This window comes from Burkholderia sp. Bp9099 (genome assembly GCF_003857805.1).
Taxonomy (GTDB): Bacteria; Pseudomonadota; Gammaproteobacteria; order Burkholderiales; family Burkholderiaceae; genus Burkholderia.
The window spans coordinates 1-53859 of sequence record NZ_QTPU01000043.1; the positions used below are offsets into that span (position 1 = coordinate 1).

The window sequence follows — 53859 nt, forward strand, 5'->3', positions numbered from 1 at the left end:
TGCGCTCGCTCGCGAAGGGCGAGGCGATCACGCAGGACACGTCCACGCTCGAGAACCCGGCGATCCTCGAGCAGCTCGCCGAAGTGCGCTGATCGCGCCTGTTGCGCACGTTGCGCGCACGGGCCCCTGCGCGGCAATCCCGATTGCCTGCGCAGGGGCTTTTTGCTAAATAACGGCATGACCGTTCCGCACCGTCCGGCGCCTGCCGCGCCGCCGCCCGTTCCCGAGCCGCTCGCGCGTGCGCATGCGCGCTATTGGCGCTTCAACGTCGCATTGATCCTGGTGCTGATGGCGATCGGCTTCACTGTGTCGTTCGTCGTGCCGTTCTTCGCGCCCGCGCTCGCGGGCATTCGCTTCGCCGGTTTCAGCCTGCCGTTCTATGTCGGTGCGCAGGGCGCGATTCTCGTGTATCTCGTGCTGATCGTCGTCTACATCGGCTTGATGCAACGCGCGGACCGCATGCTGCGGCGCGCGTACGACGAACATGCCGCGCACGCGGGCAATGCGCACCATGCTCGCTGATCCATGCTGACGCATCGACTGATTCGCGCGTACGCGCTTTACACACTCGGCTTTCTCGGGTTCGTGCTGCTGCTGTGGCGGATCGAGCGCGCGACCGGCTCCGGCGTGTGGATCGGCTATGTGTTCCTGTTCGTGCCGATCGCCGTGTATGCGGTGATCGGGCTGCTGTCGCGCACGTCCGATCTCGTCGAATACTACGTGGCCGGGCGGCGCGTCCCATCCGCGTTCAACGGAATGGCGACGGCGGCCGACTGGCTGTCGGCGGCGTCGTTCATCGGCCTTGCCGGCTCGCTCTACGCAACCGGCTACGATGCGCTCGCGTACGTGATGGGGTGGACCGGCGGGTTCTGCCTCGTTGCGTTCCTGCTTGCGCCGTACGTGCGCAAGCTCGCGCGCTACACGATTCCCGATTTCCTCGGCACGCGCTTTTCGAGCACCGCCGTGCGCGCGCTCGCGGCCGGCGCGGCGATCCTGTGCTCGTTCGTCTATCTGGTCGCGCAGATCCAGGGGATCGGGCTGATCGCGACGCGCTTCATCGGCGTCGATTTCGCGATCGGGATCTTCTGCGGGCTCGCGGGCATTCTCGTGTGTTCGTTTCTCGGCGGAATGCGCGCGGTCACGTGGACGCAGGTCGCGCAGTACATCATCCTGATCAGCGCGATCCTGATTCCCGTGTCGCTGATCGCGATGAAGAACGGGCTCGGGCCGGTGCCGCAGTTCAATTACGGCAAGCTGATGGAACGCGTGGCGGCGCGTGAGGCGCAGCTGCGCGACGCGGCCGAGGAGCAGCAGGTGCGCGATGCGTATCGCCGGCAGGCGGCGGCCGTGCAGGCGCAGCTCGATCGCTTGCCCGCATCATATGCGGATGCACGCCGGCAACTCGTCGACCAGCTCGCGGACCTGCGGCGCCACAACGGGCCGCTGCGCGAGATCAACCAGCGCGAGCGCGAGCTGGCGGACTTTCCGCGCGACCCGACGGCGGCGCGCGTGACGTGGACACAGGCGCGCGACGACCTGCTGGCACGCGCCGAGCCGCCCGTGCCGATGCACGAGCCGTTTCCCGCGGCGAACGACGACGACCGCAAGCCGCGCGAGCGGAATTTCCTTGCGTTGTTGCTGTGCCTGTCGCTCGGCACCGCGAGCCTGCCGCACATCCTCACGCGCTACAACACGACGACGTCGGTCGCATCCGCGCGGCGCTCGGTCGGCTGGACGCTGTTCTTCATCGCGCTGTTCTACCTGAGCGTGCCGGTGCTCGCGGTGATGATCAAGTACGAGATTCTGACCAACCTCGTCGGGCGGCCGACCGCTGAATTGCCCGCGTGGGTCACGCAGTGGCATCACTTCGAGCCGGACCTGATCAGCGTCGTCGAGGTGGTTCGCGACGGCATCGTGCACTGGTCCGAGATCCAGATGCAGCCGGACATGGTCGTGCTCGCCGCGCCGGAGATCGCGGGGCTGCCGTATGTCGTGTCGGGGCTGATCGCGGCCGGTGCGCTGGCTGCAGCGCTGTCGACCGCGGACGGGTTGCTGCTGACGATCGCGAATGCGTTGTCGCACGACGTCTATTACTGCATGGTCGCGCCGGATGCGTCGAGCCAGCGGCGCGTGACGATCTCGAAGGTTTTGCTGCTCGGTGTCGCGCTGTTCGCGTCGTATGTCGCGTCGCTCAATACCGGGAAGATCCTGTTTCTGGTCGGGGCGGCGTTTTCGCTCGCGGCGTCGAGTTTCTTTCCGGTGCTCGTGCTTGGGGTGTTCTGGAAACGCACGACGACGCGCGGTGCGATCGCCGGGATGGTGACGGGGCTCGCGGTGTGCGTGTACTACATCGTGTCGACTTATCCGTACTTCACGCAGCTCACCGGATTCGCCGGGCAGACGTGGTTCGGGATCGAGCCGATCAGTTCAGGCGTGTTCGGCGTGCCGGCGGGGTTCGCGGTGGCGATCGCAGTCAGCCTGTTAGATCGGCAGCCGGATGAGTATACGCGGGCGTTGGTGGATTACATTCGGCATCCGTGACGCGAAGGCGCTGGATGGGGGGCATCGTGGCGGGAAAAAGAAAGCCCCTTGATTTCTCAGGGGAATCAAGGGGCTTCCTGCGTTCTGGCGGAGAGAGGGTCCGCCAAGTTACTTCAAAGCCGGGATTGCTTGGGATGATATGGGACACTACAGATCCTTATATATAAAGGATTTCATGCGATTTCATCTGCGTTTGATCGTCCCACAAAGTTACTTGCCCTCCCACAAAATCCCGTGCAAAATTGTGGGATGATTTGTGGGAGATTCGCTTGACGCTTAAGAACCTGACCGAACGGGAAGTCAGATCTATCAGGAAACAGACCGGCATGCACCGCGTGGCGCCAGGCCTTTACCTGCGCGTCACTGAGACGGGCGCCGCCTTCTGGATGCTTCGCTATTCGACGGCCGGCAAAGCCAGAGAAATGAGCCTTGGCCGGTATGACGACCTGAAGCTGGCGGAAGCTGTAAATTCGGCTTCCAATGCCAGACTCGGCCTCAAGCGTGACAAGACCGATCCACTAGCGGAGAAGCGCAAGACCACCGAGCGCGGGCGCGGGACAGCATTTCGAAGCGTTGCCGCCGATCTGATCGAATCTAAGAAGGCAGCGTGGAAAAATGCCAAGCACGCAGCCCAGTGGACGGCCACCCTTGAAACCTACGTCTACCCGAAGATTGGCGATAAGGACGTGGCTAGCGTCACGACTGAGGACGTTCTGGACGTGCTGCGCGAAGTCTGGAGCACCAAGCATGAGACCGCCACGCGCGTTAGGCAGCGACTAGAGGCCGTGCTTACTGCCGCCAAGGTGCGCGGGCTGCGGACGGGCGAGAACCCCGCCACTTGGCGCGGCCATCTACAGGCATTACTTCCCGCGATTCCCAAGAAGCAGCGCGTCCGGCATCACCCCGCGCTCGCGTGGCAGGATCTGCCGTCGTTCGCCGCGGAATTGCGCCAGCGTGATCACATCAGCGCGCGCGCCCTAGAGTTCACCATTCTGACGGCCTGCCGTACCGGCGAAGTCCTCGGTGCGCGCTGGGGTGAGATCGATCTGCGCTCTGGCGTCTGGACCATTCCCGCGGTCCGCATGAAAGCAAAGCGCCCGCATCGGGTTGCGCTCTCAACGCAGGCGGTCGCTCTGCTAAAGGTGCTCCATCCAGGGGCGGACGAAAAGCTGATCTTTCCGGGCACCAAGCCGGAGCGGCCGCTTTCTTCCATGGCGATGCTGGAACTGCTGCGCGGGATGCGCCCAGGGCTGACGGTCCACGGTTTCCGGTCGACGTTCCGGGACTGGGCCGGCGAAGCGACGGACCATCCTCGAGAACTAGCAGAACATGCGCTGGCTCACGTTGTGGCCGATGCCACCGAAGCCGCCTACCGGCGCGGCGACGCGCTGGATCGGCGTCGCGCACTGATGCAGGATTGGGCGAACCATGCGCATCACTCAGCCGCCTAAAAAACGGGCATCAATTTTCCTTTACAATCCCACAGTGTCCGAGATTGTTTCGGATGCTTCCGTGCTCTCAACTACGAGACATCAAATGACTGAAATGAATCGGCTTCTTCCCCCGCTTGGCAAGAAGGGTGACCGAGACGCGTACTGTGCGGCGGCGCAACGTATGATGGATATCATATCGCGCCGACATACTACCCTGTACGGCGTCGACGTTACCAAGCCAGTGCACTGTACCATCAGCAAGGATCTGCCGACCGATATCGGCGGCTCTGACGTTGCTATTTGCGGTGAAGGCGCTCCGGTTGCGGCGAGCAGCGAGGATGATGACGGCGGTGGCGGCGAAGACCCCGACTCTGACCGGCGACACTCATCCCTTCCTTCCGCTTCGCGCACACGCGCTCCTCAGCTTCTCCGGCTGGCCGACGTAAAGGCTAGAACCGGCCTCTCCCGAACTACCATCTATAGGTTTATTGCCGACGGCAAGTTCCCGCGGAACTTCCCCATTGGTGCGCGCGCCGTAGCCTGGCTTGAAAGCGACGTCACCCAATGGATCGTCGAACATGCCAACGCCTGCAAACTCGCGTAAGGGGGCGGCATGCGGACAAAAAAAATGGCCGCCACGGCGGGCGACCAACAATTCAAACGTTCACGTTATGTTAGCACTACTGATGGCGATCTGGATAGGTCGCGCTCCGCACTTCGTTCGCTGGACCCCGGCTGCTCCGGGGACGAATGGGTGCGCATTGGTATGGCCGCAAAAGAAGCTGGACTGACCGAAGACGAGTTCATCGAGTGGTCCAGGCCCGCCCCCAACTTCAAGGGCGAGCAGGACGTGCGCTCGAGGTGGCGCAGTTTCAAGAACGGCCGTGGTATTGGTGCCGCGACTCTCTTTCATATGGCCCGTGATGCTGGGTGGAGCACCGCTTCGCCTCGCCATGACGTCGCGCAGGCGTCTCGTTCGTCCAGTGCGATGCAGAAGCCGCAAAGCGCGGGGAAGGGCGCACAAGGACTTGCTGCAACCTTTGCGGGCTACCCCCTTGCCACCGCAGACCATCCGTACATCGTTGCGAAGCGCGGCAACCCTGACGGCCTGCATGTCGTTCCGGTTGATGCCTCCCTTACGATTCAGGGCAAGTGCGTGGCCGGCTGGCTGGCTGTCCCGGTCCGCTCGCTTGACGGCGCATTGCAGACCATTCAATACATCCCCGCACCGGGCGGCGGTAAGAAGCTGAACGCGCCGGGTGCGTCGTTCGGCGATGGCTTGTTCGTTGTCGGCGAGATTGTGCCGGACGGGACCGCCTATATTGCCGAGGGCATCGGGCAAGTTTGGTCGTGCTCCAAAGCGGACTATCACGCCGCCGCCATCGTGGCGTTTGGTTCGGGCCGGGTCCGTGCGGTAGCGAAACTGCTCCGTGAGCGTTACCCGGCAACGCGCATCGTGATTGTCGCGGACAAGGGCAAGGAAGCGGAGGCCCAAGCTATCGCCCGCGATGTTGGCGGCGCATGGGTGGAGATGCCGGCTGACAAGCCGGCGAACTACGACGCCAACGACTATGAACGCGATCACGGTGGCGAAGCGCTGGCGGATCTGCTGCGTGCGGCCGTCATTCCGCCCATCAATCTGCCGTTGAGCGTCGCCTTTGCCGATGACTTGCCAGACGCGTTCGAACCGCCTGACGAGCTCGTACAGGGACTGCTCACTGTCGGCGGCGCTAGCGTGCTGTACGGCGATAGCAACAGCGGAAAGACCTTCTTTGTTATCGATATGGCAGCGGCAGTTGCGCGCGGCGCTGAGTGGCTTGGAAGGCAAACCGAACCAGGCATGGTCTTGTATCTGGCTGCCGAGTCTCCGGCATCAGTGAAAGCCCGTCTGCAGGCTTATCAACGCCACCATCAGACAGTGGTGCCGAACTTCGCAATTGTCCAAAACGCTGTCAATCTTTTCGATGGTGACGGCGATACCGAAGCAATCATCGCGACGGTGCGACAGCTAGAGGCGAGCCGAGGAAGGAAGGTGCGGCTAATCGTGGGCGATACGCTGGCGCGGATGAGCGCTGGCGCCAACGAAAACGCCGGGCAGGACATGGGCCGCGTGATTGAGCGATTCGACCGCATTCGCACCGAGTGCAAGGCTCATTTCCTTCTCATCCATCATTCGGGTAAGGCCGTGGCTGCAGGCGCTCGCGGTTGGAGCGGCATCCGTGCCGCTGTCGATACCGAGATCGAGATCACGGATGGGCCGGCCGGTCGCTGCGCAGAGGTCACGAAGCAGCGCGATCTGTCGACGAAAGGCGACAGGATCGGCTTTCGGTTGACTGTAGTGCCCTTGGGCGAAACCAAGTGGGGATCTCCTGCGACCTCATGCGTAATTGAGCCGAACGACGCGCCGGCAAAACCCGATCCGACCAAGCGCAGGAGCGAGGTCGAGGGAGCCGTAGCAGAGTACCTTCTGGCCGTCAAAACGACCCTCAAGAAAGGTGAGGTGGTCAAGCATTTCGCGGGGCGCTACGAGAGCAATGTCGTGTATCGCGCCATGAAAAAGCTGATCACAGCTGGTGTGATCAATGAGGGTGCGGGGATGGTTCGCATCGCCGACGCAGTGCTCGGTAACGTACTGGCGTGAAATCCCGCGAGGCCTTATCCAGCGGGCCAGGTACAGGAGGTACAAATCAGTACAACACTAGTTTGTATCTCCTGTACGTACAGGGGTACAGGAGGTACACCACCCTATAGGGGTGTACCCGTGTACCTGGTGTACCTTTGAAGTGCGCGTCAGATTGGAGTAGAGCCATGACTGACTGTCAGGCTGGTGCTCTTCGTGTGTCAGAATAGGCTTGCTTCGGCAAAACTCTGACGCACCACAGCTCGGCTCTAGATCTCAAATTGACAGGACGCGCCATGCCAGATCCACTATCGTCGATTCAGTTTTCGCTCGATCTCGTCAAACGACTGAAAGACCTCAACGAGAAGCTCAAGGATGCGGACTTCAAGATGTTGCTGGCAGATCTGCAAAACGAACTCGCAGACGCAAAGCTGGAAGTCGTTGGCCTCAAGGAGCAGATGGCGGAGTTGAGGACCAAGAACACCGAGCTGACGGCGAAACTCGAAACACGCGAAGCTGAGCAGCCAGAGCCCATGCATGGTGGCTACAAGTTTGGTGGTAAAGGCCCGTATTGCATCAAGTGTTTCGAGACCGCGGGGAAGAAGGTTTTGATCCCGGGCGCGACGGGCATACACGCCCACTTCGGGCAATACTATTGTCAGGTTTGCGGCAGCCACAGCTAAGCTGCGTAAGTCAAGACCTGATCTCTCAGTCAGCGTCAGATCAGGTCTGAGATTGCTTCGCCGTCACTTCATCAAGGGCCGTGATCGACCCATAACCGCCACTCAACCGAGCAACGTCCAAGTGGCGGCACCTAATTTGACAACGGCCATTCGCATGGACCGGCAGTGAGAGTAGACAGGCGCGCGGCGTATAACGCGTGCGACCGAACGTTACGGCACCACGGGGAGCCGCAATCTCTACTGGCACACTCGCCAGCGCGATCATCCACCCGTGCAACTGGTAAGCTCATAGCAATCCATGAGACCCAGGAGATCAACGTGCTCAGTGAAAACGTCCTCGAGGAACTACTGCGTGCTACGCCGATGCGGGAGCATCTGGTCCGGGAGGCGTGGCCGAGCCTAACGACCGAAAGCCGGCTGCAGATCATTCAGGCGATCGCCAACCAGGTGTTCGGCGCGATGCCGGACTGGCTGGTGATGCTGGCCATCGAGGACCATGCACCGATCGTTCGGTACTGGGCTGCGCGCTCGGCCTATATTAAGAAACCTGCCGCTGAGAACACGTCCGTCGCATTTGAATTTTTGTGCGCATCGACGGACGCAGAGCGGCAACTGTACGAGAAAGCAAAGGGTGATTCTTCCGAGTTGGTTCGGATATGTGCGGAACGTGGCGAAACGCTGTCATATAGGACTTTAGCCGAGGAACCGCAGTTTCGGCGCTTGGCGTTCTTGCGTTCGTTGTCGACGCCGGACGTCCGTTCGTTCTTCGAGTGGCTGGGCCGGGCGATTGATGGCGGCGTGCCAGACGCTGAACTGACCGAATGTGCAACCGAATTTCTCGCTCTGCCTGAGGTTCGCAGAGCGCTTGAGCGGAACCCTGATGACTTCCGCGACGGTGGCGACGCCTACACCGCAGGAAAGGCGATTCGTGCCGGATGGGACGTGGTCAAAAAGGCCGGTCCTGCACTCCAGCGGCAGCTTGCCTTCGTGCTGCCGACCCGCATGGGCCTAATGACGATCGGAGTCGACGAACTGGCCTCGATGCCCCCTGAGGTCGTTGCGGCACTGCCTTGGCGTACCGATGAGTTCCGGGAGATTGGCGAGCTCGTCACGATCATGCGAGCCCATCCGGAGAGGTTTACGGACGAGGTGGTGAAGTCGCTGAAGAGCGCTGACAACGTCTATCTTCCGTCCGGTGACGAGTTGGCGGATGCCCGAGCTCGTAACGCAGTCGACCGATCCCGGGCGACACTCGACACGCTGATCCGGCTGACGGAGAAAGTCACCTCGCTCGCCAGTCAGCTCGAACTGATGCAGCAGGAACTGTCATCACGCAAAGGCGGGTTCTTTAGCAGATGAGCACTTTCGAACGATATGGCTTTGCGGGTGACGGCGCTTCGATTCTCCACGGCCGGCTACGTGCGGAACATGCCGAGCTCTTCCAGTTTGGCGATCGATGTATGCGCATCGTGCTCGACGTCACGGCGCTCTTGCCGTTTGCTAGGGCGTCGCGACAGATCGTTGTCTCCCAGTTCTTTGCTCGTGCTGCTTCTCATTTTCAGGCTGGGCTCATGCTTACTGAATGCGGGATGACGATCGAATCGCTTACTCTGTCGCGGAGCCTGTTCGAGACGTGCTTCGTGATGCTGGCGATCGCGGAAAACGCGGTTATGCCGGACGAGCTGCTGAGCCATGACAATGCGATGCGGCTCAAGCATGCGAACGCACTGCTCAACTCGAAGGATTATCCGAACGTCGAGCCTTATCGAGAGACGTTGGATGCGTTCGTTCAACGCGTCTCGGGGGCCAAGGAGATCGGTTTTTACGAATTCGCTCGCCGTGGGAAAGCGTTGGCAACATACGACGGTCTGTATCGGCACCTGTCCCATCATGCGCTTCACGCCACCCTTTCTGCAGTCGACGACTATCTGGCAAAGGACGCGGACGGCAAGCATTATGTTCACTACCGGCCGTTGCTCGAAAAGACCCCGGCTGCCGTCCTGACTATCTGCGCCGGCATACTATTGGCATGTTTCGCCTGCGAGAAAGCTTGCGTCTGCACGCCGGACACCTCGGAGACTCTCTCGCGTGCATGGGCCGAATACGAATCACTCTACGAGAAGCACCGCCCGTGGTCGTGACTACCTTTAGCGCAGGCAATACCGCTTTGGTCGCGATTAACCGCTAACTCCGCTTTCCGCATGACGTCCGTGATCGAGAGCACACCGGCCGTTCAAGCGGCGGTGAGTGGCTATCGACGGATGACTCCAGATGGCCGAACTGAGTCAGACGATCTGACGCTGTCTGTTTGGTCTAGTCCAGCCTTATACTGCTAAGCGGTCGACCGGAGTTCGCGCAGCAATTCAGCGCGCGAACTCGAGAAACGTGATGCGACCCAACCTCGTTTCAAACGCGAGTGGGTCGCCAGATAGATGCCAACATCCGGCGCGGCCTGCTCGCTCGCCTGCGATTCATCACTCAGCCGCTGGATCTGCGCAACGTCAGCGACATTAACGACCTTTCTGCGGCCGTTCTAGCCGCCGGAGGGCGTGGCGGGCTACTGGTCGTCGACACGCTGAACCGCGCGGCGCCCGCGGCCGATGTGCAGCCTCAGACCCGCCTGAAGTACGCGAACAGGAACAGCACGCAGAGGATGGCGAGGTAGACCCCGATGTACGGCACGAACAGGCATGCCGTAGGCATCACTAGAGCCAGCGCGCGATTCATCGGCGGCCTGGCTTGCCACCGTGCCCGCCAGCCATGCGAGTGCCCGCTCAGGCTTCGCACCCTCGGTTTGGGGTATTGCACCCAGCCGATGCGATCGGCCAGCCATTCTTGAATGCGGAACAAAGGGCGCATAGATCCTCCGCGTAACCGACCAAAAGCCCCACATGCCACCGGCGTCACCCAGTTCGCTTGGCGTAGGGCTTCAGTTGGCCTCCCAAAGCATCCTCGAATACCGCGGACATCAGCGAGCCGGCCGCGTTCGGCACGGTCTCTGTTTTGAGGACTTGGCCGCCTACTATTACTTTGGTTTTCACGTATTCGCAGGGCACCTTGCACTCCATCCGCATAACCGCGCCGGCATCACTGGGCATTTCAACCACGTAAGTGCCGTTTTTCTCGCCTCGGTAGCGGATCATGACGAGCGCTTTCGTGGCCACCCCTTGGCTGCGCTCTTCGTCGCTTATGCCTGGCTGATAGCCGTACAGGCCATCTTCCTCCATCGCATAGTTGTGTGATGGCGGCGCAGGCTTGGGCGGCTCAGGAGGTGAAGCAGGCGGAAGGTAGGAGCTGGCGATGCGCGGGGCATCAGCGGCCGGCGAAGCGGCGCTTGTGGACGGCGCGCCGTCGCAGCCCGTCAAGATCCCCACGGCCGCAGAAACGGCCACAATGGCTATTCTTTTCATGGTCTCTCGCTTGCCGGGTCCGCCGGCGGTTCTACTTCTTCGTTACCGCTGCAGCATAGCAGCGAAAACCGCCCCCTATCGGTCGATTGATGGCCGAGATCCGCCACGAACTAGCTAAGCTGGCTGAGACCGCAGCTAGCGAAACGAAAGGAAGGTGGCGAAATCCCCCAAGATGATGTCAGCAACTGCCCAACCGGGAAAATTTGCAGCCGCCTACAATCCGCAACGTCACTTTTGCTCATCGCTATCTAACATGGTTGCGGCCGTCTTAGTTGGTTGCGCGTTCGGGATCGCTGGCCTGTTCGGCTTTGCGAGGCGAATCGATCCTCGTACCGGCAGGATCAGGCAACCCTCCTTAATGTTGTCCCAGAGCAAATCACCCACAACGGCTAAATTTCGTCTCAGTGTTGCGGTTGTGCGTCTCATTCCCGCCGAGATTCCCGGCGGAGGTGTGGCGGGCGCCGAAAACCATACGCAAAATAGGATGTGAAATGGCTTCGTTTACTACTCGCGTCGAACTCCACGACGAGAACGCTGACTATGACGATTTGCATGAAGCGATGAAGAAAAGGGGGTTCTCCCGCACGATCGTTGGTCGAAATGGTACCTATCACTTGCCAAACGCAGAGTACGACTATGAGTCGGGCTCCGAAACCGCCGAGGACGTGCGAAAAAAGGCCAGCGAGGCGGCAGCGACCGTGACTAAGAACCATGGTGTTCTTGTCACGGAGGTGACCCGTCGTGTATGGCTCGGACTCACGGAAGTCTGATGCTCAAAAACAAGCCGGCCCCGCACGCGGCGACCTGCGGAGCCTCAAACCCGCCCTAGCCGCTCTCGGCACGCGCGCAACAGGTCGTTGATGCGCTTCTGGTACGCAAGCCATTCCCGCGCTCGCAGGCCGTGCTTCACGGCGTTTTGCGATGACACAGCCTTACCCTCGTCGGTCTGCGGTCCCGTGGATTGCCTCCACGGCTTCCACCGCTTGATTGCCTCGGCTTGTTTCGCCCGTCGCTCCGGCGTCCAACCATTCGCCATGCTGATGCTCCAATAGTTCATTTGATTGCGACGGCTTTTCTCCGTGCACGCGCGAAGTAGCGGGAGGCGCTACACAGTTATTCACTTGTTGATGACCAGCCGCATTGTTCTGCTGCCTGATGAATGCCACCGATCGCGGGTTCTTCAGTTCGCCCAGTACCTTGATTGTGTTTGCGCACTGCGCCTGAGCCTTCAGCGCCATCCGCAGTAACGTTTCTTGTGTCGGCCCGTAGGACGTCTGGGCAGCTTGGATAGCCAGCCGGTTGAATATCGCGTCGAGCGTCCCCGCCTGGACGGTCAGTGTGGACTCCAGAGAGGACATATCACCCGCCGTAACCTTTTCCGTCTGATCGATCACGCGCTTGGTATAGGCCGTAATGTCGACCTCCCCGAAGATCGGCCTAGCGTACTTGAGCGCCGCAGATGAGCCTCGAACGATCGGGCTGGCCGCCACCTTAGCAACGCTCTCTACGGGCAAATCGTCGCCCTCCGGAATGATCTGATATTCGTTCGGATTACGCTCCGGCGCGGGCTTCGTCACATTCGCTTTCGGTGCCTTCTTCTCTTTCGCCACGACTGCCTCAATGTCAGGTTTTGTCAGGTCGGGTCGCGTTTCAAACGCGGGCCTTTCATGGGGTTAATTTCAAAAAGCCCCCACACCGTGGAAACACGAGTGGAAACCAGATTTGTGCGGGGCATCAAGTCCGCGCCGGCGCACGGATTTATCGGCCTGAGAGTCATCTTTTGCTAACCTCTCATGGGGTTCGCTTCCGCTTCGGCATCAGCCCGTTAGCGGCGGATTTCGCCTTGCCTTCTATCGATCGCGGCCCCGTCGACAGGCCGCCGTGCAACCGACAGCGCCGCTTTCCGGCCAGTGGTGAGCGTTTGCAGGGGGTTCCCGCGCGTGTCTCGGCACCGCAGTAGGTCTTCATGGGGTGGCGTTCCTCAAAATCGCTTACTTTTGCTGACCGGCGCAATGCGCGCGCTGCTGGCGAATTTATTCGCCTCAGCGTTCGTCTTGTCACCCAAATTGAGCGACTTGAAGCGCATGAAGGCGTCCTGATAGTCCTTCGCGCCTTCGTAGAATTGCTTGCCGACATATCCGGCTACCATTGCGGCGCCGAGCGGTACGAGTGCGTCACCCATCAAGCCGATGCCGATGCCGCCAACCCCGACGCCATTTGATCCAACGTGGAGGTTGCCGCCATGAACTCGGCCGCCATGACGACCGCCGCCGCCCGAGCCTGGGAGCGCGCCACCACCTCCGTTCGGAATCCTGCCAGCACCTCGGATTCCAGTGAGTGTCGCCGCTAGGGAGCGCGCCTGCACATTGGCAGCAATCAGTTCGGCCTCAATACCCAATCCGCCAGCAGGCAATGCCATGCGAACCCCAAGTAGGCTCTTTTCCGCGAGCGCCGACGCGTCCTTGATCGCCGCCATATTGGCAGCGAGCATCTTCGACGCATCAGCGAGATTCCGAATCCCCGCTGCCCTTGCGCCCATCGCCCCCAGGTGTTTGTTTACTTTCAATACCAGGGAATCATATTTGGCGAGCTCGTCGGCCAGCTTCAGAAGCTGCGGCGTGACCAAGTCGTTCAGCTTGAGCCTGACACCAATCGAATAGGCCTCGATCATGATCTTCCTTTCGCCGCGATTAGTGCGACGACATATGTTTTAGGAAAGCCGCCCGAAGGCGGCTGGCTGAAGCCTATGCCGGCGGACTGAACTGGGTTCCGTCGTAGGAATAGCCGATACCTGCAGGGGTATCGGCAGGGATCAGCACTGCCTCATAGCCGTTCGGGGGTTGCCATTCGGCTGCATTGCCGTCCCATACGACCACGTTCTTGACCGTCCCGTTTTGAACGATTGCGTAGTTCGCCATTTCGATCACCATTCAATGATTGCTATGCCGGGAGAACCGGCTCCGCCGCCTGCGCCGGTACCGGATGACGTTCCATAGCTTCCGCCGCCACCGCCGCCGCCCGCGCCATAGCCACCCGCGCCAACGCCCATTGCACCAGTGGTAGTGCCCGCTTTACTCCCCGCCCCAGCGCCGCCGAATGGGCTACCGCCCCCCATGCCGCCGTTTCCGACTAGATTCCCATCGCTTCCTGTCTGGCCGGGAGGGTAGCCGTTTCCGCCGCCACCACCGCCGCCACCACCAGTCACCGTGTTTCCGGATGGGTAAGAGCCCGGCGAGCCGGCGCCGCCACCAGGCAGTGTGATTAGCGAGCCGATAACGGTATTTCCGCCAGCCGTGCCGGTGCTAGCTTGCCCCGATCCAGCAGATCCAGCAGCTCCGATAGTGATCGAAATGTTTTGTCCTGGCGTCACGGTGAAAGCTTGGCGAATGATGGATTGGCCCGCACCACCGCCACCACCGCCGCCACCACCGACGCCATACGTCGGCTGGCCGCCGTTGTTTCCTGCTCCTCCCGCGCCGCCACCGCCGCCAGCACACCCGCTGACATAGATTGTCGTGACTGCAGCCGGCACCGTGAAAGTGCCGCTGGATGTGAAGCGCGAAATTCCCTTTTGCCCCAACTGCACCGCATGCTGGCTCTGCGTGGCGGGGGCGACTTGAACCGCTGCCCCCGTACATTCGATCAGCACGAACGAGGTGAGTGTGGCATTCCAAACGACCTGAGCTTTCCCGTTGGCGACGAGTTCGGCGCCCTGCAGCGCAGAATGGTTGCCGCCGACAATCGGCTGTGCGCCGAGGCCATTCACATTGAGCGTCGTTGCGCCCGTATTCGCTGCTTTGGCCTTGAACCACAGCACCATGCCATCGGTTAGCGCCGTGACGGGATAGGTATAGTTGACGACGCACGCATTCGCGGCGCCCGTATCGGTTCCGACGATCAGCGAAGATGCTTGGATCGAATGCAGCAGATCGGCAGGCAGGATCGGCGCGTTCGTCGCTTGGACGATGTTGCCTGCGGTGATCGTGGTTTGGCCATTGGCAACCGTCACAACCCACAGGCCGGTGTAGCCCGAATCGGCAGCTGGCGTGGTTTGTGAACCAGTCGTGGCCGCCGTGCCAGCCTTGGCCGAAAGGACAACGATGCCCTTGCGAGTCGTCGCTTGCGGGGTGCCGCTATTGTTCGGGCCGTTCCATGCCTGCGTCGGATTGGACGCATTGTAGTAGGGCAGCACGTTGAGGTCCGTGTCACTGTCCTGATACGTCGCTTGGATCAGGTAGTTGATCGACTGCCCGGAAGTGCCCGGAGCCGGGCACGACAGGTTGACCGCATCGAGGGAAATGCCTTGCTTCAGAATCTGATGCGTCGTGTCGGCAGCCAACGACGATTGCGCCGTGCTGTCGACGTTGATCAGAGAGTAAATCTCACCCGCCGTCACGTTGACAGTAAGGCCCGCTGGCGTCGTCGGAACCGCCGCCAATCCGTTGACGACCGTCGAAGTGCCGAGCATGGCAGCAGCGAGCTTCGCGATGCCGACCATCGCGTATTTGCCGTTGCGCATGACGTCCAGCTCTTGGGGAATAGATCCGGGCCACGTTGTGACGCGATCAGTCATGGCTCACCTCCGCGATTTCCGATTGATAGCCGGGACTCGAAGTTTGGCTATAGCCGCCTACAGGAATGCCGTAGCCTCCGGTCGTCGTCGCAACGTTCTCTTTTGCATGTTCCGGCGTTTCTGTCTTGCCCTCGTTCATTTCTCGTTCTTCCAAAGTTGCCTCACTGTGTGGTTTCGGAGTGCCGGCCGCGGAGCGGATGCATCCCGTCGGCTGTCAGGGTCGTTAATCCGCCTTGATTGCCATCAAGGCGCCACGGGCTGTGCGCCAGACCATGAAACCTTCCGGTACGTTGACGCAGCGAGCGGCATCTTGGTCTAATGCGCGCTCTCCGCCGTAGACGGACTTGAACATGTCCATCGTCATGCGGTCTAGATTTGCTACGAAAGTTAAGCCCATCGAGCCGTCGTACTTCCTTTCAAAAGTTGCTACTTGCATTCACCACTCCTTTACGTAGTCCTAAATCAAAAGCCGAAATACTTTCTCCTGAACGCTCTCAGGCGGCCTTCAAGTCGTCGAATAGGTCCATTTGCGGCTTGTCGCCTAGCAGTTCATAGAGGGCCACGCCGTGATGCGTGAAGCCGTCAGAGTCGGTCGCCGTGATGCGGCTCGATGCGATCGGGAACCCCATGCGGATCAGTTCCTGGACGCGCGCCGCGGGATGGCTGCAGCCAAGCGACCGCAAGTGGTACGTGTGCCGTGGGCCAGATTTGAGGGAATCGAGGACGAGCTTGCGCAGAGCGTCGAGGCTCATGGTTTGCCGTTTGGAAGGGCTAGACATGGATCAAACCTTGATCGACTGGACCCGTTCTGCGAGCCAGGTATCGAGGCTGGATTCGGTGAAGATCGTCACACGCGGGCTGACTTTGATGGGCCGGGGGAAATCCGGCTCATTGCGTACCTTGGCCCACAACGTACTCGTTGCGATACCAAGCTTTTGGGCAGCCGCTGCAGGACGCAGGGCGCGCGAAGAAGGTTGTGACGTCATGCGTGACTCCTTGAAGGTTTCAAGGCTCACGCGCCACATACAGAAAAGGGAAGCGTGAGCGTTGCTCATATCGCTTCCCCATCTGGAGACTTAGGGATCTGCTTGTGCGGAGGGCTTCCTCCCGACCCCGTAGGGTCCAACGCCGCACTACCTCGATCCCAGCAAGTCCAATAATACAGCCTACTGTCTACGTATACAACCCCTCTAACACAAATTTTTAGGTCTACGAAGAGGTTGATGCACGAAGATATTGATAAAGCGTCTCGCGGCTGATTCCGAACTCACGGGCTAGCACGGCCTTTTTCTCGCCGGCAGCCGCCCGCGTGCGTAGCGCCTCGATCTGTGCGGCGTTGAGGGACGGCGCACGGCCCTTGTAGACGCCCTTCGCCTTAGCGATCGCGATGCCCTCACGCTGCCGCTCACGAATCAGCGAACGCTCGAACTGAGCGAAGCCGCCGAGCATCGTCATCATCAGGTGTGACATCGGATCGTCCTGGCCGGTGAACGTCAGGCGCTCCTTCACGAACTCCACCGATACCTGCTTGGCCGTCAGCTCGCGCACGATGCGTAGCAAGTCCTCGGTGTTCCGGGCCAGGCGATCCATGCTGTGCACGATTAGCGTATCGCCGTCACGAAGGTAGTCCAGCGCCGCGGCAAGCTGCGGCCGGTCGGTGCTCTTGCCGCTCGCCTTGTCGGTAAATGTCTTGTCGACTTGGATTCCGTCGAGCTGCCGCTCAGTGTTCTGGTCGACGCTCGAAACGCGCACATAACCGATTCGCTTGCTCATATGTACCCCGTTCGTATCAGGAAGTGTCAGGATGGATTCTAGACCCTTCACGAATGGTGTCAATAAATTTCAATATCAACTCTATTCTGACACTTTGGCGCGCAGCACCTGACAGTCAAGAACGGGTACACCCCATCCGGACACGTTAATTTCGACAGAACGGAGCAGCGTCTGTAGGATGGCGATCGTCCTGGGAGACGACTACGGCCACTGGGAGGGGAGTCGAGCGACTACCTCCAGCGCGGTAAGTGACGTCCGTAGCGTTTGCTTTCAGGACTGTGTACGGAGTCCCAGAAAAATGGAGACCATCAAAAACATCGCATCATTCGCAGTACACGCAGCGTATTTCATCCTAGCAACCAATTATCTCGTTGAGGTTTGGCGTTACTTGGTGGATCGCTGCTAACTGTGAAATTTTGGGCCCGCTTCGGCGGGCTTTTTCATGGTCGCCTCGCGCGCGTAGGCGTAAGAAAATTCGGATCAGTGATGTGCGCGAGCGACATTTATCTGTCGAACTTGCTAGCTATCGATCCGATGTTTCTTCATTTGCCGAAACTCGGAGCACGGCGGGTTGCCACTTTGGCCTTGGTGGCGGCTCCGTTGACTGCCCCGTAATTCTGGCGCGAGCGATGATCGGGCGGCCACGTGCGTTCACCCAGAAAGAAATTCCGGAAGTGCGCAGCCATGTGACTTGCAGTTCCTCACGAGATTTGCCGCGGCGCCCCATGCGAATACCGGTGAGCTCTGCAACTTCATCGGCGGTAAGGAATAGGTCACTCTTTGTTTCCATTGGACACCTATGTAAGTATCTCGGGTTCAACACCCGTCGATCATCCTTTGAATCTTGTCCGCGATCGGGTCGACGTATTCAGCTTCGGGTGTCACAAAGTACCGGCGCCCGACTTTCTTCGGGAAGGGGCGGATCTTCCCATTTTTCACCCAGCTCAGCAGCGTGTTGCGATGGGGAGCATACTCGCCGAACGTTTGCTCGGCCCAGACGCTTAACGGTATCAGTTTTGGCTTCGCGGTAGTCATAGAATGCTCCTGTCTGAACTGTGGAGAGCGCCGTGAGCATTCTGCAAAAGAAGCGCGTTAGTGCTACTGAAGCCGCCTCCATTCTAGGGGTTCCTAAAAACACGATCAGTCGAATCGATCGGCGGGGCGAGATCATCCGTCGATACAAGCTTGGCCACAAGACCTTCGTCTACGACGTCGAGTCACTTGAGCAGTTCCTGTTGGCGAAGGAAGTACGGCCGGTGCAAGCACCGACGGTCGATCCGGTCGGCCGTGCTCGGAAATCGTACCCGACGCGTACCGTTACGCTGCCGGGTGAGCAGAAGCAAAGCAGCCTCCGTGAATTTCTGCTGGGAAAGCAGCCGGAGATCAGAGGGCAGAGCAGCGGGACGTCTAATGAGCGATCGCGAAAGAGGAAGTGACACACGTCACGTGCCCAGCTCGGGTTTACAAAGTTCCGCTTGACGACGTAACGTGCCGGACATAATCTTTCGGCGTGCCTGAGACAACAGGCACCGGGTTTGGCGACCTGATTTCACAAAGGCGGACGACGACCGCCATATGGCGGTATTTTTTCGTCTGTACACTATGTGTGCGTCCAGTTCAACGGGCGGGCAGTGGTGGGGAGACCTTCGGGTCTGCCGGTTTCCTTTGTGTCCGGTTCGCCAACCTCGCTATCTGCCTGCCCACCCTCATTTGGCGATGAGGACGCAGGTTCTTTGCACACAAAGGACCAATCATGTCTTCCAATGCATCTGCTCGCCCTCTGAGCACCCAAACCCTTATCGACCAGATCACGCGAGATGCACTGCGTAATGCAGCCCTCGCGCGCACCTACCAGGAATCGCTAGACATTGCCGGCGCCGCGCTGGTGGCTATTGCCATGCTCGTTCGCATGGAGGTGCGTCATGGCTAACCTCATTTGGCGCGGCGACAACATTGGCCTGCGCAACGATGACGGGGCATTTGTTGTCCTCGAGGATGCAGACGGCAAGCAATGCACCATCTCCGTCGAGGGCGCCCTCAACAACGCCCGCGTGATCGACCCGTATGGCTTGCGCCGGATCGTCGAGGCCCTTCAGTGGAGCGCCGTTGATGGGTCTCTTACGCCGCGCGATCTGGCTGCGTGGTTGGCGGTCTCGGCTTGTGGCTCGGAAGGTGCAGCGCTCAGTGAAGCGATGGAGGTCCGTCATGGATAAGCGTCCATCTCTGACTGCAGATCGCTGGGTCGCTGTCGACGAACCGGAGTTCATTCGGGTAAGGACCGGCGCAATAAACGAGATAGCGCGTGCGTCCCGGGCTATTGCCGCGATCGGTCGCATTCTTCACAACTCGATCAGCGATGACGATGACGGGATAGAGATCGCCAGCTTGGACAACTGGACAAAGCAAAACTTGGCTGGCGCAGTCGAATGCCTGAGCGATTTTATATATGACTTCGTCGAAGACGCGGGGTACACGGGCCGGGCCGAGGCGCATGGTACTCGGGAGGAGCGCCATGACTGACATCGTGACCATCGAAGCCGCCGCGGCGGTGATCCTCAGGATTTGCGTGGATGAAGTTGACGTGCGGACGAAGCTCGAGCGTATCTCGTACGCGGCTGCGATCATCCAACGGGAAGCGATTGTAGGTCTTGATCAACTCAATTCGTCGACGGAGGTGGGGCATGGCTGAGATCATCCACATGCCGACGCGCCAACTTCGGAAAGGCCGACGCCGTGAGAAACCCATTCAGGGTGCCCCGTTGGCCGATGTCATCGATGGTGTTGATTTCCGCGCGGCCAGCAAGCCGACGTACGAGGAGATCAAGGCATCGCTCGATAAACTTGCCTATCACCTCATATGGGCATCCAGAGCGGCGAAGGAGATATTCCCGGCATACGAATGATGCTAATTCGTCTTTGCGGTCTGTGATGACCGCGGTGCGAGGCAAAGGAGGGCTCGATGAAATCGCTGTTTTTACTTATGGGGCAGTTCGACTGCAAATTGGTACTCTCGCTGGACGAAGTCTGCGAGGCGATCGGCTATGCGAAGCAGACTGCATACAATGAGATATGCGCCGGACGGTTCCCGATTCCTATGCAGAAGCGTGCGAATAGGTGGGTAGCGGATATTCGCGACGTTGCGCAATTTCTGGACGATGAGAGAGTGGCGGCCCGAGTGAAATTCGACGAGCTACGGGTCTCCCTTTCTAGTGTCTCGTTCCGCTGATTCGCGAACAAAGTCGGGGTAGCTTTTCGAGGATGGAATCGGCAGACGCGGCCCTTCGGGGCCGTTTGCTCGTCGGCGCCTGAAACACCTAACCCACTTGTGGGAATCTTTGTGGGAGGATCTGACTAGAAGCCCGCCAGATAAGGCGCAGAGGGAAATTCTGGCGGAGAGAGGGGGATTCGAACCCCCGATAGGCGATTAACCTATACACGCTTTCCAGGCGTGCGACTTAAACCACTCATCCATCTCTCCGGAAGACCGAAAGTATAGCAAACTCTGGCGGCCTCCCGCCACTCTCTTTGGCGAGCCACTGAAATTAACCGGGAAGCCGCCTCCCGCGGCTCGCGCGGCGGCCCTGCGTCGTCCGAATGCAGCCGCCGCGGAAGAGCCGTGCCCTCAACTCACGCCCGCGCCCGCACGCACGGCGTCCCGACTCTGCTATCTTCCCGGGCATCTCACCGCTTTCCCGCCTCTCCATGACCGACCGCATCGTCGCCGCATTCGATTTCGACGGCACCATCACGACCACCGACAGCTTCCGTCATTTCGTCCGCTACGCGGTCGGCACGCCGCGTTTCGCATGGGCCGGGCTGCGCGCGCTGCCGTGGATCGTCGCGATGAAGGCGGGCCTCTTGTCGCGCGGCGATGCGAAGGCGAAGTTCGCTTGGTTCGCGTTCGGGCCGATCCGCGAGGACGCGCTCGACGCGCTCGCGCGCCGCTTCGTCGATGGTTATCTGCCGAACCTCGTGCGTCCGGACATGCTGGAACGGGTGCGCGAGCATCAGGCGCGCGGGCATGAAGTCGTGCTGGTCAGCGCGTCGCCGTCGCTGTATCTGGAGAAGTGGGCGAAGACGGTCGGCATCGGCACGGTGCTCGCGACGCGCCTCGCGTTCGAGCGCGGCGCGTTTGCCGGGCGGCTGAACGGCGAGAACTGCTGGGGCCCGCAGAAGGTCGTGCGCTTGCGCGGCTGGTGGGGAAATCAGCCGCCCGCGAAGCTGTTCGCGTACGGCGACAGCCGCGGCGACAAGGAAATGGCCGAACTCGCGAACCGGGCATGGATCCGCGGGCAGGGACCGATGCCGGCGATCGGCGCTGAAGGACTGACCGACTGACCAGCTAATCGACTGACCGACTGACGGGACCCGCGGGGACCCGCGCGGCGAGCCGCGCCGCCCGCCGTTACGCGTCGGCCCGCTGCGCGCCGCGCGCACCGTGAATCGGACGATACGCGCCCCAGCGATTGGCTCGCCTGAACGTGCCGACATCGTTGAACCGCACGCCGACTTCACGCAGCGCCGCATGCGCGGTGCGCGCGGTCAGCTGCCGGATGTAGAACGGATCGCGCACCACGAAGTGATGGATCGCGTGCGTGCTGCCGAAGTTGAAGCAGAACAGCTGGAACGGCAGCATCCACCACGGGTTGAGCACCTGGGTCTGCTGGATCACGTTGCGCGAATCGATGTCGCCGAAGTAATGCATGTTCGAGCTGACGAAGTTGATGCAGAAGCTGCGCACGAAGTTCGGCCCGAGCCACACGACCGCGAGGAAATCGACGACGCTCATCACGCGCTCGACGACGGCCGGCACGGTCACCGCGTAGCCGAACGCATGCAACGCGAACAGGCCGGCGTGATACACGATGAACGCGTGCCACAGCGCGTAGTACGCGTGACCGACCGGCATGTAGGACGACACCTGCTCGATGCGCAACTGCGCACGCTCGGCCGCATCCTGCACCGGCTGCGCGGCCACGTACTGCTTGACCTTGCGGCGCATCGCATCCGGCCGCAGCACGACGGCGAGCATGCCGTCCGCGATCATCAGCAGCCGCTTCACGCCCCAGCGTTCGCCGTTGGTGATGCCGAATTCCTCGAGATCCGATTCGCCGCCCGATACCTTGTGGTGATGCAGGTGCATGCGCCGGCGCGTCCACGGGTTGATCGTGCCCGGCCGCGTGAGCCAGCACAGCGCCATCATCAGGTGATAGGCCCACGGCGTCTTCTTGAAGTACATCAGGTGGATCAGGTCGTGCTCGAGTTCGTGGATCAGCGACGTGACGAACGCGGCGAGCGGCAACGCGACGTACCACGCGATCGCGCTGCGCGCATACAGCCATGCGATCGCGAGCATCGCGCCCACCGACACGGCCATCACGGTCGCGCCGACGAGGTTCTGGTTGTCGAGCAGCGGAAAGCGCGCGCGGATCGCGTCGCTCGCGGCGTTGACCTCGCGGCGGACATACGCGACCTTGTCGGCGTCGTGGCGAAAGACGGTTCGTGCGGGTTGGCTCATCGACCGGAATCCGTGCGGAAAGAGTGGGGCGCAATGCCGATGTGACAAGCATAGGCGCGCCCCGGAGCGCATGCGAGGGCCGCCGGTGCCAATGATGGTGTCATTTCGGGTCACGGTGGCCGGTGCGCGGGCGTGCGATGCCGCATCGGGCGGCTAGAATGCCGCTGCGGTGTCATTGCGGGCCAGCAGCGCTACAATCCGCCGAAACCGCTCCGGAGTCCGCCGCATGGCCCTGTCCGCCCCGGATGCCGCGCGCCAGCTGAACAAGGCGACGGTATCGTCCGCGTATGCGCTGTTCATGCTGATGCTCGCCGAGGAGCGCGGCATCGATGGCGGCCGGATTCTCGCCGGCTCGGGCGTCGAGCGCGAGCGGCTCGCGCAGCCCGACGCGCGCATCACGCCGCTGCAGCAGGCGGCGATCGTGTTCAACCTGCTCGAGGCGACGGGCGATCCGTCGATCGCGATCGAGATCGGCCTGCGCAGCAGCCTCACGAAATCCGGGCTGATCGGCTTCGGGCTGATGAGTTGCGCAACGCTCGGCGAGGCGATCGCGCTCGGCATCCGCTACCTGCCGACGCGCGTGCCGTTCTTTTCGGTACGGCTCGCTGAGCTCGACGGGATAGTCGACATCGACGTGCTCGAGGCGTTTCCGCTCGGCCGGTTGCGCCAGTTCGCGGTGGAGAACTTCCTGGTCGAGACGGCGATCCTGTTCAACTCGCTGCTCGATCCCGCGCCGGGGCGCACGCTGCAGTCGCGCGCCGAGCTGCATTTCGAATGGCCCGAACCGCCGTGGTTCGAGCGCTATCGCGCGCGGCTGCCGCGCTGTCATTTCGACGCGAGCGCGAACCGCATCCGCTGCGACGCCGCGCTGCTCGACGAGCCGATCGGCACCGCGAACGCGCAGACCGCGCAGATGATCGTCCAGCAATGCGAGGCCGAACTCGCGCGGCTCGGCTATGCGGAAAGCATCGTCGAGCGCGTGCGCAACCTGCTGATCTGCGGCGACACCGGATATCCGTCGGTGGACGAGGTCGCGCGCGAACTGCATGTGTCGGCGCGCACGCTCAAACGCAAGCTCGCGGAATTCGGTGCGACCTATTCGGCGCTGCTCGACGAGATCCGGCTGCGCGATGCGCTCCGGTTGCTCGAGGGCACGCGCCTGCCGGTCGACGAGATCGCGGCGCGGATCGGCTATACCGACCGCGCGAATTTCACGCGTGCGTTCAAGCGCTGGACCGGCGTCGCGCCGAGCGAGCGGCGCTGACTGCGCGCCGGGCGGCGCGGGCCGGTGCCGGTCGTGCGCCCGGCGTCGATGAAGCGATCATGGGATCCATCGGTCGATGGACCCGTCAGACGATCGCCACCCAATTCGCCCCGCGGCCGCCCGGCACGCGGGCGTGCAACGCCAGCGTGCCGTCGTCCGGCGCGATCGCGTACACCGACACGTATTCCGACTGCTCGCCGCACGCGACGAGCCAGCGTCCCGACGGATCGATCGCGAAGCCGCGCGGCTGCGTTTCGGTGGCCGTCGCGTGTATGGGTTCGAAGGCGCCGTCCGCATCGCGGCGATAGCAGAGCAACTGGCTCGACGTGCGTTCGCTCACATACGCGAAGCGCTCGTCGGGCGTCAGGTGGAGATCGGCAGCCCACACGGCGGCCCCGGTCGGCGCGGGCGGGCGCGCATGGCCTTGCGCGAGGCCGGCGACGGCCGGGTGGCGCGCGCTGACCCGTGCGTCGCCGAGGCGGCCGCTGTCGGCGTCGCGCGCGAAGGTCGCGAGCGTGGCCTGGAATTCGCCGACCGCGACCAGCATCCGGCCGTCGCGCGCGAAGCGCAGGTGGCGCGGCCCGAAGCCGCCCGGCACGCGCGTTTCGCCGTGCTCGACCGCACGCAGGCCGCCGGCATCCTCGATCAGCGCGAACGTGAAGATCCGGTCCGAGCCGAGCGAGCTCACGTACGCGAAGCGGTTGTCCGGCGACACGACGACCGCATGTGCGTTCGCGATGCCGTGCGCGACCTGCAGCGCTGCGCCGTCGCCGTCGCGCACGCGCGCGGCGTCGTAGAGGCTCAACGAATGGCCGCCGTACGACGCGCCGAGCAGCCAGCGGCCGCTGCGGTCGAGCGACAGGTAGGCGAGGCTCGCGTCGATCGCGGTCGCGCCGATGCGGGCGAGCGCGCCGGTGGCTGCGGCGACGCGGAATGCGACGATCGTCGGCTGCTCGCCGCGCGTCGCGACGTACAGCCGCGCGCGATCGGGTTGCACGGCGACCGGCATCGCGACGTCGCCGGCCGGGTAGCGGGCGAGCGGCGCGAGCGTGCCGTCGGACGTGAGCGAGAACGTGGCGAGGTCGCCGTCGACGGCATTCGGGACGACGACGGTCAGGCGGTCAGTGTTCGGCATGGCGGAGCATTGCGGTGTGCGTGAAGGACTCGCCGGTCGGCAGGCCGCGCGGCGGATCGCTGCGCGGCGCGTGCGCGCGAACGGCGCGGCGACCGTGGCGACTAGGAACGCGATCGCGAGCGCATCCCGGCCGCCCGCGATCGAACCCGTATGTTGCTTCAGATAGCCGAAGGCCGTCGGCAGCGGTCGATATCGTCCGCGATGAACATGATCGACACGAGCGGCAGCACGTGCCATTTCACTTTCGAGGTGGCGGATGCGAGCGGGGCGCGGCCGGGCAGGGCGGGCGAGGTCAAGGGAGTCTCCGGGCGGGCGGCGAACGGGGCAGCGGCCCGCGTTCGCGTCGGGTGGGGATCTAAGTAGTATGTTGTCGTATGACATGGTACGCTTGAGATCCTGATATGACGTCACGGGTTTACCCGGAGCGTATTCAAAAATCGGGAAATGTCGGGACGTTGTCGCCGTGCGCGATCACGTCTGATGACGGATGACGTGGGTTGGCAGGCATGCCGCTCGGTGCTGCTCTGCGGCGGACTTCGCTCCGGCAACCTGCCGGCCTCGTACGCGGCCCGCTATGCCATCGACACGACGCTGTTCAGCAGCATCTTCACGAGCACGGCCTGCCGCGTCGCGCCCGTCTTCGCGAAGATTCCGCGCAGATGCGCACGGGCGGTGTTCTTCGTGATGCCGGTCGCGGCGGCCGCTTCGTCGAGCGTCAGGCCGTCGACGAGCAGCAGCGCGATCTCGGTTTCCATCGGCGTGAGGCGGAACAGCCGGTGCAGCATGTCGCGCGAGGTCTGCGGCGACGACGCCGGATCGCGGACGAACACCGCGACGGCCGGCCGGTGCTGGCGGTCCTCCGCGCCGTGAAAGGGCGCGAGCGGGCGCAGCAGCACGTTCAACGGCATCGCGCCGCCGGGGCGCGACAGCGTGGTGGCCTCGATGCGGCCGAGCGCACCCGCGCGGAAATGCTCGAGCGCGGCCTGCAGCGCCTTCTGCAGCCGGCGCTCGTCGAGCGGGCACGATGCATGGAGCCGCTCCTGGCGCAGGCACAGGCCGTCCTGCTGCTCGAACAGCCGCTCGGCGATGCGGTTGTGCTTGATCACGCGACCGTCCTCGTCGAGGATCGCGGTGCCGACGTCGAGCCGGTCGACCGTGCCCGCGTACAGCGCGCGTTCGGCGTCGAGCACGTCGAGCGCCGCGTGCAGCTCGACCGCGCGCTGCAGGTGCGGCAGCAGCGTCGCGACCTGCGCGCGTTCGGCCGCGTCGAAGTCGCGCGCATGATGCGGGCGGCTCACGAAGAACGCGCACTCGACGCCGCGCTCGCCGCGCAGATTCGCGCCGAGGATGAAGCGCAGGTCGAGCGGCTGTAGGTATTGCCGGTAGAAATCGTGCGCGCACCAGCGCGTCGCGCCGAACAGCGTGTCGGCCGTGAACACCTGGCCGGGCGGGTGGTCGAGAAACGGGCACAGCGCGTAGAACTCTTCGCTGTACGATGGTTCGCCGGGCAGCAGCGGGCCGTGGGTCGATGCGTTGATGATGAGCCCGCGCCGCGTGCCGCGCGGGCTGCGCAGCACGAGCGTCGTGAAGCTCGCGTCGAGCCGCACGCGCATCGCTTCGAGAAAGCCCGCCCAAGGCGTCGTCTCGGACGGGCCCTGATAGACGAGCCCGAGCCACGCGCTGAGTTCGCGGGCCGTCCATGCCGCGTCGTCGAAGCTGTCGTGTGCGGCCGTGTCGCCGGGCGCCAGCGCGATCCGCATGCTCGTGTTCTCCTGGGTCGGGGTGAATGCTCCCGAGCCAGCATACCGACAGGCCAGCCGCCCGCGTCATCCGAACGGAGTAGACGACGCGGGCCGTGCCGGAGCGACGCAGCGTGCGCAGCCCCCGGCGCCGCTTACGCGGTGCGTTCGCGCAGCAGGTACGCGACGATGCGTTCCGCCGCGGCCTCCGGCGACTCGGCCACCGTATCGATGCGCAGTTCCGGCTGCGCCGGCGGCTCGTACGGCGAGTCGATTCCCGTGAAGTGCTTCAGTTCGCCCTTGCGCGCCTTCTTGTACAGCCCCTTCGGATCGCGTTCCTCGGCGACCGCGAGCGGCGTGTCGACGAACACTTCGACGAACTCGTCGGGACGAACCAGCGCGCGCGCCATGTCGCGTTCCGCGCGGAACGGCGAGATGAACGACACGAGCGTGATGAGCCCGGCATCGAGCATCAGCCGCGCGACTTCGGCCACGCGCCGGATGTTCTCCACGCGATCGGCCTCGGTGAAGCCGAGATCGCGGTTCAGGCCGTGCCGCACGTTGTCGCCGTCGAGCAGGTACGTGTGCTTGCCGAGCGCATGCAGGCGCCGCTCGACGAGGTTCGCGATCGTCGACTTGCCCGCGCCCGACAGCCCGGTCAGCCATACGATGCGCGGCGTCTGCGCCTTCTGCACCGCGCGCGCGTCGCGGTCGACATCGACGGCCTGCCAGTGCACGTTGTGCGCGCGGCGCAGCGCGAAGTGCAGCATCCCGGCGCCGACCGTGTCGTTGGTGAAGCGGTCGATCACGATGAAGCCGCCGGTGTGGCGATTCAGGTCGTACGGATCGAACGCGACGGGCCGGTCGAAGCTCAGGTTGCACACGCCGATCTCGTTCAGCGCGAGCGTGCGCGCGGCGAGATGCTCGCGCGTGTTCACGTCGATCTTGTACTTCGGCGTCGCGCAGGTCGCGCCGACCGTCTGCGTGCCGAGCTTCACGAGATACGGCCGGCCCGGCAGCAGCGGTTCGTCGTGCATCCACACGAGCGTCGCCTCGAACTGGTCGGCGACTTCCGGCGGCGCGTCGGCACGCGCGATCATGTCGCCGCGGCTCACGTCGATCTCGTCGGCGAGCGTGAGCGTCACCGCTTCGCCGGCGCGCGCGACATCGGCTTCGCCGGCCGGCGTGATCACCGACGCAACGCGGCTCTCCTTGCCGGACGGCAGCACGCGCACGCGTTCGCCGACGCGCACTTCGCCCGACGCGATGCTGCCGGCATAACCGCGGAAGTTCAGGTGCGGACGGTTGACCCATTGCACGGGCAGCCGGAACGGCTCGTCGCGCGTCACGCGCTCGACGAGCGGCAGCGTGTCGAGATGCCGCATCAGCGGGGGGCCCGCGTACCATGGCATCCGCTCGCTCGATGCGATCACGTTGTCGCCGCGCAGCGCGGACATCGGAATGCTGACGATTTCGTCGAGGCCGAGTTCGGCCGCGAACGCGCGGTAGTCGGCATCGATACGCTCGAACACGGCGCGGTCGTAGTCGACCAGGTCCATCTTGTTGATTGCGAGCACGACGCGCTTGATGCCGATCAGCGCGACGAGATGGCTGTGGCGGCGCGTTTGCGTGAGCACGCCCTTGCGCGCGTCGATCAGGATCACCGCGAGATCGGCGGTCGACGCGCCGGTGATCATGTTGCGCGTGTACTGCTCGTGGCCGGGCGTATCGGCGACGATGAACTTGCGTCGCGCGGTCGCGAAGAAGCGGTACGCGACGTCGATCGTGATGCCCTGTTCGCGCTCGGCCGACAGGCCGTCGACGAGCAGCGCGAAATCGAGTTCGCCGCCTTGCGTGCCGACCTTCTTCGAATCGGCTTCGAGCTGGGTCAACTGATCGTCGAACAGCAGGTTCGATTCGTAGAGCAGACGGCCGATCAGCGTGCTCTTGCCGTCGTCGACGCTGCCGCACGTGATGAAGCGCAGCAGGTCCTTCGGTTGCGCATCGTCGGAGTGCATGTCGGGCGTCGTGTGCGCAAGTGCCTCGGGGGCGGTGAGTACGTGTGCCATCAGAAATATCCCTCCTGTTTCTTCTTTTCCATCGAACCGGCCGAATCGCTGTCGATCAGTCGTCCCTGGCGCTCGGACGTGCGCGTGTCGCGCATTTCCTGCAGGATGTCGTCGAGCGAGCTCGCGTCGCTGTCGATCGCGCCCGTCAGCGGATAGCAGCCGAGCGTGCGAAAGCGCACCTTGCGCGTCTGCGGCACTTCGCCGTCGCGCAGCGGCAGGCGTTCGTCGTCGACCATGATCAGCGCGCCGTCGCGCTCGACCACCGGCCGCTCCTTCGCGTAGTAGAGCGGAACGATCGGAATGTCGTGCAGCCGGATGTATTGCCAGATGTCGAGCTCGGTCCAGTTGGAAATCGGGAACACGCGCAGGCTTTCGCCGCGGCGCTTGCGCGCGTTGTACAGCGACCAGAGTTCGGGACGCTGGCGCTTCGGATCCCAGCGGTGCTGCTCCGAGCGCAGCGACACGATGCGCTCCTTCGCGCGCGATTTCTCCTCGTCGCGGCGCGCGCCGCCGAACGCGGCGTCGAAACCGTAGTGGTCGAGCGCCTGCTTGAGTCCCTGCGTTTTCCACACGTCGGTGTGCACGGCCGAGCCGTGCGTGAACGGATTGATGTCGTTCGCGACGCCGTCGGGATTCACGTGCACGCGCAGGTCGAGGCCGAGGCGCGCGGCCGTCTCGTCGCGAAACGCGATCATCTCGCGGAACTTCCACGTCGTATCGACGTGCAGCAGCGGAAAGGGCGGCTTCGCCGGGTAGAAGGCCTTCATCGCGAGATGCAGCATGACCGAGCTGTCCTTGCCGATCGAATAGAGCATCACTGGGTTTTCGCTTTCCGCGACCACCTCGCGCATGATGTGGATGCTTTCGGCCTCCAGTCGCTCCAAGTGGGTCAACATCGTTCGTCTCCTTGTTGCATGCCGGCGCCGCGCGACATGTGCGGCGTTTCGTGCATGACGCCAACGGTATCGAGCGAGGGCGGTGCCGTTCTTCGTCCGGGTGGACTAACACGCGGCGCGGCGGGCAGCGGATCTTTCCTTAGTCCACCCGGACGAAGTGGCGCGCGAGGCGCTCGCTTAAGGTGAGCGCTCGACCATCGGCGGAGACGACACATGACGGACGACACACGCGCCACGCAATTGCTTTCGGGCCAGACCTGGGCCGATTTCTGCGACACCCTGAAACGCAGCGGCGAGCAGATCCTGCGCGCCGAGGCGCCGGACGATCCGCTCACGCGCGCGGAAGGATTCCGCTACCTGAGCCGGCTGATGCGCATCGCGCTCGAAATGCACGTCGAGTTCGCGGACGGCGCGTGGCCCGGCTTCTTCTCGCCGTCGCACGAGACCGCGAAGATCGGCGCCGACAATCCCGACAACCTGTACCAGTACGCGCGCCTCGACGGCCGCTGCGAATATCGTGTGACGGGGCGGCGCGGCACGGTCGCATACCTGAGCTTCGGCACGCAGAAGGGCGGTTACGAGACGGACGGCAAGATGCTGCAGACCGGGTTTCTCGACGCGAAGCAGCTCGAGCTCGCGCCGGACGGCAGCTTCGAGATCGTGCTGAGCGAAACGCCGCGCGCGGGCAACTGGGTGCGCATGGAGCCGGGTACGAACGCGCTGCTGGTGCGTCAGACTTTCCTCGACCGGCGCGCGGAGACGCCCGCGCAATTGAAGATCGAACGCATCGGCGCGCACGATCGCCCGGCGCCGCTCGATCCGCTCGTGCTGCAGGGCGGCCTCACGCGCGCCGCGCAGTTCGTCGAGCAGACGGCGAAGCTGTTCGCCGACTGGGCCGCGAGCTACGGCTCGCACGTAAACGCGCTGCCGCCTGCGGACCAGGCGCTGTGCCAGTCGGTCGGTGGCGATCCGAACATCTACTACTACCACTCGTGCTGGTCGCTCGCCGACGACGAGGCGCTGGTGATCGACGTCGACACCGTGCCCGACTGCGATTTCTGGAACGTGCAGCTCAACAATTACTGGATGGAGTCGCTCGACTATCGGCACTTCGACATCTGCGTGAACAAGCACAGCGCGCGGCTGAATGCGGATGGCGGCGTGACGGTGGTGGTCGCCGCGTCGCGGCCGGGTGGCGCGAACTGGCTCGATACGGCCGGGCATCGCACCGGCACGATCTGCTGGCGCTGGGTCGGCGCCGCGCAGCCGGTGCATCCGCGCACGCGCGTCGTCAAGCTCGCCGCGCTGAAGGAGGCCGCATGAACGCGCCGCTCGACCCGATCCGCACCCAGCTCGACGCCGACGCGCTGATCGCCGAGGCCGTGTCGCGCACGGGCGGCCTCACCGTGTTCGGCGACGGCCCGTATCGCGAGGCGCTCGACGTGATGTGCGCATCGCTGATCGACGAAGCGAAGCTGTCGGCGCGCGGTGTGGCGATGATGCGCGAGAAACTCGTCGGCCAGCTCGTGAACCGGCTCGTTATCGAGGATTACTTCGGCCGTCATCCGGAGATCGCCGACATCGAGATCGACGATCCGCTCGTGATCGTCGGGCTGCCGCGCACCGGCACGACGCTGCTGCAGCGGCTGCTCGCGGTCGATCCGCGCTTTTATTCGGCCGCGTGGTGGGAAACGCGCTATCCGGCGCCGCTCGCCGGGGAGACGCTCGACGCGCCGAGCGTGCGCATCGCGCGCGCGCAGGCCGAGGTCGCGACGATGATCGACTGCATTCCGCAGATCCTCGCGATCCATCCGCTCGACGCGATGCTTGCCGACGAGGAGTTCATGCTGATGGAGCATTCGTTCGTGTGCGCGATGGATTCGTACGCGAACGTGCCGGGCTATACGGCGTGGCTCGCGAAGCAGGACCTGACGCCGGTCTATACGCACCTGAAGCGGATGCTGCAGTTCCTGCAGTGGCAGAAGGCGCAACGCGGCGTCGCAGCGGCCGCGCGCTGGCTGCTGAAGACGCCGCAGCATCTGCATGCGCTCGACGTGCTGTGCCGCGTGTTTCCGCGGGCACAGGTCGTGCTCACGCATCGCGACCCGGCGCAGACGATTCCGTCGATGGCGAGCATGGCGCACACGCTGTGGCAGATGTATGCGGACGACCCTGATCCGCGCACGGTCGGCGCGCAGTGGAACGCCGGCATGGCGCGCGCGATCGGCGCGGCGATGACGGCGCGCGACGCGCTGCCGGCCGAGCGCTTTCTCGACGTGCGTTTCGAGGACACGGTGTCGGATCCGCTCGGCGTGGCCGAAGCCGTGTACCGCTTCGCGGGCATGTCGCTCGATGCGCCGCAGCGCGCGGCGATGACGGCCTGGATGGCGCGCAACGGCCGCGACAAGCGCGCCGCGCACGATTACTCGATCGCGCGCTTCGGCTTCACCGATGCGCAACTGGAGCACGACTTCGCCGCGTATCGCGCGCGGCACCTGCGGGCGGCCGGCTGACGGCGCGCCCGCGAGACGAACGACAACCAGGAGACAACCCATGTTGCTGAAGGACAAGATCGTCGTGATTTCAGGGATCGGACCGGGGCTCGGTGTGAAGCTCGCCGTCGAGGCGGCACGCGAGGGCGCGCGCGGCGTGGTCGTCGCGGCACGCACGATGGACAAGCTCGACGACGCGGAAGCACGGATCCGCGCACTCGGCGTCGCGTGCGACGTGCTGAAGGTGCGCACCGACATCGCGGAGCGCGCGCAGTGCCGGCGGCTCGCGACGCAGGCGGTCGAGCGCTTCGGCCGGATCGACGCGCTCGTGAACAGCGCGTTCGCGCACGGCACGTTCCCGGAGCCGGTCGAGGAAGCCGATCTCGACGGCTGGCGCGCGGTGTTCGACACCAACGTGTTCGGCACGATGACGCTCACGCAGGAAATCGTGCCGCACATGAAGCGGCAGAAGCGCGGCGCGATCGTGATGATCAACACGCAGGCGACCCGCAAGCCGTTTGCAGGGGAAGCGGGCTACGCTGTATCGAAGGGCGCGCTCGCGGTTGCGGCAAAATACCTGGCGCGCGAGCTTGGCGTGCACGGGATCCGCGCGAACAGCATCCACATGGGCTGGATGTGGGGCGTGCCGACGCAGACGTATTTCCGGCAGGCGGCCGCCGAGTACGGCACGACGGAGGAGGCGATCATCGCGCCGATCGCGTCGAACATCGCGCTCGCGAAGCTGCCGACCGATGACGACTGCGCGCGCGCCGCGCTGTTCCTCGCGTCGGATTACGCGAACGCGGTGACCGGCGCGACGCTCGACGCGAACGGCGGCGATTTCATGCCCTGAGAACGGAGCAACGGATCATGCAGGAACGACAACAGGAACAGGGGCGCCACTTCTTCGCGTTCAACGGCGACGCGGACGGCCTGTGCGCGCTGCAGCAGCTGCGGCTCGCGGAGGGCGAACGCGGCACGCTCGTGACCGGCGTGAAGCGCGACATCAGGCTGCTCGAGCGCATCGACGCGCGGGCCGGCGACCGCGTGACCGTGCTCGACGTGTCGCACGACCAGAACCGCGACGCATGCGCGCGGCTGCTGCGCGACGGCGCCGCGGTTCGCTACTTCGACCATCACTTCGCGGGCGAGCTGCCCGGCGATCCGCGTTTCGACGCGTATATCGACACGGCCGCCGACGTCTGCACGAGCGCGCTCGTGAACCGCCGTCTCGGCGGCCGGCATGTGCGCTGGGCGATCGTCGCGGCGTTCGGCGACGAACTGCCGGCGCTCGGCGACGCGCTCGCGCGCGCATACGGGATCGACGCAGCCGAACGCGGCACGCTGGCCGAACTCGGCCTCTACCTGAACTACAACGCCTACGGCGAATGCGTCGGCGACCTGCATTTCGATCCGGCGGTGCTGGCCGACGCGATGCTGCCATGCGTCGATCCGCTCGACTTCGTGCGCGACACGCCGGTGTTCGCCGCGTTGCGCGACGGCTATCGCGACGACATGGCGCTCGCGGGCGCACTCGCGCCGTTGCGCGACGTGCCGGGCGCGACGCTGATCAGGATGCCGGATCATCCGTGGGCGCGGCGCGCGACGGGGATGCTCGCGAACGAGCGGATGCGCAATGCGCCGCATGCGGCGCTCGCGGTGCTGTCGCCGCGCGCGCAGGGCGGGTTCGTGGTCAGCGTGCGCGTGCCGGACGGCCGGGCGCTCGGCGCGGACGAATTCTGCCGCGGCTTCCCGACCGGCGGCGGGCGCAAGCGCGCGGGCGGCATCAACCATCTGCCGGAAACCGAATTCGACGCGTTCGCCGCGCGCTTCGAAGCGGCGTTCCGTCTCGACTGACCCGAGGGCCTGCGACACGCGCGCCGTGCAACGATGCCACGGCGCGCGCATCGTGCGACGTGTCGCTGTTCAGCCGGTCGCGTTCGCAAGCACGGCCGGCACGTTGTGGCCGTAGCAGCGTTCCTCGACGCGCTCGGCGATGCGCCAGCCCTGCGCGGTGCGCACGAACCGGTCGACGTACCACAGCCCGAGAAACATCACCTGCGTGCCGCCGTCCGGCAGCGCGACTTCCATCGGATTGAAACAGATCGTGCGGCCGCGCGCGGTGTCGCCGTCGAGCGTGATCGACAGGTTGCCGACCATGTGCTGGTACTGCGGGAACTGCGGCAGCACGGTGCGCAGCCACGCCTTGACGTCCGGATACGTGCCGGCGATGCCGCCCATCGCGCGATAGTCGATCGTCGCGTCGCGCATGAACACGGTATCGAGCGCGTCGAAGTCGCGCGCATCGATCGCGCTCGAGTACGCGACGATCAGATCGCGGATGTCGTGATGATCGGAGAGGGTCTGCAGGTCGGGCATCGGTTGCGCTCCGTCATGCGCTTTTGCACCGGCGGGCCGCATGCAGCGCTTCCGCGCGCTGCTTCACGTCGCGCGCGCACTGGTCGAACCCCTGTTTCACCCAGCCGCCGTGCTCGCGCATGATCGTTTCCGCGTTGAGGCCGAGGAACTGGTCCGTCGTGAAGTAGCGGCAGCGTTCGGCGCCGTCGGCTTCGACGTACTGGTCGCGGCGCGCGGCGTCCTTGTTGTCGTCGGTCGGGCGCTGCTCCCACGACAGCAGGCGCTCGGGCTCGTATGCGACGAGGATTTCGTTGACGGGAATCACCGTCTCCGTGCCGGGAATGCGCACCTGCATGTGCACGAAGTCGCCGATCCGGCCGGTCGTCTCGAGGCCGACGCAGAACGTGTTCCATTCGCCGTAGCGCGGGAAGTCGGTCAGCACTTCCCAGACGACGGCAGCGGGGGCGTCGATCGCGACGGTGATCGAGGTGACGAGATTGGCTGGTTTGGTCATGGCGGGTATCGAATGTGAGTGAGGGAGCGGAGGGGGCCGCGGCTGCGCCCGCACGGGCGGGTACGCGCCGCGACAGCCGGAACGGGTCGCGCCGGCGCCGGCGGGCATGGCGGACGCGCCGCGCAATGCATGGGGCTGAGCGGCGGCCGGCGCGCGTCGCACATCGCGGCGAACCCCACATCGAGCGTAGGCCGGTGCGTGCGGCGAAGAATCGTCGGAACGGACTAAGGCGTTTCACCGGGCCGGCGATCCGGTGTCGGCGTCGGTACGCGACGCACGCGCGCGGTACGCCGTGCGGTTCGAACGTCGACATCGCGCGAACCTGCCGCGACAATACCGGTCACTCTTCAGTTTCCTGCTCGAGGTGCCCGTGCCAGCGAAGTCGACCATTGCTCCTGCCATCGTGTGGTTCCGCGACGATCTGCGCGTGACCGACCAGCCCGCGCTGACGCGCGCGGTTGCGTCGGGCCGGCCGCTCGTATGCGTGTACGTCGACGACACGGGCGAAGGCGCGGGGCGCGCGCTCGGTGGGGCGGCGCGCTGGTGGCTGCATGGGTCGCTCGCCGGACTCGATGCGGCGCTCGCGCGTCATGGCGGACGCCTGCTGCTGTTGCGCGGCGATGCGCCGCGCGAGATCGAACGCGTCGCGCAGGACACGGGCGCGGCAGCGGTGTACTGGAACCGCCGCTATGCGCAGCCGCAGCGCGATGCCGATGCGGCGTTGAAGGCGTCGCTGAAGGCGCGCGGCGTCGAGGTCGAGAGCAGCAACGGCAGCCTGCTGAACGAACCGTGGGACGTGCTGACGGGCGCCGGCACGCCGTTCCAGGTGTTCACCGCGTACTGGCGCGCGGTGCGGCGCGATCGCACGGTGGCGGCGCCGCTGCCGGAGCCTGAGCGGATCGCGTTTCATCCGTGGCCGGCCGGCGTGCGCGAACGCGCGCTGCCGCTCGACGCGCTCGGGTTGCGTCCGCACGCGCCGGACTGGGCGGGCGGCCTGCGCGACGCGTGGCCGGCACCCGACGAAGCCGGCGCACAGGCGCGGCTCGATACGTTTTCCGTCGAGTCGCTGACCGGCTATGCCGATACGCGCGACCGGCCCGACCGGTCGGCGACGAGCCGGCTATCGCCGTGCCTGCGCTTCGGCAACCTGTCGCCGCGACAGGTGTGGCATGCGGTGCAGGGTGCGGCACAGGCGGGCGGTGCGGCCTGCGCGGCCGGCGCCGAGAAGTTCCTGAGCGAACTCGGCTGGCGCGAATTCAGCCATGTGCTGCTGTATTACTTTCCGGCGCTCGCGACCGACAACTTCCGGGCGCAGTTCGACGCGATGCCGTGGCGCGACGATCCTGCCGCGCTGCGCGCGTGGCAGCGCGGGCTGACCGGTTACCCGCTCGTCGATGCGGGGATGCGCGAGCTGTGGACGACCGGCTGGATGCACAACCGCGTGCGGATGGTCGTCGCATCGTTTCTCGTCAAGCATCTGCTGATCGACTGGCGGGCCGGCGAGCGCTGGTTCCACGACACGCTCGTCGACGCGGATGCCGCGAACAACCCGGCGAACTGGCAATGGGTGGCCGGCTGCGGCGCCGACGCCGCGCCGTATTTCCGCATCTTCAATCCGGTGACGCAGGGCCGGAAGTTCGACCCGCAAGGGGCGTACGTGCGCCGCTGGGTGCCGGAACTCGCGGGCCTCGACGCGGTGACGATCCACGCGCCGTGGGAGGCATCCCCGATGGAGCTTGCGGAGGCCGGCGTGCGGCTCGACGTCGACTATCCGGCGCCGATCGTCGATCACGACGGCGCGCGCCGTCGCGCGCTCGATGCGCTGGCCTCGTTGCCGAAGCGTCGCCAGGCGTGACCGGCCGCGCTGCGCGCGGCACGGTTCGCCGCGTCAGTCGCAGAACGCCGCGTGCTCGAGCAGCGCGAGCGCGACGCCCGAATCGAAGTAGGCCGCGCCGCACCACGCGACGAACGCGAGCGCGCCGGCGGCCAGCGCCGCACGCATCACGCCCATGCGGCTTTGCCCGGCACCGGCCGCGCGATGCGCGCGTCGTCGATCGGCAGGTGCAGCAGCGCAGCCAGCACGCCGAGCGCGATCGAGCCGATCCACAGCGGCAGGTACGAATGCGTCGCGTCGTACACGAGCGCGCCGAGCCAGACGCCGAAGAAACTGCCGAGCTGGTGCCCGAAGAACACGAAGCCGAACAGCGTCGCGATGTAACGCACGCCGAACACCTGCGAGATCACGCCGTTGGTCAGCGGCACCGTGCCGAGCCACGTGAAGCCCATCACGGCCGCGAACACGTAGACGCTCGCGGGCGACAACGGCGCTGCAACGAACGCGGCCATTGCCAGCGCGCGGACGAGGTACAGCACGGACAGCACGTACTTGCGCCGCAGCAGGCCGCCGAGATGGCCGCATGCGTAGGTGCCTGCCACGTTGGTCAGCGCGATCAGCGCGAGCGCGACGCTGGCGTGGCGCGCCGGCAGGCCGTGATCGAGCAGGTAGGCGGGCAGGTGGGTCGCGATGAACGCGAGCTGGAACCCGCACGCGAAGAATCCCGCGTTCAGCAGCCAGAAGCCGCGATGCGCGAACGCTTCGCGCACCGCCGCGCCGATCGACTGGTCGGGGCCGTCCGCGCGGCTCGCGGCCTGCGCGGGCCGGTCGCGCACCAGCGCGGCGAGCGGCGCGAGCAGCGCGGAGACGAGGGCGAGCGCGACGAAGGCATGCTGCCAGCCGATGCCGCCGATCAGCACCTGCGCGACCGGCACCATGCAGAACTGGCCGAGCCCGCCGATCGCGCCGGCGACGCCGAGCGCCCAGCCGCGCCGGTCGGGCGGAAACAGGCGGCTCAGCGCGCCGTAGATCGACGCGAAGGCCGACCCCGACAGCGCGACGCCGATCACGAACCCCGCGCCGGCCGTGAACACGCCGGCCGATGCGGCGAACGCCATCGTGACGAGCCCGGCCGCGTACAGCAGCATGCCGGCGACGATCACGCGCACCGACCCGAAGCGGTCGGCGATCATGCCGGTGAACGGTTGCGCGATGCCCCAGATCAGGTTCTGCAGCGCGAGCGCGAGTCCGAACGCTTCGCGCGACCAGCCGTGGTCGAGCGTGACGGGGGCGAGGAACAGTCCCTGCACGTGGCGGATGCCGAGCGCGGCGCCCATGATCAGGCCGCCCGCGAGCACCGGCAGCCAGCGGCGCCGGGCGTCTTGTTCGATCGGGGTCATGCGTGTCTCCGGATGGATGCGTGTGGCGCGGCGGCCGCGTTCGATCCGATTAGACGATCCGGTGCCGGGGCGCTCAAGCGATCATTCGGTCGCGTTCGCATGCGTGCGGGGAATGCGATGCGGCGCGGACGCGATGTCGGCGACGCGGGCTGTATGCGCCGGATGCGTGAAGCCGCTGCGCCGCATGCAGCCGGCGTGACAGGCGGCCGATGCAACGGAGCGGGGCGTCGGTGCAGCGCCCGTGGCGGCGTTCATGTACGTGCGAAGGCCACGCCGGCGCCGCCTCGATGCGGGATTTCGCTCGCGGCTCGCGGCTACCGCTGCGCCACGTCGTACGCCCGCATCGCGGCGTCGCACTCGGCCGCTTCCGCGAGGATCCAGTCGCGCACGTCGGCGACTTCGCGGCGCGGTGCCGGATCGTGCCGGAACAGCCAGTAGCCGTACGCATCCGACAACGCCTGCGAGTGCGGGCCGAGCACCGCGAGCCGGCCGTCGGCGAGCATCGGCGCGACGAGCGCGAGCCTGCCGAGCGCGACGCCCTGGCCGGCGATCGCGGCGTGGATGACCTGGTCGTACTGGTTGAAGCGCAGCACGCCCTTCGGGCGCGCGTCGCCGAGCCCGGCCGCGTGCAGGTGCGCACGCCACTGCAGTCGGGTTTGCGGCGGCCCGTCGAATTCGAGCAGCACGTGCTCGGCGATCGCCGCCGCGTCGGTGACGGGCCGGGCGGCCAGCGCGGGGTGCGCGACCGGCACGACGATCTCGTCGAACAGGTGCAGCGCGCCGGCCGGCGCGCGCTCGCGCGGGCAGTAGCGGATTCCGAGGTCGATGCCTTCCGCGCGCAAATCGAGTACCTTGTCATTCGCGGCCACGCGCAAGTCGATGTCGGGCAGGCGCGCCTGCAGGCGCCCGAGTCTGGGCAGCAGCCACAGCGCGGTGACGCCGATGCTCGCGGTGATCGTGACGGGTTGCCGCTCGCGTGCGGCGGCGAGCGATGCGACGGTGTCCTGCAGGCTGAGCAGCGCCGCATCGGCGGCGCGGAACAGCCGCTCGCCTTCCGGCGTGAACGCGATCTTGCGATAGCCGCGCTGCAGCAGCGCGACGCCGAGATGCGCCTCGAGCGCGTGCACCTGGCGGCTGACCGCCGACTGCGTGACGCACAGGTCCTGCGCGGCGAGCGTGATGCTCATGCGGCGGCCGACGGCGACGAAGCCGCGCACGAGGTCCAGCGACGGGAGACGGACGAGCGGCGTTGACATGCGTAGGGCTCATGCGAACGGAGCAGCAAGATTGGTTGAGAACGTCCGGCGCGTCAAGTTCAATGGAGGCTGGCCGATCGGGCGGGCGCCGGGCAGGCGGTGCCGCACAGGAGACACGATGACGATTTCGAACGAAGCAGGCGGGGCCGCGTGCGCGGCGGATCAGGCAGCGGGGCGCCCGGCGGGTGCGTTGCCGCCGGAGGTCGTGACGCTGACCGCGGCCGACGGTTACGTGCTGCGCGGCTACGTGTGGCGGCATCGCGGCAGCACCGTGCGGCCCGTGACGGTCGTCAATTGCGCGACGTCGGTGCGCTGCGACTACTACTTCCGTTTCGCGGCCTGGCTGTTCGCGCGGGGGCGCGACGTGCTCGTCTACGACTATCGCGGGATCGGCGGCTCGCGCCCCGCGCGGCTCGCGAAGCTGCGCGCGAACTGGCTCGACTGGGGGCGGCTCGATTGCGAGGCCGCGCTGCAATACACGCGCGATGCATTTCCGGGCCAGCCGCTCGACGTCGTCGCGCACAGCATCGGCGGCTGCGTGCTCGGGCTCGCGGCGTCGAACGCGTACGTGCGTCACGTGGTGACGGTGGGCGCGCAGTATGCGTACTGGCGCGACTATCGGCCGGAAGAGCGGCGGCGCATGTGGTGGAAATGGCACGTCGCGATGCCGGCGCTCGCGGCCGTGTTCGGCTACGTGCCCGCGAAGCGGCTCGGCTGGATGGAAGACACGCCGCGCGGCGTCGCGCTGTCGTGGGTGCGCGCGCAACCGCGCTTCGAGGACGCCTTCACGCACGGCCTGCTCGCCGAACCCGCGGCGAGCCGCGCCGCGCTGCCGGCCCGCTTCGCGCGGCTGCCGGCGTCGATGCTCGCGATCGGCCTCGACGACGACGGGTTCGGCACGGTCGACGCGATCGAACGGCTGGTCGGCTACTACACGGGCAGCGACGTCACGCACCTGCGGATCGCGCCGCGCGACATCGGCGTCGACGCGATAGGCCACTTCGCGTTCTTCCACAGCCGCTTCACCGACACGCTGTGGCCCGTCGCGCTGGATTGGCTGCAACACGGCGCGCTGCCGGCCGATGCGCCGGGCCGCGTCCACGCGCGCCATCCGGCGCAGCGTGCGCGGCTGGCGGGAAGCGGCGTGCCGGGTGCCGTCGCGCACGGGTGAACGCGCGCGCAACCCGGCCATCGCGTCGATGAGACGGTTGCACCGGCTGCCGCTGCTGCCGCTGCCGACGATCTCGGTCGCGATGCGTCGGTCTCCGTCCCGTACGATCGATTAACATCGAACGTTTCGTTCGCCTGACTGCCGCGTGCCGATGTCCATTCCACCCGATTCCGAGATTGCCGACGACCTGTCCCGCGCGTGGCGCGTGCACCTGCTCGATGTGCCGCCGGCCGCGTCGCGTGCCGGCGTGCAGGTCGCGCGCGTCGATTTCGACTGGCGCGTGCCGCTCGCATCGCCCGCCTACGCGGCGCTGAGCGACGCGGAGCGGGGGCGTGCCGGGCGCTATCTGCGGCAGGAGGATGCGGTGCGCAGTGCCGCGACGCGCGCCGCGCTGCGCGACGTGCTCGGTGCGGCGCTCGGCATCGCGCCGAAGGACATCGCGATCGTCGTCGACGCATCGGGACGGCCGTCGCTGGATTCCGCGCATCGCGTGTCGCTCGATTTCAACGTGTCGCACGCGGGCGATCACGCGCTCATCGCGTGGGCGGCGACGGGGCGCGTCGGCGTCGATATCGAAAGCTGCAACCGCACGACCGACTGGCGTGCGCTGACGCGCGAAGTGTGCGCGGCCGCCGAGGCTGCGTATCTCGACGGCCTGCCGCTCGCCGCCCGCGCGGACGCGTTCATGCGCGTGTGGGCCGCGAAGGAGGCGCTGCTGAAGGCGCTCGGCACCGGCATCGTCGGCGGGCTGCGCGCGTTCGCGGTCGTGCCGCCGCGCGATGCGGCGACGCCCGCGACGACGATCGTCGAGCCGGCCGCGCCCGCCGCCGGCGTGGCCGCGTTCGACGCGGGCTGGCTCGACGCGGCGCCCGGCTACGCGGCGTGCGTCGCGTGGGCGCGCTGACCCCGTTTCAGCGCGCGACGCTCATTCGAGCGGTACGTCGTTGGGCGCCGCGTAGCGCGCCTTGATCACGTCGCTCATCGGGAACTCGAACGCGAGCCCCTTCGGCGGCACCGGCTTCATGAACCACTTGTCGTACAGCGCGTTGATCCCGCCGCTCTTCATCAACTGCACGAGCACGCCGTCGACGAGCGCCTTGAACTGCGGATCGTCCTTGCGCAGCATGAACCCGTACGCTTCCGACGATTGCGGCGTGCCGACGATCGCCCAGTCGGCCGGCTTCGCCGCGAGCTGGCGCACGCCGGCGAGCAGCACGTCGTCCATCATGTACGCGGCCGCGCGGCCCGATTCGAGCGTGAGGCGTCCTTCGCCGTAGTCCTTCGCGCTGATGATCTGCATGTTCATCTTCTTTTCCTCGTTCATCTTGCGCAGCAGGCGTTCGGACGTCGTGCCCTGGTTCGTCACGACCGTCTTGCCGGCGAGATCGGGGAAGTCGCGGATGCCCGAGTTCGTGCGCGTGAGCAGGCGCGTCGTCGCGACGAAGAAGGTGGTCGAGAACGCGACCTGCGCGTGACGCGCGGCGAGGTTGGTGGTCACCCCGCATTCGAGATCGACGGTGCCGTTCTGCACGAGCGGGATGCGGTTCTGCGACGTGACCGGGATGAAGCGCGCCTGCAGGTCGGGCTTGCCGGTGCGCGCCTTCACGGCGGCGATCACGCGGTCGCACAGGTCCTGCGAGAAGCCGATCACCTTGCCGCTCGCGTCGACATAGGAGAACGGCACCGACGTCTCGCGATGGCCGATCGAGATCAGGCCGCTTTGCCGCACCTTCTCGAGCGTGCCGGACAGCGGCTCCGCGGCGAGCGATGCGCCGCACGCGAGCGCGCACGCGGCGACGAGCAGGCCGCGGCCGAGAAGGGTGGTCAACCGGGGCGGGGTGGTCATGGCGGATCTCCGTGGGCGGATCGTAGGGAAGCGTCGATTCGTATGTTGCCAAAGACAAAATAATTGCAACATATGTTAATTGCGAGGCCTGTCTGGCCGCTCCGGCGCGCCGCGCCGGACATCAGGGAAACTCCCGAGTCGGAATTATGAAAAACAGGTTGTCTAGACAAGTCGCGGTGGCTACACTGCAATCCATCCCGAACTTGTCTAGACAGGATTGCTCACATGATTACGTTGACCCCCGGCCACCTGACCCTTCCGCAACTGCGCAAGATCGCTCGCGAATCCGTGCAGCTCAAGCTCGACCCGGCGAGCTTCGCGAAGATCGACGCGGGCGCGAAGGCCGTCGCCGACATCGCGGCGAAGGGCGAGCCCGCATACGGCATCAACACGGGTTTCGGCCGCCTGGCCAGCACGCACATCCCGCACGACCAGCTCGAGCTGCTGCAGAAGAACCTGGTGCTGTCGCATGCGGTCGGCGTGGGCGAGCCGATGGCGCGCTCGTCGGTGCGTCTCCTGATGGCACTGAAGCTGTCGAGCCTCGGCCGCGGCCACTCCGGCATCCGTCGCGAAGTGATGGACGCGCTGATCACGCTGTTCAACGCCGACGTGCTGCCGCTGATCCCGGTGAAGGGCTCGGTCGGCGCATCGGGCGACCTGGCACCCCTCGCGCACATGTCGGCCGTGCTGCTGGGCGTCGGTGAAGTGTTCATCCGCGGCGAGCGCGCCAGCGCGCTGGACGGTCTGCGCGTCGCGGGCCTCGCGCCGCTGACGCTGCAGGCGAAGGAAGGCCTGGCGCTGCTGAACGGCACGCAGGCGTCGACCGCGCTGGCGCTCGACAACATGTTCGCGATCGAAGACCTGTACCGCACCGCGCTGGTCGCGGGCGCGCTGTCGGTCGACGCGGCAGCCGGCTCGGTGAAGCCGTTCGACGCCCGCATCCACGAACTGCGCGGCCATCAAGGGCAGATCGACGCGGCCGCGTCGTACCGCGACCTGCTCGAAGGCTCGCCGATCAACCAGTCGCACCGCGACTGCGACAAGGTGCAGGATCCGTACAGCCTGCGCTGCCAGCCGCAGGTGATGGGCGCGTGCCTGGACCAGATGCGCCATGCAGCCGACGTGCTGCTGGTCGAAGCGAACGCCGTGTCGGACAACCCGCTGATCTTCCCGGATACCGGCGAAGTGCTGTCGGGCGGCAACTTCCACGCTGAACCCGTCGCATTCGCGGCCGACAACCTCGCGCTCGCCGCGGCGGAAATCGGCGCGCTGGCCGAGCGCCGCATCGCGCTGCTGATCGACGCGACGCTGTCGGGCCTGCCCCCGTTCCTCGTGAAGGACGGCGGCGTGAACTCGGGCTTCATGATCGCCCACGTGACGGCGGCCGCGCTGGCATCGGAAAACAAGACGCTCGCGCACCCGGCGTCGGTCGACTCGCTGCCGACCTCGGCGAACCAGGAAGACCACGTGTCGATGGCGACGTTCGCCGCGCGCAAGCTCGCCGACATCGCGGACAACACGAAGCACATCCTCGCGATCGAACTGCTGGCCGCCGCCCAGGGCGTCGACCTGCGCGCGCCGTACCACACGAGCCCGAAGCTCGCGCCGGTGATGGAAACGATCCGCGGCAAGGTTGCGCACTACGAGCTCGACCACTACTTCGCACCGGACATCGCGGTGATCGCGAAGCTCGTCGGCGAGCGCGCGTTCGCGAAGGTCGCGCCGTTCTCGTTCGCATCGGAACAGTAAGCCCATGAGCGCGCCGGTCTACCAGGAGATCAAGGATTTCATCCTGGGCCGCATTCACGCCGGCGAGTGGGCGGAGGGCGACCAGGTGCCCTCCGAGAACGAACTGGCCCGCGAGTTCAAGGTCGCGCGCATGACCGTCAACCGCGCGTTGCGCGAGTTGACGGCCGAGCAGGTGCTGACGCGCATGAAGGGCGCCGGCACCTACGTCGCGCGGCCGAAGTACGAGTCGACGCTCGTCGCGATCCGCAGCATCTCGGAAGAGGTCGACGCGCGCGGGCATGCGTACCGCGCCAGCGTGCTCGGCCTCGAGACGATCCGCGCCGACGAGGCGCTCGCCGACGAGATGCAGATGGCCGTGCGCGCGAAGCTGTTTTATTCACAGGTGTTGCACTTCGAGAATGACGAACCCGTCCAGCTCGAAGAACGGTGGGTGAATCCGGCGGTCGCGCCGGATTATGCCGAGCAGGATTTTACGAACACGACGCCGAACCTGTACCTGATGCGCGCGGCCCCGCTGCAGCGCGTCGAGTACCGGATCGAAGCGGCGGCTCCGGCGCCCGGGCGGCGCGAGCAGCTGCGGATGGACGACGTCGAGCCGTGTCTGGTTTTACATCGGCGCACCTGGTCGCAGGGCGTCGTCGCCTCGGTGGCGAATCTGTGGCACCCCGGCAGCCGTTATCGCTTCACCGGGCATTTCTGATTCCTATTTGATAGTCATTTTCCTTCGGGAGCAGTCGTCATGAACCATCCGAAACACATCGATCCCCGTCTCGATCCGACCCGCACGATCCGCGCGCCGCGCGGCAGCGAGAAGGTCTGCAAGACCTGGCTGGCCGAAGCGGCCTACCGGATGATCCAGAACAACCTGGATCCGGAAGTCGCCGAGCATCCGCACGCGCTCGTCGTGTACGGCGGCATCGGCCGCGCGGCGCGCAACTGGGAATGCTACGACCAGATCCTCGCGTCGCTGAAGGATCTCGAAGAGAACGAGACGCTGCTGATCCAGTCGGGCAAGCCGGTCGGTGTGTTCCGCACGCACAAGGATGCGCCGCGCGTGCTGCTCGCGAACTCGAACCTGGTGCCGCACTGGGCGACCTGGGATCACTTCCACGAGCTCGACCGCAAGGGCCTGATGATGTACGGCCAGATGACGGCCGGCAGCTGGATCTACATCGGCAGCCAGGGCATCGTGCAGGGCACCTATGAAACCTTCTTCTCGGTCGCGAACCAGCACTTCAACGGCGATCCGTCGGGCCGCTGGATCCTGACGGGCGGCCTCGGCGGTATGGGCGGCGCGCAGCCGCTCGCCGCGACGATGGCCGGCTTCTCGATGATCGCGGTCGAATGCGACGAGACGCGCATCGACTTCCGCCTGAAGACGCGCTACGTCGACAAGAAGGCGACGACGCTCGACGAAGCGCTCGGCATGATCGACGAAGCGAAGCGCACCGGCAAGCCGGTGTCGGTCGGCCTGCTCGGCAACGCGGCCGACGTGTTCGCGGAACTCGTGACGCGCGGTATCACGCCGGACTGCGTGACCGACCAGACGAGCGCGCACGACCCGATCAACGGCTACCTGCCGCAAGGCTGGACCGTCGCGCAATGGCGCGAAGCGCAGAAGGTCGATCCGCAGAGCATCGTGAAGGTCGCGAAGCAGTCGATGGCCGTGCAGGTGCGCGCGATGCTGACGCTGCAGGAGCGCGGCGCCGCCACGCTCGACTACGGCAACAACATCCGCCAGATGGCGCTGGAAATGGGCGTCGAGAACGCATTCGACTTCCCGGGCTTCGTGCCGGCCTATATCCGCCCGCTGTTCTGCGAAGGCAAGGGCCCGTTCCGCTGGGTCGCGCTGTCCGGCGATCCGGAAGACATCTACAAGACCGACCAGAAGGTGAAGGAGCTGATCCCCGACGATCCGCACCTGCACAACTGGCTCGACATGGCGCGTGAGCGCATCGCGTTCCAGGGTCTGCCGGCGCGGATCTGCTGGGTCGGCGTGAAGGATCGCTATCGCCTCGGCCAGGCGTTCAACGAGATGGTGAAGAACGGCGAACTGAAGGCCCCGATCGTGATCGGCCGCGACCACCTCGACACCGGTTCGGTCGCGAGCCCGAACCGCGAGACGGAATCGATGAAGGACGGTTCGGACGCCGTGAGCGACTGGCCGCTGCTGAACGCCCTGCTGAACACCGCAGGCGGCGCATCGTGGGTGTCGCTGCATCATGGCGGCGGCGTCGGCATGGGCTTCTCGCAGCACTCGGGCGTCGTGATCGTCGCCGACGGTACCGCCGAAGCGCACGAGCGTCTCGGCCGCGTGCTGCTGAACGATCCGGCGACGGGCGTGATGCGCCATGCGGATGCCGGCTACGAACTCGCGCAGCAGACGGCCCGCGAAGCCGGCCTGAAGCTGCCGATGCTCGGCCGCTGAGCATGACGGCGCTCGACCAGGCGCCGGTGAGCGTGACGATGATCCGCGCGGCGGATCTCGTCGCGTCGCCGTGGAAGAACGGCGGCGGCGTGACGCGCGAGATCGGTGCATTCCCGCCGGGCGCCGCGCTCGATAGGTTCGCATGGCGCGTGAGCGTCGCGGACGTCGGCGCGGCCGGCCCGTTCTCGCGTTTCGACGGGATCGACCGCACGCTCGTGCTGCTGTCCGGCGCGGGCATGACGCTCGCCGAAGAAGGGGGCGCGCGCCACGTGCTCGACGCGCCGCTCGCGCGTGCGGACTTCGCCGGCGAGACGGCGATCGACGCGACGCTGCACGACGGCGCGACGCGCGACTTCAACCTGATGACGCGCCGTTCGGCCGCGCGCGGGACGCTCGACGTGTGGCCCGAAGGCACGCACCGCGCCGAGCGCGCCGATACCGTGCTGCTGTTCTGCGCGACGGGCGCGGTCGGCGTCGAGATCGACGGCGCGCACTACGCACTGCAGGAAATGGACACGCTGCGGCTCGACGGGCCGCAGCGTGCGTTTGACGTCGTCGTGAGCGGAGGCGGCGCGCTGCTCGCCGTGTCGCTCGCCGTCGGCGAACGAGACTGAACGCATGAAACCGACTGTCTGGCATCACCTGAGGCTGTGTCCGCACGGCCATCCCGACGAGACGATCGACGACGCGGCGATCGCCGTCGACGAAACCGGCACGATCGTGTGGCTCGGCGCGTTGTCCGCGCTGCCGCACGGTTATGCGCACTGGCAGCGGGAAGACCTGCACGGCGCGTGGGTGACGCCGGGCCTCGTCGACTGCCATACGCACCTCGTGTACGGCGGCACGCGGGCCGACGAGTTCGCGCAGCGCCTCGCCGGCGTCAGCTACGAGGAGATCGCGCGGCAGGGCGGCGGGATCGTGTCGACGGTGCGCGCGACGCGCGCGGCCGACGAGACGACGCTGTTCGTGCAGGCCGCCGCGCGCCTGCAGCCGCTGCTCGCCGACGGCGTGACGGCGATCGAGATCAAGTCGGGCTACGGGCTCGACCTCGCGAGCGAGCGCAAGATGCTGCGCGTCGCGCGCCAGCTCGGCGAGCGCTTCCCGGTCACGGTCTACACCACGTTCCTCGGCGCGCACGCGCTGCCGCCGGAATATGCGGGCCGTGCGGATGAATACATCGACGAAGTGTGCGGCCGGATGCTGCCGGCGCTCGCCGACGAAGGCCTGGTCGACGCGGTCGACGTGTTCTGCGAGCGCATCGGCTTTTCGCTCGCGCAGACCGAGCGCGTGTTCGAGGCCGCGACGCGGCGCGGGCTGCCGGTGAAACTGCACGCGGAGCAGTTGTCGAACGCGGGCGGCACCGCGCTTGCCGCGCGTTATCGCGCGCTGTCGGCCGACCACCTCGAATTTCTCGACGAAGCCGGCATCGAGGCGATGAAGGCGGCCGGTACGGTCGCCGTGCTGTTGCCCGGCGCGTATTACTTCATTCGCGAAACGCAATTGCCGCCGATCGAGCTGCTGCGCAAGCATGGCGTGCCGATCGCGCTCGCGACCGATCACAACCCCGGTACCTCGCCGCTCGAATCGCTGCTGCTGACGCTGAACATGGGCTGCACGCTGTTCCGCATGACGGTGCCCGAGGTGCTGCAGGGCGTGACGCGCCATGCGGCCGCGGCGCTCGGTCGCGCCGATCGTCACGGTGCGCTCGAGATCGGCCGCCAGGCCGATTTCGCGGTCTGGTCGGTCGGCTCGCTGTCGGAGCTCGCGTACTGGATCGGCCGGCCGCTGTGCGAGCAGGTCGTGCGCGGCGGCGCGACGGTGTTTCGCCGGATGAACGGCTAGTTTTTGCGGAGGGCCGGACGCGGCGCTGAAGCGTCGGTCCGGTCGATCGCCACGGAGCGGAAGCGGGCGCCGACGCGCCGCCTCCTGCCATCCGGGGCTTGGGACCGGACTGCGCGTTAGCTCGCCGAATCCGGCCAACAAGGACTCACGATGACCGACTCTATGTTGTTCGCAGACCATGCCCGGCTGCCCGATGGCTGGCGCCGCAACGTGCTGCTGCGCTGGGACGCGGCCGGCACGCTGACCGACGTGACGCCCGACACCGACGCGCCGGCCGGCGTCGCGCGCGCGGCCGGGCCCGTGCTGCCCGGCATGCCGAACCTGCATTCGCACGCGTTCCAGCGCGCGATGGCGGGGCTCACCGAATATCGCGCGAATCCCGCCGACAGCTTCTGGAGCTGGCGCGACCTGATGTACCGCTTCGCGCTGAAGATCACGCCCGACGCGCTTGCGGCGATCGCGCGCTGGCTGTACGTCGAGATGCTGAAGTGCGGCTACACGTCGGTCTGCGAATTCCACTACGTGCATCACGCGCAGGACGGCTCACGCTATCCGCAGATCGCGGAACTCGGTGCGCGCGTGGTCGACGCCGCGCGCTCGGCCGGCATCGGCATCACGATGCTGCCCGTGTCGTACCAGTTCGCCGGCTTCGGCAACAAGCCGCCGCGCGACGACCAGCGCCGCTTCATCAATACGCCGGACGGCCTGCTCGAGCTGCTCGACGCGATGCGCCGCGTCGCGCCCGAGCACGGCGGCCTGCGCTATGGCGTCGCCCCGCACTCGCTGCGCGCGGTGTCCGAGAACGGCTTGCGCGTGCTGCTCGAAGGCCTGCCCGACGACGCGCCGGTGCATATCCATATCGCCGAACAGACGGCCGAAGTCGACGATTGCGTGCGCGCCTACGGCGCGCGTCCCGTGCAATGGCTGCTCGATCGTTTCGACGTCGATGCGCGCTGGTGCCTCGTGCACGCGACGCACGTCGATGCGGCCGAAACGGCCGCGCTCGCGAAGCGTCGCGCGGTGGCCGGCCTGTGCCTGACCACCGAGGCGAACCTCGGCGACGGCGTGTTCCCGGCGCTCGACTATCTCGCGCAGGGCGGCGTGATCGGCGTCGGCTCGGACAGCCATGCGTCGGTCGACTGGCGCTCGGAACTGCGCCTGCTCGAATACGGGCAGCGGCTCGTGCATCGCGCGCGCAACGTGCTCGCGAGCGACACGCAGGCGCATGTCGCCGACCGGCTGTTCGACGCGTCGCTCGCGGGCGGCGCGCAGGCGAGCGGGCGGCGCATCGGCGCGCTGCGTGAAGGCTGCCGCGCCGACTGGCTCGTGCTCGATCCCGATCATCCGGCGATCGCGGAGCACGACAGCGCGTCCTGGCTGTCGGGCACGGTGTTCGCCGAGCACGGCGACACGCCGGTGCTCGACGTCTATACCGGCGGCGAGCGCGTCGTGAGCGGCCGCCGCCATCGCGACGAAGCCGCAGCTTATGCCGACTACCGCGCCGCGCTGGCGCAACTGCTGCGCTGAATGCGCGGCATCCGGCGCACGCCGCGCGCGTGCGCCGGCCGACTTTTACGGTGATGCGACATGACTGAACAACCGGCTGTATTCACGCTGAAGCAGGGCACGCTGCCGCTGCTGATCTCGATTCCGCACGCAGGCACCCACATCCCCGACGACATCGCCGCGACGATGACGCCCGACGCGCGCTTCGTCGACGATTGCGACTGGCACCTCGAGCGCCTGTACGGCTTCGCGGCGACGCTCGGCGCGTCGATCCTCGTGCCGTCGCACGCGCGTTACGTCGTCGACCTGAACCGTCCGCCCGACAACGAGAACCTGTATCCGGGGCAGGACACGACCGGGCTCGTGCCGGTCGATACGTTCGACAAGGCGCCGCTGTATCCGGCGGGCGCGCTGCCCGGCAACGACGAGATCATGCGCCGTCGCGACCGCTACTGGCGCCCGTATCACGACGCGCTGCAGGGCGAGATCGCGCGCCTGAAGCGCGAGCACGGCCGCGTGCTCGTGTGGGAAGCGCATTCGATCCGCTCGCACGTGCCGCGCTTCTTCGAGGGCCGCCTGCCGGACTTCAACTTCGGCACGTCGAGCGGCGCGAGCGCCGCGCCGGGCCTTGCCGAGGCGCTGGCCGCATGCGTGAGCGCGCACGGCGGTTATACGGCCGTCGCGAACGGGCGTTTCAAGGGCGGCTACATCACGCGCCACTACGGCGTGCCCGCGACCGGCGTCGAAGCCGTGCAACTGGAGCTGTCGCAGATCACTTACATGGAAGAGACGCGTCCGTATGCGTACGACGAAGCGCGCGCCGCGCGGATCGTGCCGCTGCTGCAGACGCTCGTCGAAACCGCGCTCGCGCATCGCTGATCCGTCGGCGCGTGCGGCGGCACGGCGCGATGTCGCGCCACGGCCGGCCGGCTGGCAAGGCGCACATTGGTGCATCGCACAAAACGGCATCGACCCGAGCGGTCGATGCCGTTTTTTCGTCTGATCTATGTCGGGATCGGTACCTGAAAATTTGACGCAATTTTTAGGTGATATAAGCTGAATGTCAGGAAGTCGTCACGCGCGCCCCGGCCGCGACAGCGTCGATCAGCGCCGCACCGCGCCGGAATCCGTTGCGAGACACCTTGCCGACGTGTCGTCGCGCGGCATTGCCGCCCCCGCTTCATCGCGACACGTGTCCTGCCTTCATCAGTCAGTCGAGTACGATCGTGAAAGCCGCCAGCCCTTCGATACGCCGGACCCGAAGTCCGTCGGCGGGCGCGCCGCCTCAGGCCGGGCCGATCCGGCATGCTGATCGCGGCACGCGCGCCGCCCCCATACGCGAGCCCCGCTTCTTCGCTGTGCCCCATCGCGGCCTGCGCCGCTTCAATGTCGTCACCGCACACGTGTTCAGCGCGGTGCAGTGCGACGGCAGCGCTTCATTGTTGCCCTAGCGTCCTTTTCCGCTTTCGCGTCGGATCGCACCGCCTGCTGCCGCACCGTCCGAGCGGCACGATCGCGCGTGGACGCGTGCAGCGCCATCGCGGGCCGCCATCGTCCTGCGCGTCCGCACGCGTCGCGCATTTATCGCGGAGGCGATCATGCGACCGCGCCCGCTCGTAGCCGTCACCGCCGATCGCGTCATGCGCGGCGCCCATCCGAACCACACGGCCGGGGAGAAGTATCTCGTCGCGCTGGTCGACGGTGCCGGCGCGCTGGCGTTCGTGCTGCCCGCGCTGGGTGCGCGGCAGCCGGTCGACGCGATCGTCGCGGCGATCGACGGGCTGCTGATGACCGGCAGTTATTCGAACGTCGAGCCGCATCACTACGGCGGCCTGGCGAGCGCGCCCGATACCCTGCACGATCCCGCGCGCGATGCGACCGCGCTGCCGCTGATCCGAGCGGCGATCGATGCGGGCGTGCCGGTGCTCGCGATCTGCCGCGGCATGCAGGAGCTGAACGTCGCGTATGGCGGCACCTTGCATCAGCGGCTGCATGCGAGCGCGGGCTTCGACGATCATCGCGAGCGCGACGGCGATCCGCTCGAGCGGCAGTACGGCCCCGCGCACCGCGTGCAGTTCGCGCCGGGCGGGCTGCTGCAACGGATCGCGCACGGCGCGCACGACGCGATGGTCAATTCGTTGCACGACCAGGGTATCGCGCGGCTCGGCGCGGGCCTCGCGGTCGAGGCGAGCGCGCCCGACGGGCTGATCGAGGCCGTGAGCGTGCGCGGCGCGCGCGCGTTCGCGCTCGGCGTGCAGTGGCATCCCGAATGGCGCCACGCGGAGCAACCGCTGTCGCGCGACATCTTTACGGCATTCGGCGCGGCGTGCCGCGCGCGCATGACACACCGCATTTATGCGGCCGGCGGCACCATGCCGTCGCCGGCTGCATCCGACATCGACTGAACGAGGCCGATCATGCAACCCGAACTGAGCGAATTCCTGCGCCAGCACCGCATCACCGAAGTCGAGGCGATCATTCCCGACATGGCCGGCATCGCGCGCGGCAAGATCATTCCGCGCAACAAATTCGAGTCCGGCGAATCGATGCGCCTGCCGCAGGCCGTGATGGTGCAGACCGTCACCGGCGACTATCCGGAGGACGGCACGCTGACCGGCGTGACCGATCCCGACATGGTGTGCGTGCCCGATCCGTCGACGATCTGCCTGATTCCGTGGGCCGTCGACCCGACCGCGCAGGTGATCCACGATTGCGTGCATTTCGACGGTTCGCCGGTCGAGATCTCGCCGCGCTACGTGCTGCGCCGCGTGCTCGACCTGTACAAGGAAAAGGGCTGGAAGCCCGTGGTCGCGCCTGAACTCGAGTTCTATCTGGTCGACATGAACGCCGACCCCGACCTGCCGCTGCGTCCGCCGGTCGGGCGCACGGGGCGGGCGGAAACCGGCCGTCAGTCGTATTCGATCGAGGCCGTCAACGAGTTCGATCCGCTGTTCGAGGACATCTACGAATACTGCGAGATGCAGGGCCTCGACATCGAGACGCTGATCCACGAGGTCGGCGCCGCGCAGATGGAGATCAACTTCGTGCACGGCGACGCGCTGTCGCTCGCCGACCAGGTGTTCCTGTTCAAGCGCACGGTGCGCGAGGCGGCGCTGCGCCACAACATGTATGCGACGTTCATGGCCAAGCCGATGGAAAACGAGCCGGGCTCCGCGATGCATATCCACCAGAGCCTCGCCGATGTGCACACCGGCCGCAACCTGTTCGCCGACGACGGCGGCGTCGTGTCGCCGATGTTCCAAAGCTATCTTGCGGGCCTGCAGAAATATACGCCCGCGCTGATGCCGATCTTCGCACCGTACATCAACTCGTATCGCCGCCTGTCGCGCTTCATGGCCGCGCCGATCAACGTGCAGTGGGGCTACGACAACCGTACGGTCGGCTTTCGCATCCCGCAGTCGACGCCGGTCGCGCGGCGCATCGAGAACCGGATTCCGGGCGTCGACTGCAATCCGTACCTCGCGTTCGCGGCGACGCTCGCCGCCGGTTATCTCGGCCTCACGCAGCAGCTCGCGCCGACCGAACCGATCGCGTCCGACGGCTACGACCTGCCGTACCAGCTGCCGCGCAACCTCGAGGAAGGCATCTCGCTGATGGCGGCGTGCACGCCGCTCGCCGGCATTCTCGGTGACAAGTTCGTGAAGGCGTACCTGGCGCTGAAGGAAACCGAATACGAAGCGTTCTTCCGCGTGATCAGTTCGTGGGAACGTCGCCATCTGCTGCTGCACGTGTGAGCGTGCGCACGACCGCATCAAGGAACGACGGAGGAAACATGACTTACCGTAACG

58 protein-coding genes, 1 tRNA gene and 2 pseudogenes are annotated in these 53859 nt (G+C 65.8%); 34 read left to right on the top strand and 27 right to left on the bottom strand.

Features of this window, described 5'->3' with window-relative positions:
• The first annotated feature begins 177 nt into the window (after positions 1 to 177).
• From DIE17_RS33425 to DIE17_RS33460, 8 genes are all read left to right on the top strand, one after another.
• The gene (locus DIE17_RS33425) at positions 178 to 522 is read left to right on the top strand and encodes a DUF4212 domain-containing protein (protein WP_124489532.1); all 345 of its coding nucleotides are present in this window, start codon (positions 178 to 180) and stop codon (positions 520 to 522) included.
• 3 nt (positions 523 to 525) lie between these two features.
• On the top strand, positions 526 to 2541 hold the full coding sequence (locus DIE17_RS33430; protein WP_124523739.1) for a sodium:solute symporter family protein: 2016 nt from the start codon (positions 526 to 528) through the stop codon (positions 2539 to 2541).
• Positions 2542 to 2810: 269 nt separating this feature from the next.
• Positions 2811 to 3992: a site-specific integrase gene (locus DIE17_RS33435; protein ID WP_260439286.1), complete on the top strand. Its 1182-nt coding sequence runs from the start codon at positions 2811 to 2813 to the stop codon at positions 3990 to 3992.
• Positions 3970 to 4578, top strand: coding sequence for a helix-turn-helix transcriptional regulator (locus tag DIE17_RS33440; protein ID WP_260439287.1), 609 nt, complete (start codon positions 3970 to 3972; stop codon positions 4576 to 4578). The genes DIE17_RS33435 and DIE17_RS33440 overlap by 23 nt, the downstream gene beginning before the upstream one ends.
• A gap of 9 nt (positions 4579 to 4587) precedes the next feature.
• Complete coding sequence (locus DIE17_RS33445; RefSeq protein WP_260439288.1) at positions 4588 to 6615, top strand: AAA family ATPase; 2028 nt, start codon at positions 4588 to 4590, stop codon at positions 6613 to 6615.
• Between the two features lie 275 nt (positions 6616 to 6890).
• Positions 6891 to 7277: a hypothetical protein gene (locus DIE17_RS33450; protein ID WP_124921679.1), complete on the top strand. Its 387-nt coding sequence runs from the start codon at positions 6891 to 6893 to the stop codon at positions 7275 to 7277.
• A gap of 318 nt (positions 7278 to 7595) precedes the next feature.
• Positions 7596 to 8636 carry a hypothetical protein gene (locus tag DIE17_RS33455; RefSeq protein WP_124921680.1) on the top strand — a complete coding sequence of 347 codons (1041 nt, stop codon included), beginning with the start codon at positions 7596 to 7598 and terminating at the stop codon, positions 8634 to 8636.
• Positions 8633 to 9418 carry a DUF5677 domain-containing protein gene (locus DIE17_RS33460; RefSeq protein ID WP_124921681.1) on the top strand — a complete coding sequence of 262 codons (786 nt, stop codon included), beginning with the start codon at positions 8633 to 8635 and terminating at the stop codon, positions 9416 to 9418. Before DIE17_RS33455 ends, DIE17_RS33460 begins: the two co-directional genes overlap by 4 nt.
• Before the next feature lie 762 nt (positions 9419 to 10180).
• On the opposite strand, the gene DIE17_RS33470 is transcribed toward DIE17_RS33460, so the two are convergent.
• Positions 10181 to 10687 (bottom strand): hypothetical protein, encoded by a 507-nt coding sequence (locus tag DIE17_RS33470; RefSeq protein ID WP_124921683.1) that lies wholly within the window; start codon positions 10685 to 10687, stop codon positions 10181 to 10183.
• A 491-nt stretch (positions 10688 to 11178) separates the two neighbouring features.
• Between DIE17_RS33470 and DIE17_RS33480 the strand changes: the two genes are divergently transcribed.
• Entirely contained in the window at positions 11179 to 11457 is a 279-nt protein-coding gene (locus DIE17_RS33480; protein ID WP_124921685.1) for a DUF2622 domain-containing protein, read from the top strand.
• A 162-nt stretch (positions 11458 to 11619) separates the two neighbouring features.
• Here the strand turns inward: DIE17_RS33480 and DIE17_RS33490 are convergent, their stop codons facing one another.
• From DIE17_RS33490 to DIE17_RS33535, 12 genes are all read right to left on the bottom strand, one after another.
• Entirely contained in the window at positions 11620 to 12297 is a 678-nt protein-coding gene (locus tag DIE17_RS33490) for a hypothetical protein (RefSeq protein WP_260439289.1), read from the bottom strand.
• Positions 12298 to 12478: 181 nt separating this feature from the next.
• Complete coding sequence (locus DIE17_RS38350; RefSeq protein ID WP_311768792.1) at positions 12479 to 12655, bottom strand: HGGxSTG domain-containing protein; 177 nt, start codon at positions 12653 to 12655, stop codon at positions 12479 to 12481.
• A gap of 13 nt (positions 12656 to 12668) precedes the next feature.
• Positions 12669 to 13358 (bottom strand): hypothetical protein, encoded by a 690-nt coding sequence (locus tag DIE17_RS33495; RefSeq protein WP_124921687.1) that lies wholly within the window; start codon positions 13356 to 13358, stop codon positions 12669 to 12671.
• Positions 13359 to 13431: 73 nt separating this feature from the next.
• The gene (locus tag DIE17_RS33500; protein WP_124921688.1) at positions 13432 to 13617 is read right to left on the bottom strand and encodes a hypothetical protein; all 186 of its coding nucleotides are present in this window, start codon (positions 13615 to 13617) and stop codon (positions 13432 to 13434) included.
• On the bottom strand, positions 13611 to 15260 hold the full coding sequence (locus DIE17_RS33505) for a phage tail protein (protein WP_124921689.1): 1650 nt from the start codon (positions 15258 to 15260) through the stop codon (positions 13611 to 13613). The genes DIE17_RS33500 and DIE17_RS33505 overlap by 7 nt, the downstream gene beginning before the upstream one ends.
• Positions 15253 to 15399, bottom strand: a complete 147-nt coding sequence (locus DIE17_RS37635; RefSeq protein ID WP_185735415.1) for a hypothetical protein — start codon at positions 15397 to 15399, stop codon at positions 15253 to 15255. Before DIE17_RS37635 ends, DIE17_RS33505 begins: the two co-directional genes overlap by 8 nt.
• Positions 15400 to 15483: 84 nt before the next feature.
• Positions 15484 to 15696 carry a hypothetical protein gene (locus DIE17_RS33510; protein ID WP_124921690.1) on the bottom strand — a complete coding sequence of 71 codons (213 nt, stop codon included), beginning with the start codon at positions 15694 to 15696 and terminating at the stop codon, positions 15484 to 15486.
• 58 nt (positions 15697 to 15754) lie between these two features.
• Complete coding sequence (locus tag DIE17_RS33515) at positions 15755 to 16012, bottom strand: helix-turn-helix domain-containing protein (RefSeq protein WP_185735416.1); 258 nt, start codon at positions 16010 to 16012, stop codon at positions 15755 to 15757.
• Between the two features lie 30 nt (positions 16013 to 16042).
• Entirely contained in the window at positions 16043 to 16246 is a 204-nt protein-coding gene (locus DIE17_RS33520; RefSeq protein WP_124921692.1) for an AlpA family transcriptional regulator, read from the bottom strand.
• Between the two features lie 223 nt (positions 16247 to 16469).
• Entirely contained in the window at positions 16470 to 17033 is a 564-nt protein-coding gene (locus DIE17_RS33525) for a recombinase family protein (RefSeq protein WP_124921693.1), read from the bottom strand.
• 523 nt (positions 17034 to 17556) lie between these two features.
• Positions 17557 to 17823, bottom strand: a complete 267-nt coding sequence (locus DIE17_RS33530) for a DUF4224 domain-containing protein (RefSeq protein WP_124921694.1) — start codon at positions 17821 to 17823, stop codon at positions 17557 to 17559.
• Positions 17824 to 17849: 26 nt separating this feature from the next.
• The gene (locus DIE17_RS33535; RefSeq protein WP_124921695.1) at positions 17850 to 18068 is read right to left on the bottom strand and encodes an excisionase; all 219 of its coding nucleotides are present in this window, start codon (positions 18066 to 18068) and stop codon (positions 17850 to 17852) included.
• Positions 18069 to 18100: 32 nt separating this feature from the next.
• Here DIE17_RS33535 and DIE17_RS33540 point away from each other — a divergent pair, with 32 nt between their 5' ends.
• The 7 genes from DIE17_RS33540 (at position 18101) to DIE17_RS33560 (ending at position 20259) form a co-directional block, all read left to right on the top strand.
• Positions 18101 to 18469, top strand: a complete 369-nt coding sequence (locus DIE17_RS33540; protein ID WP_124921696.1) for a helix-turn-helix transcriptional regulator — start codon at positions 18101 to 18103, stop codon at positions 18467 to 18469.
• Between the two features lie 317 nt (positions 18470 to 18786).
• Positions 18787 to 18963 (top strand): hypothetical protein, encoded by a 177-nt coding sequence (locus tag DIE17_RS37640; protein ID WP_185735417.1) that lies wholly within the window; start codon positions 18787 to 18789, stop codon positions 18961 to 18963.
• Positions 18956 to 19246, top strand: coding sequence for a hypothetical protein (locus DIE17_RS33545; protein WP_124921697.1), 291 nt, complete (start codon positions 18956 to 18958; stop codon positions 19244 to 19246). The genes DIE17_RS37640 and DIE17_RS33545 overlap by 8 nt, the downstream gene beginning before the upstream one ends.
• Entirely contained in the window at positions 19239 to 19553 is a 315-nt protein-coding gene (locus DIE17_RS33550) for a hypothetical protein (RefSeq protein ID WP_124921698.1), read from the top strand. Before DIE17_RS33545 ends, DIE17_RS33550 begins: the two co-directional genes overlap by 8 nt.
• Positions 19546 to 19722 carry a hypothetical protein gene (locus DIE17_RS37645; protein ID WP_185735418.1) on the top strand — a complete coding sequence of 59 codons (177 nt, stop codon included), beginning with the start codon at positions 19546 to 19548 and terminating at the stop codon, positions 19720 to 19722. Before DIE17_RS33550 ends, DIE17_RS37645 begins: the two co-directional genes overlap by 8 nt.
• Positions 19715 to 19936: a hypothetical protein gene (locus DIE17_RS33555; protein ID WP_124921699.1), complete on the top strand. Its 222-nt coding sequence runs from the start codon at positions 19715 to 19717 to the stop codon at positions 19934 to 19936. The genes DIE17_RS37645 and DIE17_RS33555 overlap by 8 nt, the downstream gene beginning before the upstream one ends.
• Positions 19937 to 19992: 56 nt before the next feature.
• The gene (locus DIE17_RS33560) at positions 19993 to 20259 is read left to right on the top strand and encodes an AlpA family transcriptional regulator (RefSeq protein WP_124921700.1); all 267 of its coding nucleotides are present in this window, start codon (positions 19993 to 19995) and stop codon (positions 20257 to 20259) included.
• 161 nt (positions 20260 to 20420) lie between these two features.
• Here DIE17_RS33560 and DIE17_RS33565 read toward each other — a convergent pair.
• Positions 20421 to 20511: transfer RNA gene (locus DIE17_RS33565), tRNA-Ser, on the bottom strand.
• 224 nt (positions 20512 to 20735) lie between these two features.
• Between DIE17_RS33565 and DIE17_RS33570 the strand changes: the two genes are divergently transcribed.
• Positions 20736 to 21371, top strand: a complete 636-nt coding sequence (locus DIE17_RS33570) for an HAD family hydrolase (RefSeq protein WP_124489534.1) — start codon at positions 20736 to 20738, stop codon at positions 21369 to 21371.
• 67 nt (positions 21372 to 21438) lie between these two features.
• Here the strand turns inward: DIE17_RS33570 and DIE17_RS33575 are convergent, their stop codons facing one another.
• Positions 21439 to 22551, bottom strand: a complete 1113-nt coding sequence (locus DIE17_RS33575; protein WP_124523606.1) for a fatty acid desaturase — start codon at positions 22549 to 22551, stop codon at positions 21439 to 21441.
• A 226-nt stretch (positions 22552 to 22777) separates the two neighbouring features.
• Here DIE17_RS33575 and DIE17_RS33580 point away from each other — a divergent pair, with 226 nt between their 5' ends.
• Positions 22778 to 23815: an AraC family transcriptional regulator gene (locus DIE17_RS33580; protein ID WP_124523604.1), complete on the top strand. Its 1038-nt coding sequence runs from the start codon at positions 22778 to 22780 to the stop codon at positions 23813 to 23815.
• 85 nt (positions 23816 to 23900) lie between these two features.
• Here DIE17_RS33580 and DIE17_RS33585 read toward each other — a convergent pair whose 3' ends face one another.
• The 6 genes and pseudogenes from DIE17_RS33585 to cysD all read right to left on the bottom strand — a co-directional run.
• Positions 23901 to 24950 (bottom strand): beta-propeller fold lactonase family protein, encoded by a 1050-nt coding sequence (locus DIE17_RS33585; protein ID WP_124523603.1) that lies wholly within the window; start codon positions 24948 to 24950, stop codon positions 23901 to 23903.
• Positions 24937 to 25130, bottom strand: a pseudogene (locus DIE17_RS38170) (MFS transporter); the annotation flags it as partial. The gene DIE17_RS33585 and the pseudogene DIE17_RS38170, both read right to left, overlap by 14 nt.
• The gene (locus DIE17_RS37650) at positions 25109 to 25246 is read right to left on the bottom strand and encodes a hypothetical protein (protein WP_185500437.1); all 138 of its coding nucleotides are present in this window, start codon (positions 25244 to 25246) and stop codon (positions 25109 to 25111) included. The gene DIE17_RS37650 and the pseudogene DIE17_RS38170, both read right to left, overlap by 22 nt.
• A 276-nt stretch (positions 25247 to 25522) precedes the next feature.
• The gene (locus DIE17_RS33595; RefSeq protein WP_044847637.1) at positions 25523 to 26710 is read right to left on the bottom strand and encodes a helix-turn-helix transcriptional regulator; all 1188 of its coding nucleotides are present in this window, start codon (positions 26708 to 26710) and stop codon (positions 25523 to 25525) included.
• A gap of 134 nt (positions 26711 to 26844) precedes the next feature.
• Entirely contained in the window at positions 26845 to 28758 is a 1914-nt protein-coding gene (cysN, locus tag DIE17_RS33600) for a sulfate adenylyltransferase subunit CysN (protein ID WP_124523602.1), read from the bottom strand.
• A pseudogene (gene cysD / locus DIE17_RS33605) lies at positions 28758 to 29678 on the bottom strand (sulfate adenylyltransferase subunit CysD); the annotation flags it as partial. The pseudogene cysD and the gene cysN, both read right to left, overlap by 1 nt.
• 189 nt (positions 29679 to 29867) lie before the next feature.
• On the opposite strand from cysD, the gene DIE17_RS33610 reads away from it, so the two are divergent.
• From DIE17_RS33610 to DIE17_RS33625, 4 genes are read left to right on the top strand one after another with little or no spacing between them, the layout of a single operon-like run.
• Positions 29868 to 30977 carry a DUF1214 domain-containing protein gene (locus tag DIE17_RS33610; RefSeq protein WP_044847640.1) on the top strand — a complete coding sequence of 370 codons (1110 nt, stop codon included), beginning with the start codon at positions 29868 to 29870 and terminating at the stop codon, positions 30975 to 30977.
• Positions 30974 to 32167, top strand: coding sequence for a sulfotransferase family protein (locus DIE17_RS33615; protein WP_124523600.1), 1194 nt, complete (start codon positions 30974 to 30976; stop codon positions 32165 to 32167). The genes DIE17_RS33610 and DIE17_RS33615 overlap by 4 nt, the downstream gene beginning before the upstream one ends.
• A gap of 40 nt (positions 32168 to 32207) precedes the next feature.
• Positions 32208 to 32999, top strand: coding sequence for an SDR family oxidoreductase (locus tag DIE17_RS33620; protein ID WP_124523598.1), 792 nt, complete (start codon positions 32208 to 32210; stop codon positions 32997 to 32999).
• Between the two features lie 17 nt (positions 33000 to 33016).
• On the top strand, positions 33017 to 34003 hold the full coding sequence (locus DIE17_RS33625) for an acetyltransferase (RefSeq protein ID WP_124523596.1): 987 nt from the start codon (positions 33017 to 33019) through the stop codon (positions 34001 to 34003).
• 69 nt (positions 34004 to 34072) lie between these two features.
• Here DIE17_RS33625 and DIE17_RS33630 read toward each other — a convergent pair whose 3' ends face one another.
• On the bottom strand, positions 34073 to 34525 hold the full coding sequence (locus tag DIE17_RS33630) for a nuclear transport factor 2 family protein (protein ID WP_124523594.1): 453 nt from the start codon (positions 34523 to 34525) through the stop codon (positions 34073 to 34075).
• 13 nt (positions 34526 to 34538) lie between these two features.
• The gene (locus DIE17_RS33635) at positions 34539 to 35018 is read right to left on the bottom strand and encodes an SRPBCC domain-containing protein (protein WP_124489544.1); all 480 of its coding nucleotides are present in this window, start codon (positions 35016 to 35018) and stop codon (positions 34539 to 34541) included.
• 370 nt (positions 35019 to 35388) lie between these two features.
• On the opposite strand from DIE17_RS33635, the gene DIE17_RS33640 reads away from it, so the two are divergent.
• Complete coding sequence (locus DIE17_RS33640) at positions 35389 to 36873, top strand: deoxyribodipyrimidine photo-lyase (RefSeq protein WP_124523592.1); 1485 nt, start codon at positions 35389 to 35391, stop codon at positions 36871 to 36873.
• 33 nt (positions 36874 to 36906) lie between these two features.
• Here DIE17_RS33640 and DIE17_RS38175 read toward each other — a convergent pair whose 3' ends face one another.
• From DIE17_RS38175 to DIE17_RS33650, 3 genes are all read right to left on the bottom strand, one after another.
• Complete coding sequence (locus DIE17_RS38175; RefSeq protein ID WP_044847646.1) at positions 36907 to 37029, bottom strand: hypothetical protein; 123 nt, start codon at positions 37027 to 37029, stop codon at positions 36907 to 36909.
• Positions 37020 to 38252 carry an MFS transporter gene (locus DIE17_RS33645; RefSeq protein WP_124523590.1) on the bottom strand — a complete coding sequence of 411 codons (1233 nt, stop codon included), beginning with the start codon at positions 38250 to 38252 and terminating at the stop codon, positions 37020 to 37022. The genes DIE17_RS38175 and DIE17_RS33645 overlap by 10 nt, the downstream gene beginning before the upstream one ends.
• A 314-nt stretch (positions 38253 to 38566) precedes the next feature.
• Complete coding sequence (locus DIE17_RS33650) at positions 38567 to 39508, bottom strand: LysR substrate-binding domain-containing protein (RefSeq protein ID WP_124489547.1); 942 nt, start codon at positions 39506 to 39508, stop codon at positions 38567 to 38569.
• A gap of 118 nt (positions 39509 to 39626) precedes the next feature.
• Between DIE17_RS33650 and DIE17_RS33655 the strand changes: the two genes are divergently transcribed.
• Entirely contained in the window at positions 39627 to 40679 is a 1053-nt protein-coding gene (locus tag DIE17_RS33655; protein ID WP_124523880.1) for an alpha/beta fold hydrolase, read from the top strand.
• 151 nt (positions 40680 to 40830) lie between these two features.
• On the top strand, positions 40831 to 41583 hold the full coding sequence (locus DIE17_RS33660; protein ID WP_124523586.1) for a 4'-phosphopantetheinyl transferase family protein: 753 nt from the start codon (positions 40831 to 40833) through the stop codon (positions 41581 to 41583).
• Between the two features lie 21 nt (positions 41584 to 41604).
• On the opposite strand, the gene DIE17_RS33665 is transcribed toward DIE17_RS33660, so the two are convergent.
• Positions 41605 to 42525 carry a glutamate/aspartate ABC transporter substrate-binding protein gene (locus DIE17_RS33665; RefSeq protein ID WP_124523584.1) on the bottom strand — a complete coding sequence of 307 codons (921 nt, stop codon included), beginning with the start codon at positions 42523 to 42525 and terminating at the stop codon, positions 41605 to 41607.
• 225 nt (positions 42526 to 42750) lie between these two features.
• Here DIE17_RS33665 and hutH point away from each other — a divergent pair, with 225 nt between their 5' ends.
• The 9 genes from hutH to DIE17_RS33715 all read left to right on the top strand — a co-directional run bounded on the left by hutH (position 42751) and on the right by DIE17_RS33715 (position 53805).
• Entirely contained in the window at positions 42751 to 44274 is a 1524-nt protein-coding gene (hutH, locus tag DIE17_RS33670) for a histidine ammonia-lyase (protein WP_044847651.1), read from the top strand.
• A 4-nt stretch (positions 44275 to 44278) separates the two neighbouring features.
• On the top strand, positions 44279 to 44974 hold the full coding sequence (gene hutC, locus DIE17_RS33675; protein ID WP_124489552.1) for a histidine utilization repressor: 696 nt from the start codon (positions 44279 to 44281) through the stop codon (positions 44972 to 44974).
• Between the two features lie 39 nt (positions 44975 to 45013).
• The gene (gene hutU, locus DIE17_RS33680; protein ID WP_044847653.1) at positions 45014 to 46702 is read left to right on the top strand and encodes a urocanate hydratase; all 1689 of its coding nucleotides are present in this window, start codon (positions 45014 to 45016) and stop codon (positions 46700 to 46702) included.
• 2 nt (positions 46703 to 46704) lie between these two features.
• On the top strand, positions 46705 to 47316 hold the full coding sequence (locus tag DIE17_RS33685) for a HutD family protein (protein ID WP_124489553.1): 612 nt from the start codon (positions 46705 to 46707) through the stop codon (positions 47314 to 47316).
• Positions 47317 to 47320: 4 nt separating this feature from the next.
• The gene (gene hutI, locus DIE17_RS33690; RefSeq protein WP_044847655.1) at positions 47321 to 48544 is read left to right on the top strand and encodes an imidazolonepropionase; all 1224 of its coding nucleotides are present in this window, start codon (positions 47321 to 47323) and stop codon (positions 48542 to 48544) included.
• Between the two features lie 150 nt (positions 48545 to 48694).
• Positions 48695 to 50071 (top strand): formimidoylglutamate deiminase, encoded by a 1377-nt coding sequence (locus DIE17_RS33695; RefSeq protein ID WP_124489554.1) that lies wholly within the window; start codon positions 48695 to 48697, stop codon positions 50069 to 50071.
• A 60-nt stretch (positions 50072 to 50131) separates the two neighbouring features.
• Positions 50132 to 50929: an N-formylglutamate deformylase gene (gene hutG, locus DIE17_RS33700; RefSeq protein ID WP_124489555.1), complete on the top strand. Its 798-nt coding sequence runs from the start codon at positions 50132 to 50134 to the stop codon at positions 50927 to 50929.
• 719 nt (positions 50930 to 51648) lie between these two features.
• Complete coding sequence (locus DIE17_RS33710) at positions 51649 to 52455, top strand: gamma-glutamyl-gamma-aminobutyrate hydrolase family protein (protein ID WP_124523582.1); 807 nt, start codon at positions 51649 to 51651, stop codon at positions 52453 to 52455.
• A gap of 12 nt (positions 52456 to 52467) precedes the next feature.
• Positions 52468 to 53805, top strand: coding sequence for a glutamine synthetase family protein (locus DIE17_RS33715; protein WP_044847659.1), 1338 nt, complete (start codon positions 52468 to 52470; stop codon positions 53803 to 53805).
• Positions 53806 to 53859: the final 54 nt, after the last annotated feature.

Bases quoted from the DNA above. Each gene is read 5' to 3' on its own strand.
- DIE17_RS33425 (WP_124489532.1), top strand. From the start codon at position 178: ATGACCGTTCCGCACCGTCCGGCGCCTGCCGCGCCGCCGCCCGTTCCC.
- DIE17_RS33430 (WP_124523739.1), top strand. From the start codon at position 526: ATGCTGACGCATCGACTGATTCGCGCGTACGCGCTTTACACACTCGGC.
- DIE17_RS33440 (WP_260439287.1), top strand. From the start codon at position 3,970: ATGCGCATCACTCAGCCGCCTAAAAAACGGGCATCAATTTTCCTTTAC.
- DIE17_RS33445 (WP_260439288.1), top strand. From the start codon at position 4,588: ATGCGGACAAAAAAAATGGCCGCCACGGCGGGCGACCAACAATTCAAA.
- DIE17_RS33450 (WP_124921679.1), top strand. From the start codon at position 6,891: ATGCCAGATCCACTATCGTCGATTCAGTTTTCGCTCGATCTCGTCAAA.
- DIE17_RS33460 (WP_124921681.1), top strand. From the start codon at position 8,633: ATGAGCACTTTCGAACGATATGGCTTTGCGGGTGACGGCGCTTCGATT.
- DIE17_RS33470 (WP_124921683.1), bottom strand. From the start codon at position 10,687: ATGAAAAGAATAGCCATTGTGGCCGTTTCTGCGGCCGTGGGGATCTTG.
- DIE17_RS33480 (WP_124921685.1), top strand. From the start codon at position 11,179: ATGGCTTCGTTTACTACTCGCGTCGAACTCCACGACGAGAACGCTGAC.
- DIE17_RS38350 (WP_311768792.1), bottom strand. From the start codon at position 12,655: ATGAAGACCTACTGCGGTGCCGAGACACGCGCGGGAACCCCCTGCAAA.
- DIE17_RS33495 (WP_124921687.1), bottom strand. From the start codon at position 13,358: ATGATCGAGGCCTATTCGATTGGTGTCAGGCTCAAGCTGAACGACTTG.
- DIE17_RS33500 (WP_124921688.1), bottom strand. From the start codon at position 13,617: ATGGTGATCGAAATGGCGAACTACGCAATCGTTCAAAACGGGACGGTC.
- DIE17_RS33505 (WP_124921689.1), bottom strand. From the start codon at position 15,260: ATGACTGATCGCGTCACAACGTGGCCCGGATCTATTCCCCAAGAGCTG.
- DIE17_RS37635 (WP_185735415.1), bottom strand. From the start codon at position 15,399: ATGAACGAGGGCAAGACAGAAACGCCGGAACATGCAAAAGAGAACGTT.
- DIE17_RS33510 (WP_124921690.1), bottom strand. From the start codon at position 15,696: ATGCAAGTAGCAACTTTTGAAAGGAAGTACGACGGCTCGATGGGCTTA.
- DIE17_RS33515 (WP_185735416.1), bottom strand. From the start codon at position 16,012: ATGAGCCTCGACGCTCTGCGCAAGCTCGTCCTCGATTCCCTCAAATCT.
- DIE17_RS33520 (WP_124921692.1), bottom strand. From the start codon at position 16,246: ATGACGTCACAACCTTCTTCGCGCGCCCTGCGTCCTGCAGCGGCTGCC.
- DIE17_RS33525 (WP_124921693.1), bottom strand. From the start codon at position 17,033: ATGAGCAAGCGAATCGGTTATGTGCGCGTTTCGAGCGTCGACCAGAAC.
- DIE17_RS33530 (WP_124921694.1), bottom strand. From the start codon at position 17,823: ATGGAAACAAAGAGTGACCTATTCCTTACCGCCGATGAAGTTGCAGAG.
- DIE17_RS33535 (WP_124921695.1), bottom strand. From the start codon at position 18,068: ATGACTACCGCGAAGCCAAAACTGATACCGTTAAGCGTCTGGGCCGAG.
- DIE17_RS37640 (WP_185735417.1), top strand. From the start codon at position 18,787: ATGTCTTCCAATGCATCTGCTCGCCCTCTGAGCACCCAAACCCTTATC.
- DIE17_RS33545 (WP_124921697.1), top strand. From the start codon at position 18,956: ATGGCTAACCTCATTTGGCGCGGCGACAACATTGGCCTGCGCAACGAT.
- DIE17_RS33550 (WP_124921698.1), top strand. From the start codon at position 19,239: ATGGATAAGCGTCCATCTCTGACTGCAGATCGCTGGGTCGCTGTCGAC.
- DIE17_RS37645 (WP_185735418.1), top strand. From the start codon at position 19,546: ATGACTGACATCGTGACCATCGAAGCCGCCGCGGCGGTGATCCTCAGG.
- DIE17_RS33555 (WP_124921699.1), top strand. From the start codon at position 19,715: ATGGCTGAGATCATCCACATGCCGACGCGCCAACTTCGGAAAGGCCGA.
- DIE17_RS33560 (WP_124921700.1), top strand. From the start codon at position 19,993: ATGAAATCGCTGTTTTTACTTATGGGGCAGTTCGACTGCAAATTGGTA.
- DIE17_RS33570 (WP_124489534.1), top strand. From the start codon at position 20,736: ATGACCGACCGCATCGTCGCCGCATTCGATTTCGACGGCACCATCACG.
- DIE17_RS33575 (WP_124523606.1), bottom strand. From the start codon at position 22,551: ATGAGCCAACCCGCACGAACCGTCTTTCGCCACGACGCCGACAAGGTC.
- DIE17_RS33580 (WP_124523604.1), top strand. From the start codon at position 22,778: ATGGCCCTGTCCGCCCCGGATGCCGCGCGCCAGCTGAACAAGGCGACG.
- DIE17_RS33585 (WP_124523603.1), bottom strand. From the start codon at position 24,950: ATGCCGAACACTGACCGCCTGACCGTCGTCGTCCCGAATGCCGTCGAC.
- DIE17_RS33595 (WP_044847637.1), bottom strand. From the start codon at position 26,710: ATGCGGATCGCGCTGGCGCCCGGCGACACGGCCGCACACGACAGCTTC.
- cysN (WP_124523602.1), bottom strand. From the start codon at position 28,758: ATGGCACACGTACTCACCGCCCCCGAGGCACTTGCGCACACGACGCCC.
- DIE17_RS33610 (WP_044847640.1), top strand. From the start codon at position 29,868: ATGACGGACGACACACGCGCCACGCAATTGCTTTCGGGCCAGACCTGG.
- DIE17_RS33615 (WP_124523600.1), top strand. From the start codon at position 30,974: ATGAACGCGCCGCTCGACCCGATCCGCACCCAGCTCGACGCCGACGCG.
- DIE17_RS33620 (WP_124523598.1), top strand. From the start codon at position 32,208: ATGTTGCTGAAGGACAAGATCGTCGTGATTTCAGGGATCGGACCGGGG.
- DIE17_RS33625 (WP_124523596.1), top strand. From the start codon at position 33,017: ATGCAGGAACGACAACAGGAACAGGGGCGCCACTTCTTCGCGTTCAAC.
- DIE17_RS33630 (WP_124523594.1), bottom strand. From the start codon at position 34,525: ATGCCCGACCTGCAGACCCTCTCCGATCATCACGACATCCGCGATCTG.
- DIE17_RS33635 (WP_124489544.1), bottom strand. From the start codon at position 35,018: ATGACCAAACCAGCCAATCTCGTCACCTCGATCACCGTCGCGATCGAC.
- DIE17_RS38175 (WP_044847646.1), bottom strand. From the start codon at position 37,029: ATGGGCGTGATGCGTGCGGCGCTGGCCGCCGGCGCGCTCGCGTTCGTC.
- DIE17_RS33645 (WP_124523590.1), bottom strand. From the start codon at position 38,252: ATGACCCCGATCGAACAAGACGCCCGGCGCCGCTGGCTGCCGGTGCTC.
- DIE17_RS33650 (WP_124489547.1), bottom strand. From the start codon at position 39,508: ATGTCAACGCCGCTCGTCCGTCTCCCGTCGCTGGACCTCGTGCGCGGC.
- DIE17_RS33655 (WP_124523880.1), top strand. From the start codon at position 39,627: ATGACGATTTCGAACGAAGCAGGCGGGGCCGCGTGCGCGGCGGATCAG.
- DIE17_RS33660 (WP_124523586.1), top strand. From the start codon at position 40,831: ATGTCCATTCCACCCGATTCCGAGATTGCCGACGACCTGTCCCGCGCG.
- DIE17_RS33665 (WP_124523584.1), bottom strand. From the start codon at position 42,525: ATGACCACCCCGCCCCGGTTGACCACCCTTCTCGGCCGCGGCCTGCTC.
- hutH (WP_044847651.1), top strand. From the start codon at position 42,751: ATGATTACGTTGACCCCCGGCCACCTGACCCTTCCGCAACTGCGCAAG.
- hutC (WP_124489552.1), top strand. From the start codon at position 44,279: ATGAGCGCGCCGGTCTACCAGGAGATCAAGGATTTCATCCTGGGCCGC.
- hutU (WP_044847653.1), top strand. From the start codon at position 45,014: ATGAACCATCCGAAACACATCGATCCCCGTCTCGATCCGACCCGCACG.
- DIE17_RS33685 (WP_124489553.1), top strand. From the start codon at position 46,705: ATGACGGCGCTCGACCAGGCGCCGGTGAGCGTGACGATGATCCGCGCG.
- hutI (WP_044847655.1), top strand. From the start codon at position 47,321: ATGAAACCGACTGTCTGGCATCACCTGAGGCTGTGTCCGCACGGCCAT.
- DIE17_RS33695 (WP_124489554.1), top strand. From the start codon at position 48,695: ATGACCGACTCTATGTTGTTCGCAGACCATGCCCGGCTGCCCGATGGC.
- hutG (WP_124489555.1), top strand. From the start codon at position 50,132: ATGACTGAACAACCGGCTGTATTCACGCTGAAGCAGGGCACGCTGCCG.
- DIE17_RS33710 (WP_124523582.1), top strand. From the start codon at position 51,649: ATGCGACCGCGCCCGCTCGTAGCCGTCACCGCCGATCGCGTCATGCGC.
- DIE17_RS33715 (WP_044847659.1), top strand. From the start codon at position 52,468: ATGCAACCCGAACTGAGCGAATTCCTGCGCCAGCACCGCATCACCGAA.